The sequence below is a fragment of the Synechococcus sp. MIT2312 genome, from assembly GCF_059772315.1.
Genome location: NZ_CM186281.1, coordinates 1,873,072 through 1,927,579, shown reverse-complemented (window position 1 = coordinate 1,927,579; position 54,508 = coordinate 1,873,072). Strand labels below are relative to the sequence as shown.

General features: G+C 57.9%; 62 protein-coding genes and 1 tRNA gene (2 of these 63 running past the window's edge). 42 read left to right on the top strand and 21 right to left on the bottom strand.

The window, feature by feature from the left end:
* Positions 1-286, bottom strand: the 5' end (the start) of a protein-coding gene (locus tag AC6EI9_RS10780; RefSeq protein ID WP_498467764.1) for a TVP38/TMEM64 family protein. Its footprint begins 356 nt before the window's first position; 286 of the gene's 642 nt are visible here — the first part of the coding sequence; the start codon lies at positions 284-286; its stop codon lies off the left edge, out of view.
* Between the two features lie 223 nt (positions 287-509).
* Between AC6EI9_RS10780 and AC6EI9_RS10775 the strand changes: the two genes are divergently transcribed.
* Both AC6EI9_RS10775 and AC6EI9_RS10770 read left to right on the top strand, forming a co-directional pair.
* A complete protein-coding gene (locus tag AC6EI9_RS10775) occupies positions 510-1,778 on the top strand; it encodes an extracellular solute-binding protein (protein ID WP_498467763.1) in 1,269 nt (422 codons plus the stop codon).
* Positions 1,778-3,157, top strand: a complete 1,380-nt coding sequence (locus AC6EI9_RS10770) for a mechanosensitive ion channel family protein (RefSeq protein WP_498470034.1) — start codon at positions 1,778-1,780, stop codon at positions 3,155-3,157. Before AC6EI9_RS10775 ends, AC6EI9_RS10770 begins: the two co-directional genes overlap by 1 nt.
* 53 nt (positions 3,158-3,210) lie before the next feature.
* Here AC6EI9_RS10770 and AC6EI9_RS10765 read toward each other — a convergent pair whose 3' ends face one another.
* Positions 3,211-3,399, bottom strand: coding sequence for a hypothetical protein (locus tag AC6EI9_RS10765; RefSeq protein ID WP_498467762.1), 189 nt, complete (start codon positions 3,397-3,399; stop codon positions 3,211-3,213).
* A gap of 45 nt (positions 3,400-3,444) precedes the next feature.
* Here AC6EI9_RS10765 and AC6EI9_RS10760 point away from each other — a divergent pair, with 45 nt between their 5' ends.
* Positions 3,445-4,293, top strand: coding sequence for a mechanosensitive ion channel family protein (locus AC6EI9_RS10760; protein ID WP_498467761.1), 849 nt, complete (start codon positions 3,445-3,447; stop codon positions 4,291-4,293).
* 17 nt (positions 4,294-4,310) lie between these two features.
* Here AC6EI9_RS10760 and AC6EI9_RS10755 read toward each other — a convergent pair whose 3' ends face one another.
* From AC6EI9_RS10755 to AC6EI9_RS10740, 4 genes are all read right to left on the bottom strand, one after another.
* Complete coding sequence (locus AC6EI9_RS10755; protein ID WP_498467760.1) at positions 4,311-5,099, bottom strand: ABC transporter permease; 789 nt, start codon at positions 5,097-5,099, stop codon at positions 4,311-4,313.
* Between the two features lies 1 nt (position 5,100).
* A complete protein-coding gene (locus tag AC6EI9_RS10750; RefSeq protein WP_498467759.1) occupies positions 5,101-5,898 on the bottom strand; it encodes an ABC transporter permease in 798 nt (265 codons plus the stop codon).
* On the bottom strand, positions 5,898-6,872 hold the full coding sequence (locus tag AC6EI9_RS10745; RefSeq protein ID WP_498467758.1) for an ABC transporter ATP-binding protein: 975 nt from the start codon (positions 6,870-6,872) through the stop codon (positions 5,898-5,900). Before AC6EI9_RS10745 ends, AC6EI9_RS10750 begins: the two co-directional genes overlap by 1 nt.
* Positions 6,873-6,936: 64 nt before the next feature.
* The gene (locus AC6EI9_RS10740; protein WP_498467757.1) at positions 6,937-9,681 is read right to left on the bottom strand and encodes a valine--tRNA ligase; all 2,745 of its coding nucleotides are present in this window, start codon (positions 9,679-9,681) and stop codon (positions 6,937-6,939) included.
* A 25-nt stretch (positions 9,682-9,706) separates the two neighbouring features.
* On the opposite strand from AC6EI9_RS10740, the gene AC6EI9_RS10735 reads away from it, so the two are divergent.
* Complete coding sequence (locus AC6EI9_RS10735; RefSeq protein WP_498467756.1) at positions 9,707-11,089, top strand: extracellular solute-binding protein; 1,383 nt, start codon at positions 9,707-9,709, stop codon at positions 11,087-11,089.
* Positions 11,086-12,360 (top strand): mechanosensitive ion channel family protein, encoded by a 1,275-nt coding sequence (locus AC6EI9_RS10730; RefSeq protein WP_498467755.1) that lies wholly within the window; start codon positions 11,086-11,088, stop codon positions 12,358-12,360. The genes AC6EI9_RS10735 and AC6EI9_RS10730 overlap by 4 nt, the downstream gene beginning before the upstream one ends.
* Here AC6EI9_RS10730 and AC6EI9_RS10725 read toward each other — a convergent pair.
* Positions 12,311-12,955 (bottom strand): 2OG-Fe(II) oxygenase, encoded by a 645-nt coding sequence (locus tag AC6EI9_RS10725; RefSeq protein ID WP_498467754.1) that lies wholly within the window; start codon positions 12,953-12,955, stop codon positions 12,311-12,313. The genes AC6EI9_RS10730 and AC6EI9_RS10725 overlap by 50 nt on opposite strands.
* Positions 12,955-13,404, bottom strand: coding sequence for a protein phosphatase (locus AC6EI9_RS10720; protein WP_498467753.1), 450 nt, complete (start codon positions 13,402-13,404; stop codon positions 12,955-12,957). The genes AC6EI9_RS10725 and AC6EI9_RS10720 overlap by 1 nt, the downstream gene beginning before the upstream one ends.
* Before the next feature lie 68 nt (positions 13,405-13,472).
* Here AC6EI9_RS10720 and AC6EI9_RS10715 point away from each other — a divergent pair, with 68 nt between their 5' ends.
* From AC6EI9_RS10715 to AC6EI9_RS10700, 4 genes are all read left to right on the top strand, one after another.
* Complete coding sequence (locus AC6EI9_RS10715; protein WP_498467752.1) at positions 13,473-13,730, top strand: hypothetical protein; 258 nt, start codon at positions 13,473-13,475, stop codon at positions 13,728-13,730.
* A gap of 38 nt (positions 13,731-13,768) precedes the next feature.
* Positions 13,769-14,689: an oxidoreductase gene (locus tag AC6EI9_RS10710; protein ID WP_498467751.1), complete on the top strand. Its 921-nt coding sequence runs from the start codon at positions 13,769-13,771 to the stop codon at positions 14,687-14,689.
* Complete coding sequence (locus AC6EI9_RS10705; RefSeq protein ID WP_498467750.1) at positions 14,686-15,099, top strand: Fur family transcriptional regulator; 414 nt, start codon at positions 14,686-14,688, stop codon at positions 15,097-15,099. Before AC6EI9_RS10710 ends, AC6EI9_RS10705 begins: the two co-directional genes overlap by 4 nt.
* 75 nt (positions 15,100-15,174) lie before the next feature.
* The gene (locus tag AC6EI9_RS10700; protein ID WP_498467749.1) at positions 15,175-15,447 is read left to right on the top strand and encodes a DUF1651 domain-containing protein; all 273 of its coding nucleotides are present in this window, start codon (positions 15,175-15,177) and stop codon (positions 15,445-15,447) included.
* 72 nt (positions 15,448-15,519) lie between these two features.
* Here the strand turns inward: AC6EI9_RS10700 and AC6EI9_RS10695 are convergent, their stop codons facing one another.
* Entirely contained in the window at positions 15,520-15,726 is a 207-nt protein-coding gene (locus AC6EI9_RS10695; protein WP_498467748.1) for a hypothetical protein, read from the bottom strand.
* Between the two features lie 137 nt (positions 15,727-15,863).
* Here AC6EI9_RS10695 and AC6EI9_RS10690 point away from each other — a divergent pair, with 137 nt between their 5' ends.
* Entirely contained in the window at positions 15,864-16,028 is a 165-nt protein-coding gene (locus AC6EI9_RS10690) for a hypothetical protein (protein ID WP_498467747.1), read from the top strand.
* A gap of 8 nt (positions 16,029-16,036) precedes the next feature.
* On the opposite strand, the gene AC6EI9_RS10685 is transcribed toward AC6EI9_RS10690, so the two are convergent.
* Positions 16,037-16,192 (bottom strand): hypothetical protein, encoded by a 156-nt coding sequence (locus AC6EI9_RS10685; protein ID WP_498467746.1) that lies wholly within the window; start codon positions 16,190-16,192, stop codon positions 16,037-16,039.
* On the opposite strand from AC6EI9_RS10685, the gene AC6EI9_RS10680 reads away from it, so the two are divergent.
* The 4 genes from AC6EI9_RS10680 (at position 16,191) to AC6EI9_RS10665 (ending at position 18,863) form a co-directional block, all read left to right on the top strand.
* Positions 16,191-16,424 carry a CAB/ELIP/HLIP family chlorophyll-binding protein gene (locus tag AC6EI9_RS10680; protein ID WP_498467745.1) on the top strand — a complete coding sequence of 78 codons (234 nt, stop codon included), beginning with the start codon at positions 16,191-16,193 and terminating at the stop codon, positions 16,422-16,424. The two genes, AC6EI9_RS10685 and AC6EI9_RS10680, sit on opposite strands and share 2 nt — an antisense overlap.
* 831 nt (positions 16,425-17,255) lie before the next feature.
* Entirely contained in the window at positions 17,256-17,852 is a 597-nt protein-coding gene (locus tag AC6EI9_RS10675) for an AAA family ATPase (protein ID WP_498467744.1), read from the top strand.
* 60 nt (positions 17,853-17,912) lie between these two features.
* Positions 17,913-18,158 carry a hypothetical protein gene (locus AC6EI9_RS10670; RefSeq protein WP_498467743.1) on the top strand — a complete coding sequence of 82 codons (246 nt, stop codon included), beginning with the start codon at positions 17,913-17,915 and terminating at the stop codon, positions 18,156-18,158.
* Positions 18,159-18,608: 450 nt separating this feature from the next.
* Positions 18,609-18,863 carry a DUF8643 family protein gene (locus tag AC6EI9_RS10665; RefSeq protein WP_498470033.1) on the top strand — a complete coding sequence of 85 codons (255 nt, stop codon included), beginning with the start codon at positions 18,609-18,611 and terminating at the stop codon, positions 18,861-18,863.
* A 77-nt stretch (positions 18,864-18,940) separates the two neighbouring features.
* Here the strand turns inward: AC6EI9_RS10665 and AC6EI9_RS10660 are convergent.
* A tRNA-Val gene (locus tag AC6EI9_RS10660) sits at positions 18,941-19,012 on the bottom strand.
* Positions 19,013-19,067: 55 nt separating this feature from the next.
* On the opposite strand from AC6EI9_RS10660, the gene AC6EI9_RS10655 reads away from it, so the two are divergent.
* Both AC6EI9_RS10655 and mazG read left to right on the top strand, forming a co-directional pair.
* On the top strand, positions 19,068-19,580 hold the full coding sequence (locus tag AC6EI9_RS10655; RefSeq protein WP_498467742.1) for a metal-binding protein: 513 nt from the start codon (positions 19,068-19,070) through the stop codon (positions 19,578-19,580).
* Positions 19,581-19,609: 29 nt separating this feature from the next.
* Positions 19,610-20,458: a nucleoside triphosphate pyrophosphohydrolase gene (gene mazG / locus AC6EI9_RS10650; protein WP_498467741.1), complete on the top strand. Its 849-nt coding sequence runs from the start codon at positions 19,610-19,612 to the stop codon at positions 20,456-20,458.
* 14 nt (positions 20,459-20,472) lie between these two features.
* Here the strand turns inward: mazG and AC6EI9_RS10645 are convergent, their stop codons facing one another.
* Together AC6EI9_RS10645 and arfB are read right to left on the bottom strand one after the other, a co-directional pair.
* A complete protein-coding gene (locus AC6EI9_RS10645) occupies positions 20,473-20,649 on the bottom strand; it encodes a hypothetical protein (protein WP_498467740.1) in 177 nt (58 codons plus the stop codon).
* 64 nt (positions 20,650-20,713) lie between these two features.
* Entirely contained in the window at positions 20,714-21,148 is a 435-nt protein-coding gene (gene arfB, locus AC6EI9_RS10640; protein ID WP_498467739.1) for an alternative ribosome rescue aminoacyl-tRNA hydrolase ArfB, read from the bottom strand.
* Positions 21,149-21,258: 110 nt separating this feature from the next.
* On the opposite strand from arfB, the gene speE reads away from it, so the two are divergent.
* Entirely contained in the window at positions 21,259-22,122 is an 864-nt protein-coding gene (gene speE / locus AC6EI9_RS10635; protein ID WP_498467738.1) for a polyamine aminopropyltransferase, read from the top strand.
* A complete protein-coding gene (gene speB, locus AC6EI9_RS10630) occupies positions 22,119-22,985 on the top strand; it encodes an agmatinase (RefSeq protein ID WP_498467737.1) in 867 nt (288 codons plus the stop codon). The genes speE and speB overlap by 4 nt, the downstream gene beginning before the upstream one ends.
* Here speB and AC6EI9_RS10625 read toward each other — a convergent pair.
* The gene (locus AC6EI9_RS10625) at positions 22,979-23,359 is read right to left on the bottom strand and encodes a cyclic nucleotide-binding domain-containing protein (protein WP_498467736.1); all 381 of its coding nucleotides are present in this window, start codon (positions 23,357-23,359) and stop codon (positions 22,979-22,981) included. The genes speB and AC6EI9_RS10625 overlap by 7 nt on opposite strands.
* Positions 23,360-23,460: 101 nt before the next feature.
* The gene (locus AC6EI9_RS10620; RefSeq protein WP_498467735.1) at positions 23,461-23,649 is read right to left on the bottom strand and encodes a hypothetical protein; all 189 of its coding nucleotides are present in this window, start codon (positions 23,647-23,649) and stop codon (positions 23,461-23,463) included.
* 219 nt (positions 23,650-23,868) lie between these two features.
* On the opposite strand from AC6EI9_RS10620, the gene gcvT reads away from it, so the two are divergent.
* The 8 genes from gcvT (at position 23,869) to AC6EI9_RS10580 (ending at position 33,342) form a co-directional block, all read left to right on the top strand.
* Complete coding sequence (gcvT, locus tag AC6EI9_RS10615) at positions 23,869-24,972, top strand: glycine cleavage system aminomethyltransferase GcvT (protein WP_498467734.1); 1,104 nt, start codon at positions 23,869-23,871, stop codon at positions 24,970-24,972.
* 48 nt (positions 24,973-25,020) lie between these two features.
* Positions 25,021-26,856, top strand: a complete 1,836-nt coding sequence (gene aspS, locus AC6EI9_RS10610) for an aspartate--tRNA ligase (RefSeq protein ID WP_498467733.1) — start codon at positions 25,021-25,023, stop codon at positions 26,854-26,856.
* Between the two features lie 82 nt (positions 26,857-26,938).
* Complete coding sequence (locus AC6EI9_RS10605) at positions 26,939-28,069, top strand: RNA polymerase sigma factor, RpoD/SigA family (protein WP_498467732.1); 1,131 nt, start codon at positions 26,939-26,941, stop codon at positions 28,067-28,069.
* A 29-nt stretch (positions 28,070-28,098) separates the two neighbouring features.
* A complete protein-coding gene (locus AC6EI9_RS10600; RefSeq protein WP_498467731.1) occupies positions 28,099-28,581 on the top strand; it encodes a Dps family protein in 483 nt (160 codons plus the stop codon).
* 61 nt (positions 28,582-28,642) lie between these two features.
* Positions 28,643-30,322: a CTP synthase gene (gene pyrG, locus AC6EI9_RS10595; protein WP_498467730.1), complete on the top strand. Its 1,680-nt coding sequence runs from the start codon at positions 28,643-28,645 to the stop codon at positions 30,320-30,322.
* A 14-nt stretch (positions 30,323-30,336) separates the two neighbouring features.
* Positions 30,337-30,942 carry a 7-carboxy-7-deazaguanine synthase QueE gene (locus tag AC6EI9_RS10590; RefSeq protein ID WP_498467729.1) on the top strand — a complete coding sequence of 202 codons (606 nt, stop codon included), beginning with the start codon at positions 30,337-30,339 and terminating at the stop codon, positions 30,940-30,942.
* Between the two features lie 33 nt (positions 30,943-30,975).
* Positions 30,976-31,584, top strand: coding sequence for a M23 family metallopeptidase (locus AC6EI9_RS10585; protein WP_498467728.1), 609 nt, complete (start codon positions 30,976-30,978; stop codon positions 31,582-31,584).
* A gap of 306 nt (positions 31,585-31,890) precedes the next feature.
* Positions 31,891-33,342, top strand: coding sequence for a DUF4114 domain-containing protein (locus tag AC6EI9_RS10580; RefSeq protein ID WP_498467727.1), 1,452 nt, complete (start codon positions 31,891-31,893; stop codon positions 33,340-33,342).
* A 37-nt stretch (positions 33,343-33,379) separates the two neighbouring features.
* Here the strand turns inward: AC6EI9_RS10580 and AC6EI9_RS10575 are convergent, their stop codons facing one another.
* Complete coding sequence (locus AC6EI9_RS10575; protein WP_498467726.1) at positions 33,380-33,925, bottom strand: ecotin family protein; 546 nt, start codon at positions 33,923-33,925, stop codon at positions 33,380-33,382.
* 27 nt (positions 33,926-33,952) lie between these two features.
* Here AC6EI9_RS10575 and queC point away from each other — a divergent pair, with 27 nt between their 5' ends.
* The 4 genes from queC to AC6EI9_RS10555 all read left to right on the top strand — a co-directional run bounded on the left by queC (position 33,953) and on the right by AC6EI9_RS10555 (position 37,738).
* Entirely contained in the window at positions 33,953-34,633 is a 681-nt protein-coding gene (gene queC / locus AC6EI9_RS10570; protein WP_498467725.1) for a 7-cyano-7-deazaguanine synthase QueC, read from the top strand.
* A complete protein-coding gene (locus AC6EI9_RS10565) occupies positions 34,630-35,937 on the top strand; it encodes an anthranilate synthase component I family protein (protein ID WP_498467724.1) in 1,308 nt (435 codons plus the stop codon). Before queC ends, AC6EI9_RS10565 begins: the two co-directional genes overlap by 4 nt.
* Positions 35,934-36,770 carry an aminotransferase class IV gene (locus AC6EI9_RS10560; protein ID WP_498467723.1) on the top strand — a complete coding sequence of 279 codons (837 nt, stop codon included), beginning with the start codon at positions 35,934-35,936 and terminating at the stop codon, positions 36,768-36,770. The genes AC6EI9_RS10565 and AC6EI9_RS10560 overlap by 4 nt, the downstream gene beginning before the upstream one ends.
* Positions 36,771-37,060: 290 nt before the next feature.
* On the top strand, positions 37,061-37,738 hold the full coding sequence (locus AC6EI9_RS10555) for a type 1 glutamine amidotransferase (RefSeq protein ID WP_498467722.1): 678 nt from the start codon (positions 37,061-37,063) through the stop codon (positions 37,736-37,738).
* A 3-nt stretch (positions 37,739-37,741) separates the two neighbouring features.
* Here AC6EI9_RS10555 and cobA read toward each other — a convergent pair whose 3' ends face one another.
* A complete protein-coding gene (gene cobA / locus AC6EI9_RS10550) occupies positions 37,742-38,530 on the bottom strand; it encodes a uroporphyrinogen-III C-methyltransferase (RefSeq protein WP_498467721.1) in 789 nt (262 codons plus the stop codon).
* Positions 38,527-39,102 (bottom strand): DNA mismatch repair protein MutS, encoded by a 576-nt coding sequence (locus AC6EI9_RS10545; RefSeq protein ID WP_498467720.1) that lies wholly within the window; start codon positions 39,100-39,102, stop codon positions 38,527-38,529. Before AC6EI9_RS10545 ends, cobA begins: the two co-directional genes overlap by 4 nt.
* 111 nt (positions 39,103-39,213) lie before the next feature.
* On the opposite strand from AC6EI9_RS10545, the gene AC6EI9_RS10540 reads away from it, so the two are divergent.
* From AC6EI9_RS10540 to AC6EI9_RS10525, 4 genes are all read left to right on the top strand, one after another.
* The gene (locus tag AC6EI9_RS10540; RefSeq protein ID WP_498467719.1) at positions 39,214-39,462 is read left to right on the top strand and encodes a hypothetical protein; all 249 of its coding nucleotides are present in this window, start codon (positions 39,214-39,216) and stop codon (positions 39,460-39,462) included.
* A 250-nt stretch (positions 39,463-39,712) separates the two neighbouring features.
* Positions 39,713-41,269, top strand: coding sequence for a ferredoxin--nitrite reductase (locus AC6EI9_RS10535; RefSeq protein WP_498467718.1), 1,557 nt, complete (start codon positions 39,713-39,715; stop codon positions 41,267-41,269).
* Between the two features lie 300 nt (positions 41,270-41,569).
* On the top strand, positions 41,570-42,460 hold the full coding sequence (locus tag AC6EI9_RS10530) for a formate/nitrite transporter family protein (protein ID WP_498470031.1): 891 nt from the start codon (positions 41,570-41,572) through the stop codon (positions 42,458-42,460).
* Positions 42,461-42,482: 22 nt separating this feature from the next.
* Entirely contained in the window at positions 42,483-43,202 is a 720-nt protein-coding gene (locus AC6EI9_RS10525) for a HEAT repeat domain-containing protein (protein ID WP_498467717.1), read from the top strand.
* A gap of 73 nt (positions 43,203-43,275) precedes the next feature.
* Here AC6EI9_RS10525 and cynS read toward each other — a convergent pair whose 3' ends face one another.
* A complete protein-coding gene (cynS, locus tag AC6EI9_RS10520) occupies positions 43,276-43,743 on the bottom strand; it encodes a cyanase (protein ID WP_498467716.1) in 468 nt (155 codons plus the stop codon).
* On the opposite strand from cynS, the gene AC6EI9_RS10515 reads away from it, so the two are divergent.
* The 3 genes from AC6EI9_RS10515 (at position 43,679) to AC6EI9_RS10505 (ending at position 45,216) form a co-directional block, all read left to right on the top strand.
* On the top strand, positions 43,679-43,852 hold the full coding sequence (locus AC6EI9_RS10515; protein ID WP_498470155.1) for a hypothetical protein: 174 nt from the start codon (positions 43,679-43,681) through the stop codon (positions 43,850-43,852). The genes cynS and AC6EI9_RS10515 overlap by 65 nt on opposite strands.
* A gap of 54 nt (positions 43,853-43,906) precedes the next feature.
* The gene (locus AC6EI9_RS10510; RefSeq protein ID WP_498467715.1) at positions 43,907-44,071 is read left to right on the top strand and encodes a cyanate hydratase; all 165 of its coding nucleotides are present in this window, start codon (positions 43,907-43,909) and stop codon (positions 44,069-44,071) included.
* A 74-nt stretch (positions 44,072-44,145) separates the two neighbouring features.
* Positions 44,146-45,216, top strand: coding sequence for an anthranilate phosphoribosyltransferase family protein (locus AC6EI9_RS10505; RefSeq protein WP_498470030.1), 1,071 nt, complete (start codon positions 44,146-44,148; stop codon positions 45,214-45,216).
* On the opposite strand, the gene AC6EI9_RS10500 is transcribed toward AC6EI9_RS10505, so the two are convergent.
* Positions 45,177-45,644, bottom strand: a complete 468-nt coding sequence (locus AC6EI9_RS10500) for a GNAT family N-acetyltransferase (RefSeq protein ID WP_498467714.1) — start codon at positions 45,642-45,644, stop codon at positions 45,177-45,179. The genes AC6EI9_RS10505 and AC6EI9_RS10500 overlap by 40 nt on opposite strands.
* On the opposite strand from AC6EI9_RS10500, the gene AC6EI9_RS10495 reads away from it, so the two are divergent.
* The 4 genes from AC6EI9_RS10495 (at position 45,643) to AC6EI9_RS10480 (ending at position 51,005) form a co-directional block, all read left to right on the top strand.
* On the top strand, positions 45,643-46,941 hold the full coding sequence (locus AC6EI9_RS10495; RefSeq protein WP_498467713.1) for an MFS transporter: 1,299 nt from the start codon (positions 45,643-45,645) through the stop codon (positions 46,939-46,941). The genes AC6EI9_RS10500 and AC6EI9_RS10495 overlap by 2 nt on opposite strands.
* Before the next feature lie 81 nt (positions 46,942-47,022).
* Positions 47,023-49,158: a polyphosphate kinase 1 gene (gene ppk1 / locus AC6EI9_RS10490; protein WP_498467712.1), complete on the top strand. Its 2,136-nt coding sequence runs from the start codon at positions 47,023-47,025 to the stop codon at positions 49,156-49,158.
* A gap of 178 nt (positions 49,159-49,336) precedes the next feature.
* Positions 49,337-50,356, top strand: coding sequence for an RpoD/SigA family RNA polymerase sigma factor (locus tag AC6EI9_RS10485; RefSeq protein ID WP_498467711.1), 1,020 nt, complete (start codon positions 49,337-49,339; stop codon positions 50,354-50,356).
* Between the two features lie 4 nt (positions 50,357-50,360).
* Positions 50,361-51,005, top strand: coding sequence for a diacylglycerol/polyprenol kinase family protein (locus tag AC6EI9_RS10480; protein ID WP_498467710.1), 645 nt, complete (start codon positions 50,361-50,363; stop codon positions 51,003-51,005).
* A gap of 23 nt (positions 51,006-51,028) precedes the next feature.
* On the opposite strand, the gene AC6EI9_RS10475 is transcribed toward AC6EI9_RS10480, so the two are convergent.
* Positions 51,029-52,108, bottom strand: coding sequence for a 3-deoxy-7-phosphoheptulonate synthase (locus AC6EI9_RS10475; protein WP_498467709.1), 1,080 nt, complete (start codon positions 52,106-52,108; stop codon positions 51,029-51,031).
* 114 nt (positions 52,109-52,222) lie between these two features.
* Between AC6EI9_RS10475 and acnB the strand changes: the two genes are divergently transcribed.
* Positions 52,223-54,508 carry the 5' portion of a bifunctional aconitate hydratase 2/2-methylisocitrate dehydratase gene (acnB, locus tag AC6EI9_RS10470; protein ID WP_498467708.1) on the top strand. Its footprint extends 297 nt past the window's final position, so only the first 2,286 of its 2,583 coding nucleotides appear in the window; its start codon is at positions 52,223-52,225; its stop codon lies off the right edge, out of view.

Genomic DNA, 54,508 nt, shown 5'->3' with positions numbered 1-54,508 from the left:
TCGCCAGCAACTTCGGGAAACGACTCAAACGCTGCTGCGCCCAGCCCCTGAGCCAGTGCCGACCAAGCAGGAATGCAGCCTCGGCTCCAAGGGTCGCCCCAGCAAACACAATCAGGCTTCCCAACCAGGGGCCATACAACGCCCCGGCCAGCATCGATGCCCAGATCCCCGGCAGCAGCAGGGTCACCCAGATGGCATAAAGCGGAATGAACAGCAGGGCTCCTGCGGGCGACTCGAGCCATGCCAAAAGGGCGTCGGTATCGATCAGCTGAGCGATTAATTCCATCCTTCATCCATTGATGCCATCACCGCTTCATGAGCCACAGCCACAACACAACCGCACCACACAGGCTCAGACAACAGTGACATCAGAACACTGACCAAGGCCTTTTCAGGCTTTAGCGTCGTGCTGTTGAATCCGACACCTGTCAACGGATCGATGCGATTCTGGCCGGCTGAAGCAATGCCCCTCCACTTAATCGATAACCGACCGGTGAGATGAACAGCTGATGACGCGTCTCCTCTCAGGACAACCAGTCCATCGTCGCCTGCAGCTGATTGGGATTCTCTGCGCAGCCGGGCTGCTGAGCTCCTGCAGCAACAGCGGCCGAACCCCGATCAAATTGCTGCGGGTTGCCCGCATCCTGCCGACCAATGAAAAAGTCACCCCGGTTGACAGTTCCCGGGACCGGAAGCGTCTGAGCAGCTTTCAGAACAATCTTTGGGATGTGGTTCCAGGCCTGCGCATCCAACCTGCTCTTTATTCCGAGGCTGCCGTCGAAACGGAACTGGAACGCCAGACCTTCAGCGGACTGGGACCGGATCTGGTGATGGGCGATGCCCGGGTCATCCAGGAACTCTCCGAAGCGAAGCTGCTGGACACGGTGCCGATCACGCCAGAGCAACGCAACGCCATCGCACCAGGATTACTGGAACGCGTCACCAACTCCCGTGGCGAAGTGACCGGTCTTCCGGTCTCCCAGTACATCCAGCTCGCCTGTTTCGACAAACGCAAACTCAAGGAGCCGCCAGCAACGCTGGCACTCATGTCCAAGCAGAGCGGCGAGGGTCAGGTGTTTGGCATCACCCAGAATTTTGAAGACCTCTACTGGAGCATGAGCGGTTTCAAGGCCGGCAGCGCACTGGTGCGTTCGCTGCGTGGCCAGCAACCCACTGCACAACAAACCCAGAACTTGGTTCGCTGGCTGAGCTGGCTGCGGGATGCAAGCTATCAGCAGAACGTGATGTTCCTGAGGAATCAGGCGACGTTGCGCAAGCAGCTGATTGGAGGCCAACTCCACTGGATCAGCTGCTGGACCTCGCAGCTACCTCAACTGAGGGAAGCCATGAAAGACAATCTCGGCGTGACCTCCTTGCCCGCTGGACCTGCAGCTCCAGCCACGCCCATCAGCAAACTCCAGGTGTGGGGTCTGGGCCGCAACTCCAGTCCGCGACAGCGAAAGACCGCTGAAGAACTGATGCAATTCATCGTTCAACCCTGGGCCCAGAAGACCTGGTCACTGCGTTACCGCACCAATTACCCAGTGAATCCAGCAGCGGCCACAATCATCAACCGACAAATCCCTGGAATCGAGAACCTCTACATCTTCAAAGGCAAGCAAGAAATCAAAGTTGGCGACGAAATCATTGCTGCCATCGATGGAAATCCAAGAGTCGCAAAAACCATTCAAAACATCATCAATGATGTGATCTTTGGTGCGAAAACTCCCGCCAAGGCAGCTGAGCGACTGCAGACCGTTTTGAGCCCATCCTCATGATGTCGACCCTCTCCAATCTTCTGATCACGGTGGCGCCAGGAGAAATCCTGGTCGAAATGGTCAGCTGGCTGTCGTTTGTGCAGCGTTGGCCTGTTCTGATTCAGCTGTTCCTGGTGCTGTTCGTGCTTCTGATTGCGCGCACACGCAGCATTCTTCTCAGGCGCAACCAAAGCCTGCAGCGCCTGCTGAATCGAGCAGGGCTGCATCAACGTTTCCCAGATTCAATCCGCGTGTTGATGGGACCCTCACTGGTGCTGTTGATGGCAGGAGTCTTCGCGCTGATCCAGGTTCCCTTCGGACTGCTGCGTTACTTCGGACTGCTCTGGCTGGGCTGGAATCTTTTCACGCCCTTGAAAATGTTGGTGGAAAAAACCAATCCCCGCTTCCCGATTGCAGAGATAGAGACCACCCTGTTCAAACCGATTTATGTCTTCACAGCTACATTGTCGTTGCTGAGTCTGCTGGGTAGTCGCGAAAACCTTGCGAGGATCGGAGTCGCCAATCTCTTCGGTGTTGAGATCACTCTCGGCAAAATGTATACGGCCATTGTGGCGATCTATCTGATCGTGACCATTGCCTCCAGGCCAGCAGCACTGATGGCCTGGCTGAGCGGTGTGATCTTCGGAGTTCAGAAACGTAATCAGCGCGGCCTTGAGTTGTTATTCCGCTACAGCGTGATCGGCATCGGCATCATCGGGGTGGCCTATTACATCGGCATCAATGGCAACGCCTTTATTGCAATCGCCGGTGGATTGTCAGTGGGAATTGGATTCGGCACCAAGGAAATTATCTCCAACTTCATCAGCAGTATCTGGCTGCTGTTCGAAGGATCCGTTCGACCAGGGGAGATTCTGATGATCGACGGTGACCCCTGCACCGTGCGCAAACTGGGTCTACGCGCCACACAACTGAGGCGTGGTCGCGATGGCGCCGAACTGCTGATTCCCAATCAGAACTTTTTCACTCAGGAAGCCGCGTCTTACACAGCGACAGAAACCTCGAGGCGCGACAGCGTGGTGGTGGGTGCTGCCTATCGACATGACCCCGACAAGATCATCGACATGCTGCTGGAGATCGCGGCAGGCCATTCCAAGGTGAAAAAGTATCCGCCTGCAGCGGCTTTTGTGACTGAGTTTGCGGAATCCTCGATCAACTACAAGATGTTGTTCTGGGTCGCAGATCCGCTTGATGCCTTCAACGTGGGCAGTGATCTGCGTCGTGCGATCTGGAAACGCTTCGAGAAAGAGAAGATCACCATTCCCTTCCCTCAGCGCCAGATCTACCCGATGGAGTGGCCGCCCAAAACGCAACAAAGCCTCAGGCCCCAGCTGCAAGCTGAGCAGGTGATTGATCAGGAAGCTGCAGAAGACATGAGCTAGGTTCGCGAGTGCGACGCACGGGTCTCGTGACTGAGTCTCATTTGGCCGCGAAGTTACACCTCCAGTTCCTGCAAACCAACACCGGATTGCTGGCGGGAACCGTGGCTCTTCTCGGCGCCTGGCTCCTGCTGCAGGTCCTGAGCCGCCATGGACGCAACATGGGCAGCCATCTCGCCGCAGCGCTGAGGCGCCCTGTGCTGTTCGGGCTTGGCACCTCGCTCTACGCCAGCTGGATCATCCATCAGCTCAACGAGGGGCTTGAGCTGGGGCTGCTGGCACAAACTGAGGTGAACAGGATTTCCACAACCCTGGTGATCGCCAGCATCACCTGGGCCGTGATGAATGTCGGCCAGACCGTGCTGCAATCTGCCTCGATGAGGCGATGGATCCAGATCGAAGACCAGCAGGATGAATCCATGCTGATCAATGTGATGAGCAGGCTGTACACCATTGGTGTGCTGCTTGTTGTCATCGCGGCTCTGATGGTGAACTTCGGAGTTCCATCAGGAGCCATTGCCACCATGCTGGGCGGAGCCGGCATCGGCTTCTCCTTTGCGACCCAACAAATCAGTCAGAACTTTCTCTCTGGCTTCATGCTGTTTTTCAACCGCCCATTCCGCGAAGGCGACTGGATCAACGCCAACGACCTGGAAGGCACTGTCGAAAACATTGGCTGGTACTACACACGGATTCGCACCTTTGACCGCCGGCCTTTATATATCCCCAATTCAGTATTTGCAACAAACCCGATTCAAAATCCAGGTGAAATGTATAACCGCAGAATTCGAGCCAATATCAGCTTGCGCTATGAAGATTTAGGGAAAATTGACGGCATTACCAAGGAAGTTCGAAAGCTTCTTCAGCAGCATCCTGACATTGATCAAAGTCAAACCATTCTTGTGAATTTCAACGAATGGGATGCATCCTCCATCAATATGATGATTTACTGCTTCACCAAAACAACAGTATGGAAAGACTGGCTCGATATTCAACAATCCATTTTTCTTGATATTGCTGGAATTGTTCAACACAGCGGCGCTGATTTTGCCTTTGACTGCACCACGCTGTATCCACCACCAGGCTCCGATTCCAGCACCCTCATCAATTCACTGAATCGAAACAACCCAACATCATGAAAGCCAAATCAGCTCCATTAGCTGGATGCCGAGGTGTAGTGACGCAGGGCAAACAACCAAAAGCTCCGGGCAGCGGCAAAAAACACTGCTGACAAGACAAAACCCAAAGCCAGCACGGGGAGTGAAGCCCGACCCAGCATCACTTCAGCAGGAACTGTGGTGAGAAAGGCCACAGGAACCACCAGGGTGAACAGCAACCGCAAGGGGGCGGGATAGGCCTCAAGCGGGTAGCGCCCCGACGCCAACACTGCCCGCAGAACTTCCGTGGCATTCCAGGTCTTCACGAACCAGATGCTGGTGGCGGCGATCAAAAACCACAGCGAATAAAGGATGACTGCAGCCACCATCAGCATCAGCAACACGGTGACCAGCACCGCTGGAGTCAACACAACACCGGATTGGTGCGCACCCCAGGCGGCCAGGCCAAAGCCCAGAACAACCTCCGAGAGACCAGCTGGAGCGAAGGTGCGCAGCGACACCCAGAACTGACTGTCGATCGGTTTGAGCAACACGAAATCAAGGGTGCCCTCACGCACATAGGTGACGATCGCTCCCAGGTTGGGCCTCAGCCAGGCGGTCGTCATGCCGTCGAACACGGTGTAGAAGCCCTGCACGATCAAGGCCTGGTTCCAGTTCCATCCCCCAAGCTCCCGGCCGGGACCGAAAAAGAGAGACAACAACAGCAGGCTGCCGCCAAGGCTGAGGACCACGGCCAGCAGCTCCACCAGCACATTCAGCTGATATTCCAGCTGGGTGGCCAGAGCGGTGCCCCAGAAACGGCGCAAGGTTCGCCAGTAGCGCCCCATCTCAGGCCCCCATAGCGCTGTAGCGCCGAACACCGGCTCGCCAGAGCAACAACACCAGCGGCAGCAGCAGCAACACCCAGGACAGCTGTGCCCCAAAGCCTGCGGCCAGATTGACCGGATCACCCGACAAGACCCGAGCTGGAAAATCAATCAGGTAGGGGAATGGTGTCCAGCGCACCCAGTCCTGCACAGCGGGCGGGAAAGCTGTTAGGGGAGCCAGCAGTCCGGAGAAAAACAGAAAAGGCAGAAACAGCAACCGCTCCAGCGCCGTGGCCTTCTCACTCCAAAAACACAGCGATGCAATCAGGCTTTGGAGCAAAAAGGCAATGGCAAAGGCCATCCAGGTGGCGATCCAGGCCAACAGAAACCCACCCAGCGATGGAATCCAGAAGGCTTGCGGCTGAATCAGAAAAAACACACCGGCAATGCCGGCGGCGAAGGGGAGCCTGGTGAGCTGCTCACCCAGGTGCGAGGCCACGTAGCGCCAGAGGGGATGCAACGGTTGAAGCAGATAAGGCGACAGCCTGCCCAGCAGCGCATCCTCCTCGAAGGCGTAGACCATCCAGACCACCGAGAACTGACGCACCAGAAAAGCGCTGAGGAAATAACGGTCGAGAGCCACCCCGTCCAGACCCAGTTGAGAGCGTGCGTCACTGCCGCTCCAGAGGCTGAGCATGATGAACGGCAGCACTCCCGACAGGGCCCAGAGCGCGATCTCAGCGCGGTACTCGAGCATGTGGGCGTACTGACTGCCCAGCAGTGCACGCACAATGCGGCGGTTGAGCCCAAAGATGCGCATCAGAGACTTCCCTGGCGAAACAACTCGCCGATCAACTGATCAATCGGAGGGTCATTCACCTCAAGATCGCGTACCTCAAAACGTTCCAGGATCTGTGCCAGAACACTGGTGAGTGATTCCGGGTCCACCCGCAGGTTGACCTCGCAGTCCTCAAGGCTGTCGAGACGACCTAACCCAGAGAAGGCTTCGGCAGAAGCGGGCTCTTCCAGTTCAAGCCGCACATGGCGCTCCGGCGCCAGACGGCTGGCCAGGCGATCCAGGGGGCCGTCATGGAACAACTGCCCCTGATGAATCAGCAACACCCGGGGGCAAAGAGCCGTAATATCAGCCATGTAGTGACTGGTCAGCAAAACAGTGGCCCCGGTGCGGCGGTTGTACTCGGCCAGAAACTGGCGCACCCGCAACTGGGCGTTCACATCCAGCCCCAGGGTGGGCTCATCCAGAAACAACACCCCCGGTTCATGCAGCAAGGCAGCGAGCAGCTCAGCCTTCATGCGCTGACCCAACGACAACTTGCGCACCGGACGGGTGAGTTCTTCGCCCAGCTCCAGCAGGTCCGACAGCTCGGCAATCCGTCTGCTGGCAACACGATCCGGAATGCCGTAGACCGCTGCGTTGACGCGCAACGAATCCATCGGTGGCAAATCCCAGATGAGCTGTTGCTTCTGGCCCATCACCAACGTGATGCGCCGCAGAAAATCGGGGTGCCGTCGCTGGGGGTGATGACCAGCCACCATCACCTGACCGGAGCTGGGGTAGATCAGGCCGCACAGCATTTTGAGCGTGGTCGTCTTGCCCGCGCCGTTGGCTCCGAGAAAGCCCACCATCTCTCCGGGAGCGATCGCGAACGACACATCCCTTACCGCCGACACATCCCGCTGGCGCCGACGCAGAAAATGGCGCAGGGTGCCGGCCAGGCCAGGCTGTTTGTCAGCAACGCGGTACGTCTTGCTCAGCCTTTCGACCGTGATCAACGGAGAGTCCAGCGGTCAAAAGCAGAGCTGAATGAAGGCTAGGGATCTGAGCGGCCGAAGCGACTCAGCTGAGATCCTGCAGACGCCTGCGGGCCAGATCAGCCTGTGACTCAGCTTCAGCCAAGTTGGCCTTGCATTCCGCCACCACCGCTGCCGGTGCCTTGTCAGCGAAATTGGGATTGGCCAGTCGACCGGAGAGACCCTTGATCTCCTTTTCGGCCTTGGCGATGTCCCTCTCCAGACGTGCCTTCAAGGCATCGAGATCCACCAGGCCTTCAATCGGAAGCAGCACCTGAAGCTCACCGCTGACACCAGCCAAAGCCTTGGTCACCGGTGCTGCATCCGCCTCAGACGGCGTCATCACCTGAACTGTTTCAGCTCTGGTGAGCGCCGTGATGTCGGCCATTCCCCGCTGCAGCACCTCAACAAGATCGCCGCGGCCACTCACGAAACGCACCGGAACGGTCTGGGACGGCTTGAGGCCGGCAACCGCGCGCAGATTGCGCACCACGCGGATGGCGGCGATCAACTCAGTGAATGAGGCCTCGAGATCGTCATCAAGCGCTGCCTGATCGACGGCCGGCCAGGCCTGAAGTGCCAGAAACGTTGTTTCAGGCTCTGCGGTGATGCTGTGCCACAACTCCTCGGTGAGATGCGGCATCAGCGGATTCAGCATCAGGTGCATCTGACTGATCACCTTGGCCAGCACCTGCCGGGCAGTGCGCTGGTCAGCGAGTGCCTCAGAGCTAGCGCTTTCGCCTGGATTGAGCCTGCGCTTGCTCAGCTCCAGATACCAGTCGCAAACGTCGTTCCAAGCAAACTCATACAGACCCTTGGCCGCTTCCCCCAAGCCGTAACGGCTGTAGCGATCTGCTGTTTCGCGATTCACCCTGGCCAGGCGCGACAGGATCCAGCGATCCGCCAACTGCAGAGCAGCAGGATCGGCATCTCCCAGTTGGGCCGGAGTCGCGCCATCCAGATTCATCAACGCGAAACGGGTGGCGTTCCAAAGCTTGTTGGCGAAATTGCGTGAGGCTTCAACGGTGGCGGAGGTGTCTTTTTTGCGGTCGTAATCCAGCCGGATGTCCTGACCGGCGCCAGCCACTTCCCTCACCAACGCGAAACGCAGAGCATCGGTGCCGTAACGCTCGATCAACAGCAGCGGATCAATGCCGTTGCCGGCGCTCTTGCTCATCTTGCGGTTCTGTTCGTCCCTCACCAGACCGTGGATATAAACGTCCTTGAACGGCATCTCGCCGGTGAAAGCACCGGCCATCATCGTCATCCTGGCCACCCAGAAAAAGATGATGTCGAAGCCTGTCACCAGGGTGCTGGTGGGATACCAGCGCTGCAGATCGGCACTGTCAGCGTCAGGCCAGCCCAGAGTGGAGAACGGCCAGAGGCCGCTCGAGAACCAGGTGTCGAGCACATCCTCGTCCTGCTCAATCACGGCGGCTGAACCGAACGTTTCCCTGGCCTTCTCCAGAGCCTCCGCTTCGTTGCGTGCCACCACATAAGGGGTGGTGTCGGTGTACTTGCCACCGGTCTCGCTGATCACGAACCAGGCCGGAATGCGATGGCCCCACCACAACTGACGGCTGATGCACCAGTCACGAATATCCGTGAGCCAATCGCGATAAACCTTCTCCCAGCGCTCTGGGATGAAGCGTGGATCCTGCTGCTCCAGCGCTACACGACAACGGGCTGCCAACGGCTCGGTCTTCACGAACCACTGCGTGGACAGCAGGGGCTCCACAGGGACCTTGCCACGGTCGGAGTGAGGAACACTGTGGCGATAGTCCTCCACCTTCACCAGCAGACCAAGATCTTCAAGACCAGCCACCACCGCTTTGCGCGCCTCGAAGCGATCCAGCCCCTCGAACGCTCCTGCCTCCCTGTTCATCGTGCCGTTCTTGCGCATCACCGTGATCTGGGGCAGACCATGGCGCTGACCAATGGCGAAGTCATTGGGGTCATGGGCCGGTGTCACCTTGACGCAACCGGTGCCGAAGTCCTTCTCAACATGGTCGTCAGCCACGATCGGAATCTCCCGCCCCACAAAGGGGAGCGTGAGGGTCTGACCCACGAGATGGGCATAGCGGTCATCGCTGGGATTCACCGCGACCGCCGTATCACCAAGCATCGTCTCGGGCCGGGTGGTGGCCACCTCCAGATGACCATCACCGCTGCTGAGGGGATAGCGGAAATGCCAGAGATGACCATCCACCTCCCTCATTTCCACCTCCAGGTCACTCACCGCTGAACCGGAGGCAGGACACCAATTCACCAGATACTCGCCCCGATAAATCAGACCCTGCTCATGCAGACGGACAAAGGCTTCTCTGACGGCCTCGCTGAGGCCTTCATCCAGGGTGAAGCGCTGCCGACCCCAGTCCACCGAATAGCCGAGCCTGCGCAGCTGATCGACGATGCGGCCACCGCTTTCGGCCTTCCATTGCCAGGCCCGCTCCAGAAAAGACTCGCGGCCGAGATCGTGGCGGGTCTTGCCCTCCTGCTTGAGCTGCTTCTCCAGGATCGTCTGCACCGCGATCGAAGCATGGTCAGTGCCGGGGAGGCAAAGCACGTTTTTACCCGCCAGGCGCTGATAGCGGACGATCGTGTCGATCAAGGCCGTGTTGAAGGCGTGGCCCATGTGCAGGCTGCCGGTGACGTTCGGAGGGGGGATCACCACCGAAAACGGATCCCCAGGCGCCTTGGGGTCGGGATGAAACGCACCTTGGTCCTCCCAGGCCTGCTGCCAGCGGGCCTCAGTGCCCACCGGGTCATAGGTCTTGGCCAGCTCGGACACAGGACGCGCTCAACAACAGCGACCCATGCTCGCAAAACAGCTGTCCAAAAAAACCAAGGCCGCAATATCAACAAGCTGGGCCAGCGGGCAAGACGGATGGCCCTTGAGAGAGCAGTGGCGAGACAGCCACGAATGTGAAGATCAGAATGACTCGATCAATCACCTCTCCATCGTGCGTGCTCGGCTGGCAGCCAGCGTCTTGCTCTCCACCCTGCTGCTCAGCGTCAGCGGTTGCAGTCGTCTCGGAAATGAGCTGCCGGTGATGCTTTATCTGGCCATGGTGATCGACCAGGACAGCACGATCGACACCGCAACCCAGACCGACTTCCGCCAGAGAATTCAGCTGATCATCAGCGATTTCCGCAGGATCAAACCCAACGTGGAAGTGCAGGTCGCGCTTTACAAGCGCGCCAATCTCAACCAGGAACTCCAGCGCCGCAATGCCTCAGATCTAGGCCCTGATCTGGTGGTCACGGATGCCCTTCAGGCCAATCAATTGCTGAGTGACGGGCTGACGGACGAGCTTCCTTTGCAGGAATTCAAACGCCAGCAAACTGAGACAACCTTGTGGGAACGGGTGAAGCTCAACGACGGACGAATCACGGCCCAGCCGATCGTGATCTACCCGCAGATCGCCTGCTTCAACCGCGAGATCGTTCAGAGCCCTCCCACCACATTGCAGGAGCTTCTCCAACAGGGCGCATCCGGGACCCGCATCGGGCTGGCGGTGAGCTTCTCGGAAGTGCTGTGGACCGCTGGGAGTCTGGGAGCCATCCAAAGCCTGGCCCGCGCCAATGATGACCAGAACCTGAGTGCACAGGACAACGAGACGCTGGTGGCCTGGCTGACCTGGTTGCAACGGGCCAGTGCTCAGCAAAACATCTCCTTTTTCCAGGACCAGGGGCAACTTGAAAACCTGCTCAATGAGGGTGAGCTCGATTGGGTGAGCTGCAACTCCAACAGCCTGCTGCGACTCAGAAAGCTGATGGGCGACAACCTCGGGGTTTCGCCACTTCCCAGTGGCCCTGCCGGAACCGCAAGCCCCATGAATGCTGTGAGGGTGCTGGCACTCGGAGCGAACTCAAGTCCACGCCAACGTGAAGTGGCCGTGAGCCTGGCCCAGTTCATCACCAACCCGATGGTGCAGAGGAATCTGTCGCTGCGCTCCCTTGCTTTCCTGCCCGTGAACCCTGCCGTGGCTGTGCCGGTGCGGAGTTCCCAAACGCTGGCCACTTTGGTGCAGTCCCGAGACGATTCGATGCTGCATGAATCAGCCCTGGCAGGGCTGGCTCACCATCGCAACCTCGATCGCGATGGATCACAAGTGCTGGTTCCACTGGTGTTTGGAACCTCAAACCCGCGCTCCAGCCTGGATTCCCTGCTCAAAGCCCTTGGGAGTGGATCATGAACCAACTCTTGTGGGAAATCCTCGGCTGGCTGGGTTACCTGCAGCGAAGCGCCGTCGTCGCCCAAGTGCTGCTGATCCTTGGACTGAGTGTGGGATGGCACCTGATCAACCCGCAACGGCGGCTTAAGAACCTCCATCCGGCATTGCAATTGCTGGTGGCGCCCATCGCCATGGTGTTCATCGCCTGGCTGATCGAGCTTCCAGGCGGAAAAAGCGGACTGGTGAGCTATGCCGGCTTCTGCTGGCTGGGCTGGAATCTGCTCAACCTCTTGAACCAACTGCTGCAGCAGCTGCTGCCTGCCTCCAGCGTTCATCAACTCGAAAGTCGTCTGCTCAGACCACTGTTCCTGGTTCTGGTGGGCTTGAACCTGATCAGCAAGTTCGACAATCCCGCTGATCTGGGCGTGATCAAGCTGGGCAGCCTCTTCGGTGAGATCCTCACCGTGAACAACCTGGTCGTCGCTCTGCTGGTGACCTATCTGCTGCTGGTGGGCACCAAACTTCCAGCCGCCGGCCTGGCCTGGATGCTGCAGAAACTGCTCAGCTGCAGCGACAGCAGCCGCAAGGCTCTTGAACTGATCGTCCGCTATGTGGTCGTTGGCATTGGCATCACGGCTGTGGGGTTTCACATCGGGCTGAACTCCACGGCACTAGTCGCCATCGCCGGTGGACTGTCCGTTGGCCTTGGCTTCGGCATCAAGGAGGTGTTCTCCAACTTCATCAGCGGCATCTGGCTGCTGTTTGAAGGGTCAGTGCGTCCAGGAGAAATTTTGATGGTGGATGGAGATCCCTGCGAAGTGCGCAAGCTTGGCCTGCGCGCCACCCTGCTCTGGCGAGATCGAGACAACGCGGAACTGCTGATTCCCAACCAGATGTTTTTCACCGCGCAAGCCACCAGTTACACCGCCACCGACCGCATGCGGCGCAGTGAGATCCGTATTGGTGCCGCCTATCGCCATGACCCCCAGCTGGTGCTGAAGCTTCTGGAGCAAACCGCTCTGAGCGTGCCCAGAGTGCTGAATCATCCAGCGCCGAGGGCGCTGCAGGTGCACTACGGCGACTCCGCCATCGAATATTCACTGCGCTATTGGATCTCCGACCCCATGAACAACATCGGCATTGTGAGTGAGGTGAATCAGGCGATCTGGACAGCGTTCAAAAGGGAAGGGATTGAAATTCCTTTCCCACAGCAGGTCAACACCGTGCGTGAGATCCCACCGTTCAGGAACGAGCCAGGCGCCGGAGATAACCCTCCTGTGTCCCTGCGTTGATCCAGCCTGTGGCAATGGTTTTACTGTGCTTCTGTGTGACCCTGCCGCGGTGAATGTGACTGGGGCCAGCAGGAAAGATCACCAGCTTTCCCCGCACCGCCTCCTCGTGATGCTGCTGCCAGTGAAACTCCGTACCGGCCTCAGCCACGCTGTCGCAGTAGAGGATCCAAGCCAGAACGCGATGAACAGGTTCTGTGGCCTCATCGCTGATGGTCCAGTCGCAGTGCCACTGACGAAATCCCTCACCGGGCGCGTAGCGCTGCAGATTGAAGATCGGCAACACGAAGAGAGCCTGGTCAGGGCAGACCTCACGAAACAGGGGGCGTTCCTGCAGGTAGCGATCCAAACCCGCACGAACGCCCCGGACAATCACCTCTGAGAGGGCACAGGACTCCGGATCCTCGCGATCGATGGCCACCAGGCTGATATCGGTGCTCAGCTTCGAAGGCTGCTGATCTCCGGCAGGACCGAAGGCAACGCCAGGTCGGTGTAAGTCGGTGCGTCGATCGAAAAATGCCATCACCGCATCGGCGACGGCTTCATAACCGGCATTGCCGTAGCGACCGATCAGGCTGGTGCCGTTGGTCTCAGACATCAGGCCTTCCAGGGAATCGCCACCACGGCCTCCAGCTGTTGCCAGCGGCTGTGATCGGCAACAACCCGGTCAGTCAGTCCCGCCCTGTCCAGAGCTGCTGAGAGTCGATCAGGCTTGAGCACGGCGGAATCCTGGGGAGCCTGCGACAACAGCAAAACCTGCTGTTCAGCCGGATCGGCCATCACGAGGAGTTCCAGATCCGCCAGCTCTCGCTCAAAGAAGGTTCGACGCAGTCGCGAGGTGAGGCGTTCACCAAGGGCAGCGGCGAAATGCTCAAGGGCGTCGCGTTCTCCGGACAAACCGCAATTGAGCGAGAGCCAGATCATCAACTTGGCCCAGCTATCAACGGTCCAGAGCGGCTGAAAGCTCTCGCGGTGCTGTCGAATCAACTCCAGCAGGGCGAAGTCCACAAGCGTGCCCTGCAACTGTTCGGGATCCGGACGACTCATGCTGACCCTCACTTGAGGACATCCTCTCCCTCGGGGGTCAGACTGGTGTTGCGCGTCTACGCCTGACCATGACCCTGGATCTCAATGATCCCGAACTCGAGTTCTCGGATCTGGTTTATGCCTATCAGAGCTGGGTGATGGCCATCATCAACGACGAAAAACTGGATTCCGAGGACATCCTGCTCACCGACGAGATCGCTGAAGACGCTCTCAATGCCATGCGCTTCCTGCCTGGCGAGGTGACCAGCGCGATCGAAACTTCGCTGGCGCGCGTCTATGACGTGGATGCCGACGAACTCGCTGGCCTGCTCTTCCCCGAAGACTGAGCGAACCCGCGAGACTGATCGGGCGCTGATATCGCCGCATGGGCTGGACCATCGACGACATGCCTGACTTGCGAGGACGGATCGCCCTCGTCACAGGGGCCAACAGTGGCCTTGGCCTCGAAACCACTCGGGCCTTGCTCCGGGCAGGAGCGACTGTGCTGATGGCCTGTCGCAGCCGCCGCAAAGGAGAGGCGGCCCGCGCGGAATTGCTGGAGCTGGGGTCCTCTGGCGTGGACCTGCTCGACCTGGATCTCGCTGATCTCGACAGTGTCGATGTCTGCTGCCGAGAAGTTCAGTCGCGCTACGAGCGGTTGGATCTTTTGATCAACAACGCGGGAGTGATGGCGCCTCCACGGCTGCTGAGTCAACAGGGGCATGAAATGCAGTTCGCGGTGAATCACCTCGGCCACTTCGCTCTGACCCAGGCCCTGCTGCCTCTGATGGAAGGCCGCGAGCAAGCTCGAGTCGTCACCGTCACCTCGGGAGCGCAATATTTCGGAGCGATCGCTTGGGATGACCTGAGCGGTGAAAAGTGCTACGACCGCTGGAAGGCTTACAGCCAGAGCAAGTTGGCCAATGTGATGTTTGCACTGGAGTTAAACCAGCGTCTCGAGCAATCGGGAAGCAGCGTGAGATCTCTGGCGGCCCATCCAGGCCTGGCGCGGACGAATCTTCAACCGCTCTCGGTGGCATCGAGTGGTGCCTGGCAGGAAGCACTGGCTTACCGATTGATGGATCCCATGTTCCAGAGCGCAGCTCAGGGAGCGCTACCACAGCTTCTGGCGGCAACATCCCCATCTGCAAAAGGTGGAGAGCACTATGGCCCCAGTCAGTTTGGAGGAATGCGCGGTGCACCCAAACAACAGCCCGTGGCTCGTGCCGCTCGCAGCCAGGAACAGAGGTCCCGTCTTTGGACAATCAGTGACGAACTGATCCAAACCAGAAGCGCAGCGGCATGAGGTCAGATTTCAGCATGGAGCAGCAAGGATCCACAGGCACGCAACGGCAGCAATTGCTGCTGGAGGAACTGCAAAAGAGTCAGTCCGAAATGACCGGCCAGCAGCTGCATCGCTGCCTGGAGGGGCAACCGGGCGCCATGGGGCTTGCAACCGTATATCGCAATCTGCGCAAACTCCATCAACGGGGCAAGGTGCGTTGCCGGCATCTGCCGACAGGCGAAGCGCTCTACGCACCGGTCGATCGTGATCAGCACCATCTCACCTGTGTGAGCTGCGGCACAACGCAGACACTGGAGCAGTGCCCGATACATGAATTGAAAGTGCAGGCTCCGGAAACGGACGACTTCAAGCTGATCTTTCACACGCTGGAATTCTTCGGGCTCTGCAACAGATGCCTGACCAAGAGCTGAATCACACCAACACCCGATCAAACAACCATTGGGCCTGATGATCCTTTTGAGCAGGGTGTGATCAGACTGCTGAACATGCCAAACCGCAATGGGACCACCCAAGAAGCTCCAGTGAAGTCCGGAGGAGAGGGGTGGTTGGTGAACGGCGCACAAAAGCTGCTGGTGCAGTTCAAACCCGACACGCCATCGGCCCAGGAGCAATGGGTCTCCGTGAGAACTTATGAATGGGTGCCACCCCATCCCCCCGAGCCCCAGTCACGACGACGAATGCTCAGACACAACGCCATCGAAGCTTGGGAGACGATGTTGAGGACAGGCTGGCGACGCTGTTCACCGCCGGTGCACTAGAGATTCGCAGATGTGACTCTCCACAGAAACCATGACTCTCCAGTGACTCTCCACAGGTGTAAACCAGGGGATTTAGTGAGGTCTTCGAATCCGACCCTTTTCGGAGGACTCAACGCGATCCAGCGCAATGTCCATAGGCAGCCTGGAGCTGGTGGCTTGCGAAGCAGTGACAAGCCAGACCACCACTGCCATGACGCTGACCCCTACCAGAACCCCAAAAGCGCGAAGCAGATGGTGCGTGATGTCGTCGGGGTGCCGCTGGGGAGAGCTCGGTGCCATCAAGACTGCGCGGATGGTTCAGTTCTGGCCAACCGAAATCAGCTGGGCAAGCAAATGCGCAATTGTTTCCTGAATTGCTGAAGCATTTGCAGCCCTGTCTGAACCAGGGCTAAAGCGAATGAATGCCATCCATCCCCATGACAAGCAGCACTGACCATTCCGAATCCCTGCTGGAGGATGTCGTCGCAGAGGAAATTGCTCTCCAGGTTGATCACATTGCTGAGTCACTGCAGCGCGAGGGTTGGCCCATGCCGCTGGTGAAACGTTTCATGCACCGTGCGGTCGAAAACTTGCCTGAGTGAGAAGGGGGTCAGTGTCCCGCACTCGGGACAGCGAAGCGGTGAATGTGCTCCCGTGGAACCCGTCTGAAAAGGTCCTGAAACCGAACCTGCATGGGCGGCTGTCCTGCCTCCCAGGCAGACAACAGCAGGCGTAGACCGAACAGGTCCCACACGGAGACATCCATGACAGCAACCACACTTGAAGCACCCACAGGACTGGTGACTCACGATCTTGAGGGGCACGACAACGTCTACCCCAAGGAGCCACTGATGGAACTTGCTGGACCTGACGCCGGTTGGGGGTTCCACGCTCGGGCGGAGAAGTTAAACGGTCGTCTGGCCATGCTCGGATTCATTGCTGCGATCGCAACGGAATTGATCAGTGGCGAGGGCCTACTCCACACCATTGGCCTTTAAGCGGGATCCAAGCCAGACATCGGTGCAGCGTCGATGTCTGGCTGATCAATCACCAATGGTGCCGAACCTGCAGCATCCAGGCTGAAGGTGTGATCCGGAACTGAAACCTCCGCAGCGAATTGATCGGGATCGAAGAGGCAACACAGTTCACTTGTTTGGCCTCAACAAGTGCAGACAACATGATTGTCAAGATCAGTGATCAGTCGATCATCATTCTTGTGTGTCAGATCTGCAAACTCGTCATCCATGAGAGTGCTAGCGCATTATCCAAGAGCATCACAACGCTCGTGATAATCGAGATATTCCCTCACTTGTAGGTCTGGCATCTTCATGATATTTGTCATGAGATCCTGCCTGTAGTTGTAGAGACCTTTGCAGCCTTTCAGTGGCTCGAGCAGCAACTCAAGCAAATGGGCTTTGGCACTTGTTCCTGACATTGATTGTTTCATTCAAATCATTCTGTTGGTTAGAAGGGTGTTGTTGAAAGCCGAATCGGCAAAGGCTTTCGACCACCACGCCATAGTTCAGCTTTTCCAATCAGCGGCAATCGCTGCAATAACGGGTGAGTGAGCTGAAAAAAAAGGATTGCATCTGCAGGCAACGAGTCATGGAAGTCATCACTTCGATCACTCCACCATCGCCGAAACAGGCTGAACTCACATCACCCAAAGGTGTGATTGTTCAGGCCAATGAATCCCCCAACAGAGGTGCCAGGACGAACCAAAGTCGCATCCGCTCGGACATCTGGCTTTGCATTTGGCAATGAAGCCCTACCCCATTGCATTGAGGTCGAAACATAATGAATGATGGGTCTCGACCACCGATCTCAACATGCGCATCGCCATCAGCGGATCTCACTCTCTCGGCAAAAGCACCTTGGTCTGGGATTGGATCAAACGGCACCCCCAATACACACGTGAAGAGGAGCCGTTTCGTGCCCTCGATGGCGAAATGTATGACATCCGGTTCCGTCAGGAAAGCAACCGTCTTCACAACGGCATACAGATGTATTACAACGCCAGTCGCGTGAATCTTTATTCATCAATCAACGACTGTGTGATTTTCGATCGTGCTCCAGTGGATTACATCGCGTACTCGCAATACACAGCTGACAAGAAAACAACCGATATTGATGATGCATTCGTGGAGGCCATGGTGCCGAGAGTCAAAGAGACTCTTCAGAGGCTTGACTTGATTGTCTTTGTCCCCATGACCGATCTCTGGCCGGTGGACATGGAGGATGACGGCATCAGACCCGTCGATCTTCCTTACCGAGCAGAAGTCGATGCGATCTTTAAACAGATCTATCGGGATGAGCGCTTCTCAGTCATGCCAGACAAGAATCGGCCAAAGCTGATTGAACTCTGGGGCTCCCGTGAGCAAAGGCTCGATCGACTCCAGCAAGCAGCAGCATCATGCCTGCCCTGATTGCTTCGCCAAAAGCGATCGGGCCCTGCAGCTGAGCATTGCGAGACATGTGTCCACTGCTTGACAGACACAACGACAGATTTCCGGGAAGGTGTCTTTAACCGCGATGGATCCAATGTCCAGAAGCAGTTGGCTGAAGAGCCCAACACGATGCTCAGCCGCCTCCACTTGGCAGACATCTCCAGCGCAGTCGCAGGAGGAATCCAAACAACGGGTCGAAATGCTCTGGTCGATGCCTTCGTCAACCGCCGAGAAAGTGAAAGAATCTGCCTGATGAAGCAGATCACTGCTGGTGGGCAACGTTGACTAACCCGACGCTGCAATCCGCATTACGCCGCCGGGTTTGTCGAGACGCGCGTGGGCCTTTCATTTCCCCGCGGCGGAATCATGGCAATCGCATGGGTGCTTGCGTGGCTCCCGGTGACTGAACTGACCTCAGATGAATCCGGTCGGGAAAGGTGCTGAAACCCTTCCGGCTGAAAGCGCGACTGGCAGGGGCTCGCCGCTCGCAGATGCGCTGTCTTTCCTTTGCGCTTCAGACAAGACGGGCTGCCGTCGGACTTGAGTCATGGTTGGTCATCACTGGCCGGCTGGACAGCACGGAAATCTCAAGTTGAATACCTGGGACACGGACCCTCACTTCGCGCCCCCTTGAGAAAGGGGCGTTTTTTGTGGGGCTTGATCAGGCCATTCAAGATCTGAACATCGTTCTGAGTTCACTCACGAGTAGGGTCAGCCTCCTCAATTGAGATGGCAATGCTGCAAAGCCTGTTTTCAGTCGTCCTTGCAGCAGTCATGTGGGTGCAGGTTCCGCAATGGCAAGCCGATTGGTCGCAGTGCTCGGTGGACGTACCAGACGTTGACTGCCATTGGTACGTCGTCGCTCCAGACAACACCTTTGGCGAGGGCTTCAGCTGGGAAAACTCCCCATGGTTCAGCGCTGAAGGGCTACTTGATGTCGCCGAGCTGAACAACACCATGAACGCAATCCAGCAGTCCGAACTGGGATGAGCTTCTGTCTAGACCGATTCCCAGACGTGGGGGATTGTGACCACTTCAGAACTGCGTTTTTAAGTGGTGGTTCGGGATGGGCGATACGGGGATCGAACCTGTGACAATCTCCTTGTAAGGGAGGTGCTCTACCGCTGAGCTAATCGCCCGAGAAGCAGATTCTGCCTGATCGAGGCACGCTGGAACTGCTCAACACGAATTGCTGTGGCCTCAGGCCGAGACCATGACAGGGCCACCCTGGCCTGGTGCCTGCCCATGGGCCTGCTGACGGGATGGTGGCTGGGATGGATCAATGGTGCCCTGACGGCGCTGGCCTTCTTAGTGGGAGGCCTCTGGCTGTCACCGGACCTTGACGTGCGCTCGGCCGCACTCAGGCGCTGGGGGGTGCTGGGTGCGATCTGGTGGCCCTATCGACGCCTGCTTCCGCATCGATCTCTTTTATCCCACGGCCCCCTAATCGGCATGGCCCTGCGATTGGCATGGCTGTCAGCCCTGATGCTGCTGGTCTGGATCAGCGCTGCATCCCTGCTCGCACCTGCCATCCCAGCTCCGTCCGAGGCATTGCCAGATCTGGTGGCGGCATTCAGGCAACATCCCCGGACTTTGATCGGCGTCCTGCTGGGCCTGGAAAGCAGCGTATGGCTGCATCTGATTCTGGATGGGGATCCACTGCCTGCGGAGTTCACCAAACCCTGGCGGAGGCGTCGACGTCGGTGAGAGGGTGACCACAAACGTGTTCGGTTTCCATGGCCTCAGGCTCCGCAGTGTTCCAGCACCAGGATCCCCTGCGCCGGCTGGAGGACTTGGTGGCTCGGTTACGCGATCCCACAGACGGCTGCCCTTGGGACCTGGAACAGACCCACCAGTCACTCACCCCTTACGTGCTGGAGGAAGCCCATGAGGTAGCCGACGCAATCCGTCATGGCGATGACCAGCACTTGAAGGAGGAGCTCGGTGACCTGCTGCTGCAGGTGGTGCTGCATGCACGCATCGCCGAGGAAGACAAGCGATTCGATCTGAATGCTGTAGCAGCGGGCATCAGCGAAAAACTGATCCGTCGCCATCCCCATGTCTTTGCTGACGCCGAAGCCCGCGACAGCGCAGCTGTTCGCATCAGCTGGGAGGCCATCAAGGCGCAGGAACGAGCTGGGGCCAAAGCTGCCGCAGTCTCGGCATCTCCCCTCAGCGATCAGCTCGCCAGCAAGGTGCGTGGACAACCGGCCCTTTCTGGGGCGATGACCATCTCCAGAAAAGCCGCACAGGCTGGATTCGAATGGAAGGACATCGCCGGCGTCTGGAGCAAGGTGAATGAGGAACTCGAGGAGCTCAAGGACGCCATCTCCTCAGGCGACAAAGCTCATGCACAGGAGGAGCTTGGAGATGTGTTGTTCACCCTGGTGAATGTGGCCCGCTGGTGTGTCATCAGCCCGGAGGAAGGACTGGCAGGAACCAATCAACGCTTCCTGGATCGCTTCTCACGGGTGGAAGCAGCTCTGGACGGTGATCTGAACGGCCACAGCATCGAGAAACTGGAGGGGTTGTGGCAGCAGGCCAAGCAAGCGATCCGGAGCGAGTCGCAGGATCAGGGACGCTGATCAGCTGATCGGAATCAGTCGTGAGCGGCGATCGTGCCTTCCGTTGTGCCCCAGAGATGGCGCTTGACCTGGTCGGCTTCGCGGATGAACGCAAGGGCCTGTTCACGCGTCGTGCAGCTCCTTGCCCCTTCTTCCAGGCGCATCAGATTGACCAGATCAGCTGAGGGGTGGTGAGTATGCGATTGATTCATCAATCCACCTCCAAGACAGCTTGCTTAAACACACCTTAACCAAGCAATTCATCTGGACCAATGCTTAGTCATCCAGTGAGGGCCGGCCTTGCCGGCGACGTTTGAGTTCGCTGCGCCTGCCTTTGGCATCCAGCCTGCGTTGAACAGCAGAACGCCCCGGCCGTGTAGGCCTGCGCTTCGACGGCGGCGGCTTGAGTCCCTCTCTCAGCAAGTCCGCCAGTCGCGCCATGGCCTTCTGACGGTTCTGCCACTGGGAACGCTCCTCAGCAGAAACCACCCTCAGACAGTTCCCCTCCAATCGCGATGCCAATTGCTGCCGCAACCGGGCCTTGCGAAACGGACCCAGGGCCTTGGAACTCTCCAGGTCGAATCTCAGCTCCACTCTCGAATCGGTGGTGTTCACTCCCTGCCCGCCCGGACCCGAGGCTCTGGAGAATCGCCACTGCAACTCAGCGGCTGGGATCACCAAACGGTCATTGATCGGCAGATCCTGAATCACGCTCCGACTCCGACGAGCACTGACAGTGATATGGGCAGTCTGGGTCCGTTACCAGGCAACGATGAACCAACGCTGTTCTTAGCTGGTGAAAGGAATCCTCCTCAACCTTCATGACCAAGGCATCCGCGGCCACTGGCGGCTGGATCGATGAACACCATGAAGGGGTTCGTTATGGCCTCGCAGGACGGGTTCTGCTGGAGGAGCAAAGCGACTTTCAGCGCATCACCGTGATTGAGAGCGAGCGTTACGGCAAAGGGCTACTGCTGGACGGTTGCTGGATGACGGCGGAGCGCCAGGAACGGCATTACCACGAATCACTGGTGCATCCGGCTCTTTGCACTGCCGCGACCACTGAACGGATCCTGGTGATCGGCGGTGGCGACGGCGGTACCGCCCGCGAATGCCTCCGCCATCCCGGCGTCCAGCATCTCGACATGGTGGAAATCGATGGCCGGGTGGTGGAACTCAGTCAGAAGCATCTGGCTTCGGTGGGTGGAGGCTGCTGGCAGGACCCCCGCTTTCACCTCACCGTGGGTGATGGCATCGCCTGGGCCGCGAACAGCACCCACGCCAGCTACGACGTGGTGATCGTGGACGGTTCCGATCCTGCAGGTCCGGCCGAAGGTCTGTTCAACCGCAGCTTCTTCGAACACTGCCGGCGCATCCTCAGGCCGGGAGGCGTCTTCGCCACCCAGAGCGAATCACCGGAGGCCTTCCGGCAAGTTCACATCGAGACTGTTCGCCTGCTGAAGGATGTCTTCGGCCATGCCGACCCCCTTTACGGCTGGGTGCCGATGTACCCCAGCGGCTGGTGGAGCTGGACGTTCGCGGCGGCGGACGGCCCCCGCTATCGAAACCCCGTCCCGGAGCGGGCGGCCAGCATCGCCGCAGGCTGCGAGATCTGGAGCCCACGCTGGCAATCCGGAGCCTTTGACGCGATGCCAGCCTTCATTGAACGGGAGCTCTTGGCATGAGCATCCCGGGCCACTCACTGTTTGATCCAGAGGGGGCGATCTACATGGGCGCCAGCCGGGATCCAGATGGCTGCAAGGTGGGCCTGTATGGCGTGCCTTATGACGGCACAACATCCTTCAGGCCTGGCACCCGTTTCGGGCCTGCAGCCGTGCGGGAGGTGAGTACAGGCCTTGAGACCTACTGCCCCCAGCTCGACCTTGACCTCGAAACCATGGCCTACGTCGACCTCGGAGCGGTCGAGATCCCTTTCGGCGCCCCCGAGCCAGTGCTGGAGGCCGTCCACAACGCCACGATCCATGTCCAAGACCTACAGCTCAAGCCGTTGATGCTGGGCGGAGAACACTCCATCAGCTCCGGAGCTGTCGCTGCGGTGGCCGAGCGGCATCCTGATCTGGCGCTCGTGCAGCTGGATGCCCACGCGGATCTGCGTGATGAATGGCTGGGATCTCGCCACAGCCACGCGTGTGCCATGCGGCGCTGCCTGGATGTGCTTCCCAGTCGGGAGCTGCTGCAGATCGCGATTCGCAGCGGCACCAGGGAAGAGTTCTCCGAACTGCGCAGCAGCAATCGCCTGGTCCCCATCGATCAGATGGTCTGCCGGCTGCAGAATTTGCGGGGACAACCTCTGTATCTGACTGTTGACCTGGACTGGTTTGACCCGGCCGTGATGCCGGGGACAGGGACGCCCGAACCAGGAGGCTTCCTCTGGCAACACTTCGCTGAACTGGTAAGCGAATTACGCCACCACAACCTTGTCGGAGCCGATGTTGTTGAACTGGCTCCTCAACTGGACCGAAGTGGCATCAGCAGCGTTCTGGCAGCCAAGGTGACCCGCAGCCTGCTGCTGCTGATGGCTCAGTAAAAGTGAGCAGCGCCTAAACGTTGCTCCCGCAATCGTCGGTGCTGGCCACTGAGCAGGCTGAGCACGAGTGTGGGATGGCTGTGAATCAGCTCCAAAAAGCTGTTGCGATCCAGCCGAAGAACCTGAACCGGCGTGATCGCACGCGCTGTTCGGCTGTGATGTGCGTCATCAACCACCAGGTCCTCATAGAAGAAGACCTCTCCATCGCCATAGCGGAGGCGGTCACGACCACCGGTCGTGAGCTCCACCAGTCCACGCTCAATCGCGTAAAGAGCACTCACCGACTCACCCCGCTCAAACAGGATGCTCCCTGTCGGCAACAGCAACAGATCAACATTGCGATGCTCAGCAATCAGCTGAACAGCGGTCGGCATGGGGGTGGGGACCGACAAAAGAAACGCGAATCAGCATCAGTCTCGTCATTGTCGCGGTCGATTCAGGGGTTGTCGTAATTGAAACGACACACCCTGATGGTTCACAACACCCGGGCTGGCTCTCCGGACTGACCAAGCCCATCCACGGAAGATCCAAGATCCAACTGCCGGTCGCCTCCAACAAGAGGCTGGTCGGGAGCCACAAGGCCAGGAAGCACCGGAGCACGAGCCGTCCAGTGATGGCACCAAATCACCCGCGCGAGCTCAACGTGAACCGTCAGATTGCGCAACCTGCACCATCCACCACCCCCACCGCCCTGTGCAGGGATGCAGTGCTGACAGGACTGGCACGAAGACTTGGACAGAAGGCTGTCTCAAAGAAGTAATTCAAGCTAAGGACGCTTTGCTTAGCGGTCGACGCTGGAGGCGCAATCTGCGGCTTTGCTTCCACTTCCAACGCAAACCGGAACGACATCCATAGGATCCGCTGTGAACGCCTGATCTCCGTCATGGATCTGCAACGGACGCCACTCCATGACCTCTGCCGTGAGGCCAAAGGCCGCATGGTTCCTTTCGCCGGCTGGGAAATGCCAGTGCAGTTCTCAGGGCTGATCGCCGAACACAAAGCCGTGCGTGAAGGCGTGGGGATGTTCGACATCTCCCACATGGGCGTGCTTCGAATCGAAGGCAGCAACCCCAAGGACGCGCTCCAGGCTCTGGTGCCAACGGACCTGCACCGGATCGGAGTGGGGCAGGCCTGCTACACCGTGCTGCTGAACGACAAAGGCGGCATCCGTGATGACCTGATCGTCTACGACCAGGGGGACACTGCATCCGGCGACGGCACCGTGCTGGTGGTGATCAATGCCGCCTGTGCAGACAGCGACACGGCCTGGCTGAAACAGCAGCTGGAACCGCGAGGTCTCAGTGTTCAAGATGAAAAGCGGGATGGCGTGCTGCTCGCCCTGCAGGGTCCGAAGGCCATTGGGATTCTTGAAAAACTGAGCGGAGAGTCACTGCACGAGTTACCCCGCTTTGGCCATCGCCTGTTGCACTTGCAAGGGCTGAGTGACCAGGTGTTCTGCGCCAGAACCGGCTACACAGGAGAAGACGGTGCTGAGCTGCTGCTGAGCCGGACAGACGGTCGCAGACTCTGGGCGCAACTGCTGGAACTGGATGTCGCGCCCTGCGGCCTTGGAGCAAGAGACACCCTGCGTTTGGAGGCCGCCATGCACCTGTATGGCCAGGACATGACCGCCAGCACCAACCCGTTCGAGACAGGCCTCGGTTGGCTGGTGCACCTTGAAATGCCGCAAGACTTCATTGGACGTCAGGCCCTGGAGCAAGTCGCCGCCGAGGGAGCCTGCCAGCGGCTGGTGGGACTGAAGCTGCAAGGACGCGCCATTGCCCGGCACGACTACCCAGTGATGCACAACGGAGACAAGGTGGGGGTGGTCACCAGCGGCAGCTGGTCACCCACGCTGGGGGAAGCCATCGCGCTTGCCCTCGTGCCCAAGGAACTTGCCAGAGTCGGAAGCGAACTGGGCGTGGAGATCCGAGGGCAGGTGCAACCGGCAACAGTGGTGAAGCGGCCCTTCTACCGACGTGGATAAAGGGTCCCGGGCTATGGGAAACTCGCCTGTCACCAGCTGATAGTTCCCATGCGCAGCAACGGTTGCGGCGACCTGCGCAAGCAGCACATTGATAAGCAGGTGCAGCTCTGCGGCTGGGTGGATCGACGCCGCGACCACGGCGGCGTGATTTTCATTGACCTGCGCGACCGCAGCGGCACCGTGCAAATCACCGTGGACCCCGACCTGGGCGCTGAAGCTTTTGCTGTGGCCGAACATCTGCGCAGCGAAACCGTGCTGCAGGTGAATGGCAAGGTGCGAGCCCGCCCTGCCGAATCTCTCAACGACAAGCTGGCGACCGGTGCTGTGGAGGTGCTGGCCAGCGGAATCAAGGTTTTGAACAGCGTGAAAGGAAACCTTCCTTTCCCCGTTTCGGTGCACGACGAGGAGAACACACGCGAGGAGCTGCGCCTGCGCCACCGCTATCTGGATCTGCGCCGCAAGCGCATGAACGACAACCTTCGCCTGCGCGCCCAGACCATCCAGGCCGCTCGCCGCTTTCTGGAGGAGCAGAGCTTCATCGAGGTGGAGACTCCCGTGCTGACACGCTCCACACCGGAAGGAGCTCGTGATTACGTTCTGCCCAGTCGCGTGTGTGGCGGCGAATGGTTCGCTCTGCCCCAGTCACCCCAGCTGTTCAAACAGCTGCTGATGGTGGGGGGCATCGAGCGCTACTACCAGGTGGCCCGCTGCTTCCGCGACGAAGACCTGCGCGCCGATCGACAGCCGGAATTCACCCAGCTGGACATCGAGATGAGCTTCATGGATCAGGAAGAGATCCTGGAACTCAATGAATCGCTGATCTGCGCCATCTGGCAGTCGGTGAAAGGAATCGAGCTGCCGAGACCCTTCCCGCGCATGACCTGGCAGGACGCCATGGAACGCTATGGCACCGACAGGCCCGACACCCGTTACGGCATGGAGTTGGTGACCGTTTCGGACATCGTCAAGGACATGGGGTTCAAGGTGTTCAGCGGTGCGGTGAAGTCAGGCGGCGCGGTGAAGGTGATTGCGGTGCCAGGCGGCAACGACGCCCTCTCCAATGTGCGCATCAAGCCCGGTGGAGATGTGTTCAGTGAGGCCCAGGCCGCTGGAGCCGGTGGCCTGGCCTTCATCCGCGTCCGCGAAGCAGGCGAGATCGACACCATCGGCGCGATCAAAGACAACCTCAGCGAGGAACAGAAGCAGGAGCTGCTCAGTCGCACCGGAGCCCAGCCGGGCACGCTGCTGCTGTTCGGTGCCGGTGACACCGCCACGGTGAACAAAGCCCTCGACAGGGTGCGTCAGTATCTGGCCAAAGAGCTGAACATGGTCCAAGCCGACCGGGACAACGACCAATGGAACTTCCTCTGGGTCGTGGATTTCCCGATGTTCGAGTTCAACAGCGATGAGAATCGTTTTGAGGCTCTGCATCACCCCTTCTGCGCTCCCAACGCCGAGGATCTTGGCAACGATCCATCGGAGTGGGCCAAGACCCTGCCGCAAGCCCGTGCTCAGGCCTACGACCTCGTGCTCAATGGACTCGAACTCGGTGGTGGCTCGCTGCGCATCCATGACTCGGCTCTGCAGCGACAGGTGCTGCAGACCGTGGGTCTGCCTCTGGAGGAAGCCCAGGAGCAGTTCGGCTTCCTGATGGACGCTCTTGATGTGGGGGCTCCTCCCCATGGAGGCCTGGCCTTCGGCGTCGACAGGATGGTGATGTTGCTGGCCGGCGAGGAATCAATCCGTGACACGATCGCCTTCCCCAAGACCCAGCAAGCGCGTTGTCTGATGACGAACGCTCCCGGCGGTGTTGCCGACAAACAGCTTGAGGAGCTGCATGTGGCCAGCACCTGGGTGGACGAGAACGACGAGTCCGCGAACTAGAACCCGAACAGAAACCAGCGGTTCGGAGCACTGGACCCTCAGAGCATCAACCCTGGAAGGACAGTGAGCCATCCAGGGTTTCTTGGCCAAACACGCGCGATCGACGGGGCATGCCCCGATCCGCTGGAGCGGTGGAAACGACCTGCTGCGCCTGTACCTGCAGGACATCGGTCGAGTCGACCTGCTCACGAGCGAGGAAGAAGTCACTCTCTCGCGTCTGGTCCAGGCACGAGAGAAACTGCTGGTGCAGGAGCGGGACCTCAGCAATCGCCATGCCGCAATTCGGATCCTGCTGGATCTGGAGGAACTGCAGCTGCGCGAAGCCAATCAGGTGAGCCATTGGCCCACACGTCAGGAATGGGCGCGGGCGGCTGAATTGCCCCTCGAGGAACTTAATCGTCAGCTGAATGAGGGATACAACCTCTGGGCAGACGAGGTGGGCCTTGAGGCCAAGGAACTTCAGCGAAGACTTCGTGAAGGCCGCAGAGCCCGCGACCGCATGATCCAGGCCAACCTGCGCCTTGTCGTGGCGGTGGCCAAGAAGTATCAGCAACGCGGCATGGAGCTGCTGGATCTGGTTCAGGAAGGCACGCTGGGCCTTGAGCGGGCGGTTGAGAAGTTTGACCCCACCCGCGGCTTCCGCTTCAGCACCTATGCCTACTGGTGGATCCGACAGGGAATCACCCGGGCCATCGCCACCCAGAGCCGAACCATCCGGCTACCGGTGCACGTCACGGAAAAACTGAACCGCATCAAACGCGTCCAGCAGGAGATCGCCACCGAGAAGGGACGGCTGGCATCGGTGAGTGATCTGGCCAGGGAACTGGGGCTGAGCGAAGAAACCGTGCGCATGACGCTGATGCGGGTTCCTCGTTCCGTCTCCCTGGAGACCCGGGTGGGCAAGGACCAGGACACCCAGCTGGGAGACCTGCTGGAAGACGGCAGTGCCACGCCTGAGCAGACCCTCACCCGCGACTCCCTGCATGACGACCTGGAGCACTTGCTGGATGAGCTCACACCAAGGGAAGCGGAAGTGATCCGCAGCCGTTTCGGACTTGAGGATGATCACCCGCGCACCCTGGCGGAAATCGGTGAAGCGATGGCGCTGTCGCGGGAAAGGGTTCGCCAGATCGAGACGAGAGCCCTCCTCAAGCTGCGCCAACCGCAGCGGCGATCCAAGGTGAAGGACTACATCCTGGGCCTGGACTCCTGACTCCAAAAACTGTTATCCCATCCACCTCCATGGCCAGTGCGCCCCAGATCAACATCGGTATCCCTCAGGAACAGCGTGAGGAAATCGCTGCTGGCCTGAGTCGCTTGCTGGCTGATACCTACGTGCTGTACGGAAAAACGCATGGTTTCCACTGGAATGTGACCGGTCCGATGTTCAACGCCCTGCATCTGATGTTCATGGACCAGTACACCGAGCTGTGGAACTCCCTGGACGAGATCGCCGAACGAATCAGGGCTCTCGGCGTGGTGGCGCCCTATGGCGGCGCGACCCTTGCAGGACTGGCCTCCATCAAGGAAGTCACCGAGCAGCCTGCTGCCCTCGACATGGTGCGGGAACTGGTGACTGGCCATGAAGCCGTGGCCAGAACCGCTCGCAGCATTTTTCCTCTGGCGGAGGCCGCGAGCGATGAACCCACCGCTGACCTGCTGACCCAACGCCTGCAGATTCATGAAAAAACAGCCTGGATGCTCAGGAGCCTGCTGGAGGGCTGACCATCAGCGAAACCTCGACCCCTTGGTGCAATCGGTACATTGAAGAATCGACCAGGGGTTCATGGCCAAGTTCGTCTTCGTCACCGGTGGTGTCGTCTCCAGCATCGGCAAGGGAATCGTGGCCGCCAGCCTGGGGCGCCTGCTGAAATCACGTGGCTACAGCGTTTCGATCCTGAAACTGGATCCATACCTGAATGTGGACCCAGGCACGATGAGTCCGTTTCAGCATGGTGAAGTCTTCGTCACTGAAGACGGGGCTGAGACCGACCTCGACCTGGGTCACTACGAACGCTTCACGGATACGGCGATGTCTCGCCTCAACAGCGTGACCACCGGTTCGATCTACCAGTCGGTGATCAATAAGGAGCGCCGCGGTGATTACAACGGCGGCACGGTGCAGGTGATTCCCCACATCACCGGTGAGATCCGCGAACGGATCCATCGCGTGGCAGCCAACAGTGGCGCCGATGTGGTGATCACAGAAATCGGCGGCACGGTCGGTGACATCGAGTCGCTGCCCTTTCTGGAAGCCATCCGTGAATTCCGCGGCGATGTAGGTCGCCATGACCTGGCCTACATCCACGTAACCCTGCTGCCCTTCATCGGCACCTCCGGAGAGCTGAAAACCAAACCCACCCAGCATTCAGTGAAGGAGCTGCGATCCATCGGCATCCAACCCGATGTGCTGGTCTGCCGAAGCGACCGAGACATCAATCCCGAACTCAAACGCAAGATCGGCGGCTTCTGCGGGGTGCCTGAACGAGCTGTCATACCTTCTCTCGATGCGGACAGCATCTATGCCGTGCCGTTGACCCTTGAGGAGGAAGGCCTCTGCCGCGAAGTCCTCGATGTTCTGCAACTGGAGGACCATGACAGCGACATGGCGGGCTGGGCTCAACTCGTGCATCAAATGCGCAACCCAGGACCGACCGTCAAGGTGGCGCTCGTGGGCAAGTACGTGCAACTCAACGACGCCTACCTCTCGGTTGTCGAAGCCCTTCGCCACGCCTGTCTGGCGCAGAATGCCTCACTGGATTTGCACTGGGTCTGCGCTGAGCAAATCGAGAACGAAGGGGCCGAAAGCCTTCTGAAAGGAATGGACGCCGTCGTGGTGCCAGGTGGCTTCGGCAACCGGGGTGTTGACGGCAAGGTGGCCGCCATTCGCTGGGCAAGGGAACAGCGGGTGCCCTTCCTGGGTCTTTGCCTCGGCATGCAAACAGCAGTGATCGAATGGGCTCGCAATCAGGCCGGTCTCGCCGATGCATCCAGTGCTGAGCTCGATCCAGAAACTCAGCATGCAGTGATTCATCTTCTTCCAGAGCAGCAGGACGTCGTCGATCTGGGAGGCACCATGCGCCTTGGCGTTTACCCCTGCAGAATCGCCGAGGGCTCGATGGCTGCACGCCTCTACGGCGATCAGGTGGTCTACGAACGCCACCGGCACCGGTATGAGTTCAACAACGCCTACCGCAGCCTCTTTCTCGAGTCGGGTTATCGCATCAGTGGCAGCTCACCGGATGGCCGCCTGGTGGAGCTGATCGAGCTGCCGGGTCACCCCTTCTTCACGGCCTGCCAGTACCACCCGGAATTCCTGTCACGCCCCGGCAGGCCACACCCCCTGTTCCGCGGTTTGATCGAGGCAGCACAGCTGCGCCTGCCCTCGAGTCCAAGTGAAGCTCTGCGTCAACAGGGTTCTGCCATCGGCGGCCGCGACTTCCCTGAAGCCAGCCTCAACCCTTGAGGATTGCCGAGACCATGAACAGCCTGCCGTTGGTGGAAACCTTCCACTCCCTGCAGGGGGAAGGTCTACACGCAGGTCGCAGCGCTTTTTTCATCCGCCTCGGTGGCTGCAAGGTGGGCTGCAGCTGGTGTGACACCAAGCATTCCTGGTCTGCGCACGTGCACCCGCAACGAAGCGTCGCCGACCTGGCGCAGGATGCCTTGCAGGCCGCCGAGGCGGGAGCAGCGTTCGTGGTCGTCACAGGCGGGGAACCGTTGCATCATCCGCTCGAACCACTCACAAGCGCCATCCGCAGCAGTTGTTCACTGCCCATTCACCTCGAAACCAGCGGCGTGGATCCTCTCAGCGGCAGCCCCGACTGGATCACGCTCTCGCCAAAACGGCACAAACCACCAAGGCAGGATTTGCTCAGCTGCTGCCATGAACTGAAGGTGGTGGTTCATGAAGCTGAAGATCTGCTGTTCGCCGATGTGGTGGCCGCTCAAGCTCCTCAGGCTCACTGGCTCGTGCAACCGGGTTGGGAAAGTCAGGAAGGCCAGAAGCTGGCGGTGAACAAAGCACAGCGGGACGGACGCTGGCGGCTGAGCCTGCAGAACCACAAGTGGCTCGGCGTGCGCTGAATCGATACAACAGCGGAATCAGATCCGTTTGCCATGCGGCGCAACAATCTGCTGATCGCGCCCACGGCGACTGGGATCGCATGGGCCTTCATCGGTCTGACACAGAGCATCTGTGCACGACCTCTCCCTCCCGACAAGGTCCCTGAACGCACCGGTGTTGCCAATCTGGCCTTGCTGAGTCAATCCCGCCCACGACGGCTACCCGATTCGCACCGCCCGTTCCGAAAAGGCGAAACTCTGCGTCTGGTGTATCCGTTGCCTCAACCTGCCCAGGAGGTTCAGCCCTATGGCTGGCGCTACTCAGAGCATCGCCAACGCTGGCGCATGCATGTGGGCCATGACCTGATCGCACCTGCCACAACACCCGTGCTGGCCATGCTTTCAGGAAGGGTGCAGCTGGTGCAAGCGATCAACGGCTATGGACTCACGGTGCTGCTCGACCATGGCCGCGGCTGGCAAACCGTTTATGCACACCTGGAGAGCACTGACGTTGAAGCCGGTCACTTGGTGCGCGCCGGTGAACCCATCGGTCGGGTGGGCCGGAGCGGCTCCGCCAGCACCGACCATCTGCACGTGGAGCTCAGACGACTGGAAGGACGCCAGGCCTTTGCCCTGGACCTTGGCCCGCTGCTTGAACATTGAGGCCGACCTGCAAAAGGAAAATTCTCAGAAAATTTTGGGTGACCAACAAGCAGGCAGTGACTTGAATCAGTCTTGCCGCCAGCGATCTGCATCAGCACAAATTCGCACCAAACCTGATCTGATGTTCAGTGGCCAGAATGACAACAGCTAGCGATAGACTTCCAAGTTCGCCGAATTCACTACAACTGCGCACTTAAAGCAGTCCAAACCATTATTAATTCATCGACAACTGTTAACAATAATTAATTACAGCAACGATTGGTCGCCAGGAAATCTTGATAGTTTGTGAAAAGACTCTTCAAAAGTATGGGCCTGGGAGGCATCACACTCCAAGAGAGTGCGCATACAAATCAAACGTTCAGTAGGCACAACACTAAACCCCTGATTGAACTTGATCTGTATGGTCTACAGCCACAGCTGAACTGGTACAACGCTGCAGCATGTGTTCCGGTATCGATCACCAACGGGATAAAAGCTTTAGCTGGCTACTACAATAATCCTGACTTAATCGCATCTGGAGAACTCTACAATACGATACTGGAACTAGGGAAATTAGTGAGCTGGGTCAAAGGCGGCTCGAATCATAGGGATTACAAAAATACGTTCCCCAATTACTTAAGCAATCGAGGACTTGGCAATTCTGACTATCAATTCGAAATCGATGACTATTCAACCGAAAAACAATTTTCCTTAATCGATAGTTTGCTGAAATATTTCTCGAAAGGTATCGTGCTTATCGGTGGAGACTACATCGACGAGAACGGAGAAGCAGCAGGCGGCGGGCATCAGATGACAGCCACTGGCATAGAAATCAATGATGCCAATGGCAATGCAAGATTGGATCGTGGGGAAGCGTTTCTTCTGATGATTGACCCCTTAGACCCTGCCAGTGCTTATGACCCTCAAGAAATCGAATATCAACCAAACCAGAAGCAAGAAGCCAAATTCGACCAATGGAACAAAACAATCCAGGCCGCAGATGATTCAGAAGCTAATCTCAAAAAAGTTGAGATCTTTCAACCTGAGGACAAAGATTACTTCACGATCATCTATGAGCAATCCGTGATCTTGCCAAAAGAGAAAAGCAGCGATTCATGGCAGGTTTCACAACAGATCAATTCAACACCAGTAGAAATGCGCTGCGGCGACATACAAAGCATCTTTCGGAGCACGCTCGCCGGCAACATTGATGAACGAATTGACATCAGCGATGAAACCAGAGCTGGCTCAGGTTCGATCATTTTTGAATTTGACGATCATTTGAAAGAGAACCAAGTAAGTGCTGAATTCTTTTGTTACTACGATGAAACATCGTCTTACAAGAACGATCTAGGCTTCTATCAGATCCTCGATGAACAGGGCACCATTCAGGATCCGATCAGTGGCGTATACCTGAAGCCTGGAGATGCACAGTATCTTCAGGTCGCAACCAAACTTTCTGATCGTTTTGAAGCCTCAGACGGCGATCCATCCAATGGTGATCTTGGCGATCGTGTCTCAGATGATGTGGCACGCCTGGCAAATTTCAGCTTCAACCTGACAGCCATCGATCAAAGGGCATTGCTCACCCCAATCATCAAAACATCGATGGGTGAGATTTTCACCAGCTTCTCCGCTGCCAATCCTGACGGACTCAATCACTTCCGGAGTCAGGGAGATCTGGACTTCGGATTTGAAGATCAACTCCATCTTGGCGATCGCGACTTCAACGATCTCCATGTATTTCTGTCTCTGATGGAGATCAATGGACTGAGCTGAGCGATCAGCTCTCCAAATGCTGAAACGTCAAAACCAATCAGAGCTTTATGCCGTTCTGCTGACGAGTCTCAGCTTTCCAGACCCGCCAACGCAGTTGAACGTTCTCCGGCAGGTCCACAACGATCGGCCAGGAGGCGTTGTACGGAACCAGGTAGGGCTGCTTGCCCAGCGAGAGGAAAGACGTTCGGGTGGGCTGATCATCGGAGCAGGCCATCTTGGTGCTGATCACAGCAACAGGTTCCTTCACTTCGAACAGGGCCTTACCGGATGCCTTGGGCAGCATGCGCATGGTCATCCCAGAGCCTGAAAGGCGCTTGGTGTTGCAATCGAGGGTGACCACCTGACCCACGATCAACTGAATCCGCCAGTCGAGTGGATGTGCAGAGATGAGTGGATCTGCGCTCTTGGGAAGCAGCCCCGAGGCCTGAATCACCCAACGCTGGAGGCCAGGGGCAGGCTCTGGATAACCGGTCAGATTCAGGCGAGGAATCGCCAGACCTCTCTGCGCAGCCAAAGCGGCAAGCGACAGAGCAGCTCCGAAGCAGGCGATCGGCTTCAACAACTGATGCGGAGGCATCGTCATCACCCCAAGGGCAACAGAATGCTCAGCATGACCGATTTCACCGCGATTGCCCTTTTGTCAGGCGGACTCGATTCCGCCACAGCGGCAGCTCTGGCGATGGAAGCGGGCGGGCGAGTGATCGGGCTCTCATTCGATTACGGCCAGCGCCATCGACGTGAACTGCAGGCGGCCGATGCCATCGCCAAAACTCTGAACCTGGCCGAGCACCACACCATCAGCGTGAACCTGGCCAGCTGGGGGGGATCGTCGCTGACGGATCAGCAGCAGGCATTACCGACCCAAGGAGTGCAGGAAGGAGTCATCCCCAACACCTATGTGCCTGGAAGGAACACGGTGTTTATCAGCATCGGCCTCAGCCTGGCTGAGGCTCGCAACGCAGACCGCGTCGTTCTTGGAGTCAATGCCGTGGACTACTCGGGGTATCCCGATTGCCGGCCCGACTATCTGGAGGCTTTCCAGACCCTTGCAAATCTCAGCAGCAAAGTGGGCCGGGAAGGACATGGCCCCCGGCTCTGGGCACCACTGGTGAAATGGAGCAAGCAACGAATCGTGGAGGAAGCCCTTCGCCTGGGGGTGCCGATTGAGTCCACCTGGAGCTGCTACAGCGGAGGTCGCAGACCCTGCAGCGTCTGCGACAGCTGTCGCATTCGTGATGCAGCTCTGCGCGATGCCGGTCGCCCCGATCTGTGCAGCAGCGACGGCCGATGACTCTGCTGCGCAGGCGTCTGCCCTGGCTCGAGCCGGCATTGGTCGCTGACAACCTGGCTCAGCTTCATGGTGAGAACGGCCTGATCTGGCTTGATGGAGATGGCAGCGAACTTGGACGGCACATCACCCTGGCGGTTGATCCTCTGGAGCAGTACTGCTGCAGAGGACTGCCGGGTGACCCAGGAGCGTCCAATCCCTTTGCAACACTGCGGCAACTCAAGAGCGGCCACTGGACTGGCTGGCTCAGCTATGACGCAGCCGCCTGGACGGAGCCCGGCAACCCCTGGCGTCGCGATGTGATGGCAACCCTCTGGATCGCACGCCACGATCCTGTGCTGCGATTTGATCTCAAAGCCAGAGAGATCCATCTGGAAGGCGTCGACCCCGTGCGCCACGCGGCCATGGCCAGGACCCTGGAACGCCTCACACCAACCCAGACCACTTCAATGCGCGAGAAGACGCTGGGATGCAAGTGGCATCGGCACAGTGACCGCTCCACCTACAAAGCCGGTGTGAGCAAAATCCGTGAGCTGATTGCCAGCGGCGATCTGTTCCAGGCCAACCTCACCAGCTGCGCAAGCAGCACGCTCAGAGACAACGTCACCAATCTGGAGTTATACGGACGGTTGCGCGATCAATGCCCGGCTCCCTTCAGCGGTCTGCTGGTTGGCAGCGGGGCTGCAACAGGTGAAGCGGTTCTCTCCACCTCCCCCGAACGCTTTCTGCAGGTGGAGGCCAGCGGAGCAGTCCAGACAAGGCCGATCAAAGGAACCAGACCACGCCATGCCGATCCATGCATCGACGACGACCTGGCAGCGGACCTGGTGTGCAGCGCCAAAGATCGCGCCGAAAACGTGATGATTGTGGACCTGCTGCGCAACGACCTCGGTCGTGTCTGCCGTCCTGGATCGGTACAAGTCCCTGACCTGGTGCGGCTCGAGAGCTACGCCCGCGTGCACCATCTCACCTCCGTTGTCACAGGCCAGCTGCGTTCGAACGCCACCTGGGTGGATCTGCTGGAAGCCAGCTGGCCAGGAGGTTCAATCACAGGGGCACCCAAACTGAGAGCCTGTCAACGTCTGCACGAACTGGAAGCTCAAGGTCGCGGTCCCTATTGCGGCTCGCTGCTGCACCTTGACTGGAACGGCCACTTCGACAGCAACATCCTGATCCGTACCCTGCTGCGTAAAGACGCACAACTACGGCTCCATGCAGGTTGCGGAATTGTTGCTGATTCCGATCCAGAAAGGGAAGCAGATGAACTCGACTGGAAGCTGCTGCCCTTGCTGGAGGCACTGACATGACTGCAACAGTCCTCGGCTGGCATAACGGCGAGTGGGGCAATGCCGATGCACTGGGCATACCGCTATCGGATCGAGGTCTGCAGCTTGCGGATGGAGTATTCGAGACGATGCTGATCCAGAACGGATGTGCCCAGCTGCTGACTGAACATCTCGAGCGGTGGCAGCGCGGAGCAGCACTGCTCGGGATGGCAGCGCCTCCCGCTCGCTCCTGGCTTGAGCAACTGATTGGTGAAGCCATCAGCCGCGCAGGCCTAAACACAACAGACACAGCAGGGGCGATGCGTCTCAACTGGAGCCGGGGCAGCAATGCCGGCCGTGGAATCGGCATACCAACAGCTGATCCGGATCCAACTCAACACCGCTTCTGGCTCACCCTTCAATCCCATCAGCCCGATTTTCAACCCGCGCAGGCCTGGATCAGTGTTCAGGAACAACGCAACGCCAACAGTGTGCTCAGCCAATGCAAGACCCTCGCCTACGGCCAGGCGATTCAGGCCAGGCGAGAAGCGCAAGCACAGGGGTCGGAACTGGCTCTGCTGCGCAACACAAGCGGTGATCTCTGCTGCGGCGACAGCGCCAACCTGCTGGTGAAACGACAAGGCGCCTGGATCACCCCACCGCTGAGCAGCGGTTGCCTGCCAGGTGTGATGCGAGCCAAAGCACTACAACAAGGTCTCATCACAGAAACGTGCATTGGTCCGGCACTGGAAGCCGGCGACCAGGCACTGCTGATCAACAGCCTGGGCTGCCGATCCCTGAATGCGGTCAACGGAATCGAGCTGCATGCCTCTGCAGAAGCACAGCAGCTGTGGCAGCTGCTGCTGCTTGGCTGAGACAGAACAGGCTTTCAGGCAAGGAGCGTGTTGTTGTCTTGCAACCCTCACCACGGGGCGCTGGCGCCAATTGACTGACCCTCGTCCACGCCGCCCTACAGCTCGAGAACCGGCTGGATCTCAGGCAGAGCTCACACAATCGTCAGAGGTTCTGTGCAGGCAGATTCCACTGAATATGTTGATGTCGATGCACCGATAGTCAAAAGCTCATGAACGTCACCTTACTGGTGATTCAACACATCAATCATGAAAAGCCAGACCTAATTCGAAGACTCGCTATCGAACGCGGGATGCAAGTCCAAACCATCCGCACGGATCAGGGAGAACAACTTCCAGATCCCCACATATGTCCTGACACGATTGCTCTGGTGATGGGGGGACCGATGGGGGTAAACGAACGCCACGTGAAACAACTGGCCTGGCTTGAGAAAGAACTGGAATGGCTATCGACATGGCATGAACTCCGAAAGCCGATCCTGGGCATCTGCCTGGGTGCTCAGCTGCTGGCTCAAGCAGCCGGAGGTTCCGTTGTAAAGCTTCGGGTGGGGGAACCACCTCAACCTCTCAAGGAGGTAGGCATCGGTGCCATTCACTGGTTGAAGAATTCCAGCGAAGAAACCCTGCTTCAAGGACTTGGAACCAGTTCACTGGTGTTGCATTGGCATGGTGATCGAATACGACTACCAAAAGACGCCACATTACTTGGATCATCTCTGCACTGCCCCGAGCAAGTCTTCAGGATCGGCCAACATGCCATTGGCCTTCAGTGTCACCTTGAGGTCTCCAGGCCAAACCTGGAGAGCTGGATTGAAGCCGACCTCAACTTCATTGTGAGTGCCCTTGGTCCAGATGGACCCAGTCAGATTCGCAACAACTGGGGCCAATTCGAGCAGCAAATACAGAACAATGGAAGACTGCTGTTTACCAATGCACTGACGCAGTTGCAGGCCAGCAACACATCAACCTGAAGATCAGAACGGGATCGGCATGGTGACATCGGCCGGCCGTGGCGCACAGGATTCCACCTGCTCATTCACCACATCTCCAACCACAATCACGGAGGGCGATGCAAAGCCTTCACTGCGGGTGAGAGCGGCCACATCTGAGAGCGTCGCCTTGAGACAACGCTGCCCGGCCACAGTCCCCTGCTGAATCACAGCCACTGGGGTCTCGGCACTGAGACCACCTGCCTCCAGCTCAGAAGCGATCGTCGGCAGGTTGTGCAAACCCATGTAGATCACCAGACCATCACTGGCTGTTGCCAGTGAGCGCCAATTCACACTGGGGCGGCGCTTGTCGATCTCCTCATGACCGGTCACAAAGGTGACGGAAGAACCGGCGCGACGATGGGTCACAGGAATCCCTGCATAGGCAGGCGCGGCGATTCCAGCGGTCACCCCAGGCACCACCTCGACCGAAACGCCGTGTTTCACCAAATGCGCAGCTTCCTCGCCACCGCGTCCGAACAGAAAGGGATCCCCTCCCTTGAGACGCACAATGCAGCGATGGCGAGCTGCCAACTTCACCAGCACCGCATTCGTACTCGGCTGAGGAACGGAGTGATGCCCGCGCCGCTTGCCCACGAAATGGCGCTCACAGTGCTTGGGCACCAGATCAAGAACCTCGCGAGGAACAAGGGAGTCGTAAACCAATGCGTCACAGCGACCCAACAGGCGATGGGCCCTCACAGTGAGTAAGTCCGGGTCTCCAGGGCCTGCACCGACGAGATAGACGGTTCCGGTGAGTTCAGCAGTCGTCACGGCAGAGCGGCAAGCAAGTCGATCAGGCCCTGACGAATCAGAGCTAGGTCAAGAAGCGGTGGAAGACCTCCAGCCTCGCTCAGTGCCTCCGTCATGCGATTGGGGGCCAGCGCAAGCATCAACGGGTGAGCCTCGGGGTTGCTCTTCTGATAGTCAGACCAATCATCGAAGGACAGCAGCGGCAGCCCCATTCGCTCGGACAACTCCAGGAGAAAACGATCGGCCTCCTCGGAACTCAATGGGTGATGAACCAGAACCGAGCCCTGAACAGCAAATGGCTGAAGCGCCTCAGCCACGAGAGCCCACCAACATTGCCAAGACCCAAGGAAAGGAAGCAACTCGACGTCCGCACCTTCACGCTGCATGCGATGTCGGATCTCTGGCACATCCGCACGCGCATGCGATCCCGGCCACAACAACAAAGGGACCAACCAACTGGCCTGTTCCGGACACGCCGGAGGTGTATCAGCAGTCAGCACTTCCAGCTGCACAGGAGCCTGACGGCGCTGCTGGAGCGCCTGCTGAAGCTCGATCAAGGGTTCAGGAACGACGCCGCCTGAGCGTCCATGCACAACCAACCTGATCGCTCGCTGACAACGAAGATCGCTTTTCCGTAGCAATGGCCACGGATCAAAGGTCGAACTGACTGTTGTCATCGATGGGTTGTCATTCCTCCTGCCGCAATGTCGCGCCGACGATCCATCGATCGCACCGTCTCTGAAGGTCGGGTCCGGCATAATTCCACCCCTCAAAGCTATCGCTCGGAAAGGGGTCTCCGTCATCGGCATACCGATAACGGGCGCAGCGGCAGCCGCGGTGATGAGCGGTTCAAAAGCGAGCTCGACCGGGATTTCGCGGCCATGAAACGCGTCTGGCGGATGCTTTGCTACGGGGCGATCCGAATGATTGGCGAAGTTGGACGTCAATACTGAGTCCGCGGAAGGCAGCCTTCTAGGGCTGCAACGGGCGGATGAGATGTAGCCACAGTCACCAATCCATCCATCCCATTTGAATGAAACAGTCAGCTGGGAAAACTGTTCAATCCACTACCGACAGCCCCCTGATAAGCCTCTTAACTAACGCGAAAGCGCTCCCTTTCATTTTAAAGCGCAGGTCACCTGGACCCTTTGATTGATCAGCAACATTTCATGACCAATCATTCGCCCCTCGCCGAACAAGATCATGACGATTAGCTCACCTTCGAGGCCTTATCTGGATGGCAAAAAGCTGAATAAGATCGAACAGAACAAGTCGGCCAAAGATGGCCTTTTGGTCGGCAACGAAATTGAGAAATTTGCCGAAATGGGGTGGGAAGAGGTTGATCAAACCGACCTTCAAATGCGACTGAAATGGTATGGAATGTTTTGGAGACCTAAATCACCCGGTAAATTCATGCTGCGCCTAAGGGTTCCTAACGGTGTGCTCTCCGCCCAACAGTTGCGCGTTGTCGGCTCCATTGTTGAGCGCTACGGCGAGAACGGCAGTTGTGACATCACCACCAGACAGAATCTGCAACTGAGAGGAGTGCTTCTTAACGACCTTCCGGAAATCCTGAGGCGCCTTGAAGAAGCTGAGCTGAGTACGATCCAATCAGGCTTTGATAATCCTCGCAATGTGACAGGAAACCCAATCGCAGGAATTGATCCAAAGGAAATCCTCGATACAAGGCCTTACACAGATGAACTTGAGAACTTTTTAACAAATCATCGCAAGGGCAATCCTGAGTACTCCAATCTTCCCAGAAAATGGAATACGGCAGTTGCCGGAGCAAAAGACAATTTCCTTCTTCACAACGACATTGCCTTTCACCCGGTTGAAAACAATGGTGTGATGGGTTTCGGTGTGTGGATTGGGGGCATTCTTTCATCACAGATGAATGCCTATGCCATCCCGCTGAATGCCTGGGTCAAGCCAGATGAAATTTGTCGGATGACCGATACGGTGATTTGTCTCTGGAGGGATAACGGAGAGCGCAACAAGCGGCCGAAAGGTCGATTCAGAATGTATCTCGATGAAGTCGGCCATGACAACTTCCGAAAGCAGGTTGAAGAACAGTTCGGTCCGCTAACACCCGACCCCGGATCTGTCTTTGACACCACTCCCCGATCGCACTACGGGATTCACCCGCAGAAACAGGAGGGCCTGGTCTTTGCTGGTCTCCACGTTCCGGTTGGTCGTCTGACAGCGCAGGATCTTCATGATCTGGCCACAGCGAGCATCAGCTACGGAAGTGGAGAAGTGCGGCTAACCGAAGATCAGAACGTGATCATTGTTGGACTGCCCCAGGCACAGGTCGAAGCTTTTGAAAACGATCGCCTGCTTGAACGATTTCCGCTCAAACCTGGTGCGATTTCGGCAGGCACCGTGTCATGCACAGGAAGCACCTATTGCGGATTTGCACTCACCAACACCAAGGATCAAGCCTTGGCCGCTGCCAAAGAGCTCGATCAGGAGCTTGATCTGCCAGAAGAACTGAAAATTCACTGGACAGGCTGCCCCAACAGCTGCGGGCAGGCCTACATGGGTGCAATCGGCTTAACAGGGGCCAAAGCCAAAAACAGTGAGGGCAAAACAGATGATGGCTACACGATGACTCTTGGAGGGTCCCAGGGACCCAATCCAACAGTGGGTGAATTGCATCAGAAAGCGATTCCTGCGGAAAACATCAAAGAGGTTCTGAAGCAAGTTCTGATCGAACGCTTCGGCGCAAAGCCAAAGGGTGAACGATCAAAAATCTGACCTCATCAATGACTGCGCAGTGTTGGTGCTGACTTTTTGAGACCATCACAGCCATTTCAGCCAAAACAAATCATTCCATTTTCCTTATGTCGGGCAACAGTGATTTTCTCTCAAAACTGGTCAACTGGTTTTCAAAAACTGGCCAAGACAAACCACCGATTTCACGGGCTGCACATCAGCAAGATGCATTCTCAAGACTGATGAACAAAATCAGCGGCTAAGGATTGCATCCTTCACAACATTTACATCAGTTCATTCCCTATCAACAACATTGAAATCATGAGTGTCACTGCTTCGCAGATGGACTACGTCCTACCCAACGAACTTGTCGACGGCATGATCGGTGCCGGGGGCAAAAAATCCACCGTCAGCATCAAAAACCTGTTGGTAAGGGGATTTTATTCCGGTGCAATTCTCGGTCTGGCCGTGATCCTTGCGCTTACCGTTGGCCTCAAAAGTGGCCAACCCTGGCTGGGTTCTCTGCTTTTCCCGTTCGGTTTCGCCAGCATTGTGCTGTTCGGCATGGAGTTGGTCACAGGTAACTTTGCCCTTCTGCCGATGGCCACCTGGGCGGGGAAAAGCACCTGGGGAGCAACGTTCCGAAACTGGGCATGGGTATGGCTCGGCAACTGGATCGGAACTGCCGTTGTTGCAGTTCTGATGGCGATCAGCCTGACCAGTGGAGGCACAATTGAACCTGCATCGGCTGCTGATGGTGGCGGGATGTGGCAGCAGGTGGCAGCAAAAATCATCGCGTTGAACAAAACCAACGTTGTTGTCAAATATGAGAATCTTCAGTCGATGGGATTCTTTCTGGCCGTTATTCGAGGTTTGATCGCCAACTGGCTGGTTTGCCTGGGTGTGACCATGGCCCTGGTCAGTAAAAGTGTGCCTGGAAAGATTCTGGCTTGCTGGCTACCCATCACAGCGTTCCAATCAATGGGGATGGAGCACATTGTGGTGAATCAGTTTCTACACACTGCCGGACCGATTCTTGGATCTGGAGTTCCCTTCTGGAAATGCATTTTCTGGAATTTCCTGCCCGTCACCATCGGCAACATCATCGGCGGCATGGTCTTCATCGGCATGCTCTTCTACAGCACCCACCGCACCAACATTGAAAACGTGCTGCCCAGGGAGCACGATGACAAACTGGAACGTGAACTTGCCGCTGAGCTTGGCGCCCGCTGACTGACATTCTGTGTCTCTACCAGTGAATGAAGCTGTTCTGTGGGAACGGCTTTCCAAATCACGACGAGCTCCATTGGAGCCCGAATGGCTGGGGGAGGTTTACTCTCCCAGCTTTTCAGTTGAGCTACGCCGTGCGCTCTGCGAAAAACTGGGAATGCTCGCTGGACAAGGATGGCTAATCATTGAACGATTGATTCAAGAGCATGGAGCACTTCCCGAGCTTGTAATGGCAACCGGGCTGTGTCACCAGCCGGAAGCGAGGGATTGGCTACTGGATCAACTGAAGAACACCGCCGAATCAACCGAGATCAACCTCTCCATCCTTGAGGCTTTGTCTTGCTGGGGTGCTGATGTTCCAGATCATGTGGTGAAGGAGTGTTTGCATCACCCCGGTCAACATCATCGCTTGGCGGGATTGCAGTTAGTGGGTTTCCGGTCTCACACCCTGAGCGACAACGAATTGCTCACATTGTGCACTGAACCGCTGAATGATTTTCGTGATCCTGTTGTGATTGCCGCAGTTCGGGTGTTGCAACGTCGCGATGGCGCAACCATCAGCGAACGCCTATCAGATCTCTGCAAAACCGGATCGGATAATGTCGCTGCCGCGGCGCTCAGAGCTCTCGGCTGCATCGCAACACCAATCAGTCAAGGTTGCCTGAAAGAGCTCAGTCAAACGCTCAGTAGTGAATCGCGCAAACAATTGGCATTCCAACAGTTGCAACAGCAATTCAGAACCTGAACAAACAAAAGCCCGACTGATGTCGGGCCTGAAATCTTTAGTGCATGACTTCAGTGAAAATATAACTCTGGGGTCACCACTTTTTGTATGGGAGGAACTTTCCACACATCGTAATCTGAACACGTTCACCCTTGGGATCTTCAATTTTATCCACATCCAGGGTGAAATCAATCGCACTCATGATTCCATCTCCAAACTTTTCCTGAATCACATCCTTCAGCGGCATGCCATACACCTGCATAATCTCGTAAAAGCGATAAATCAGGGGATCGGTTGGAATCACGGGCTCAAGGCTGCCTTTGGTCGGAAACTCCTGAATCGCAGCTGTGATTGCAGGGTCCAAAGACAGTAAGGACGCCAGCTTCTCCGCCTCATCGGCAGAGGCTGTGGCCTGTCCGTAAAACAGAGAAGCAATCCAAACCTCATCAAGCCCAAGCGCTACCTCAAGATCCGCGAAACTCATTCCTTTCGCTTTTTTGGCAGCCATCAACGAAGCGGTCAATATGGTCGGCGATGGGGCCGCCAGTGATGATGTGGACATGGACGAAACAGTCATAAAAAATACTGAAATCCAGAAGAGACTGTCGCGCCTTGCACCAAAAAACAGCTACAAAGACAACCAAAACAAAAACCTAATTTGGATGCATTGACTACATCTCGATAAATTCAGAACTGCTTGATTGATTTCACCGAACGTGTGGTCGATGAACACTCTTTTTTGCACACTCACAACACTGCTGAGCCGCCAGAATCACAACTCAAGCATCACCACAAGTTTGGTGCTTGAGCGGCTCTATTACGCCGATGGCCGCCATAATCCCAGCCACCCTCAACATGGACATTTCGAAGGGCTCTCGATGCTTGCGTGAATCGATCGGTAGCAATCGCTACCCCTGAAAGTGCCCTCTCTACAGAACACTGCATGAAACGTTGGTGTCGGCCTTTGACAAGCACTGTCTGCAGCGGCCGCGAACGCTTCAAACAGCACCTACGCAAAGTCGGAAGCGGTGAACACACCAGCAAAGGCCTTAGTCGAGAGGAAGCTGCCGATGCTTTGGCACTCATGCTCAGGGAGGAGGCCACGCCGGCACAGATTGGCGCTTTCCTGATTGCTCACCGCATTCGCCGGCCGGAGCCACAGGAACTCACCGGAATGCTCGACACCTATCGATCGTTGGGGCCCGTTATTCACAGCCCTGCGGATCAGAGAAGACCGCTCTGCTTCGGCATGCCGTTTGACGGTCGGACCAGAACTGCGCCCATCTACCCACTCACCAGCCTGGTACTGGTGGCATGCGGTCAACCGGTCGTGCTTCAGGGAGGTGACCGCATGCCGATCAAATACGGCATCACTGCCCTCGATCTGTTCCGCCTTCTGGACCTCAATCTGAGTGGACTACCCCTGAGCACTGTTCAGGAAGGGTTCAACAATCACGGCTTCGCTCTGATTCACCAGCCTGATCACTTCCGTATCGCGGAAACACTGATTGATTACCGCGAGCAGCTGGGGAAGCGGCCTCCCGTGGCCAGCCTTGAGCTTCTGTGGACGGCCCACCAGGGAGACCACCTCCTGGTGAGTGGGTTTGTGCACCCTCCAACGGAAAGCCGGGCCTGGGAAGCGCTCAGGATTGCAGGCGAAACCGACCTGCTCACGGTGAAAGGGCTGGAAGGAGGAACAGACCTTCCCATCGGTCGGGCCTGCATCACTGCCCGTGTCCGCAATGGTCAGTCTGAACGACTGATCCTTCATCCCCGCGATCACGGATGCCATAACGCAGACGTGGTGTGGTCGTCGGAAAGCACCTGGAGGAGCCAGGCCCTCGAAGCGCTCAGCAACCGTGGTCCGCTCAGCGAAGCTCTGCGCTGGAATGCAGGTGCCTATCTCTGGAACGCAGGGTTGAGCGACAATCTCGACTCGGGCATTGCGATGGCCACCACAGCCCTCGAGCAGGGTCGCGCATTGGATCAGCTTGATCAGCTGCGCAGCTTGCCCAGTGCTTTGTGCATCCGATAGCGCTCGAAGGGCACTCCAGCGATCGTGATCGTTTCCGGAGCAACGAGGCTCCAGCCATAGCGCTCGAACAACGGACGACTGAACTGACTGGCTTCGGTGCGCAGAGATCTGACACCATCCGCGCTCGCATCGGCTTCGATTCTGTCCAGGAGGGCTTTGCCATGGCCCTGACGTGCCGCACGGCCCCGGCAATACAGAAGAGCAAGACGGTCCAGCGGATAACGCAACGCAAAAGCGGCATCCTCGCCACTGATCCAGCCGGAACCCTCCTTCAGGGTTTGATCCAGCACACCCGGCAACCAGGCGAGTGCTGCCCACGACTGCACCTGCTGATCCGAATACATCTGTGGAGCCTGACTCTCGATGGCATCGGCATAGATCTCCCGGAGAAGAATCTCGTCAGCTGGAACGATCAAACGCAAGGCCATGGCCGATGCCTATGGGAATGTGAGTCTCACCTGCCCAGCGGCTGCCTTGCAGCGACCACGCATTCCCACCCTGCTCAGCGCCTTTCTGACGCTGCTCAATGACCGACTCAGCGAAAGCATTTTTTTGCCACTGCTGCCCTTCCTGCTGGAAGACTTCAGCAGCGATGGGAGCACCGTAGGACTTCTCTCAGGCACCTACGCCCTCTCTCAATTCACCGTTGCACCTTTAATTGGCGCGCTGAGCGACCGGTTCGGACGTAAACCCGTCATCAGCCTTTGCGTGTTTGGTTCGGTCATCGGCATGGGCCTGTTCGCCACCACCCTGACCCTGCCATGGCAACAGATATGGCCAGGGGCCGCAGCAGCGGGCTTACCACTCGCCATGTTGTTTCTGGCGCGAATCATCGATGGGGCAAGCGGGGGCACTGCCGCCACTGCCACAGCTGTACTAGCCGACATCACGACACCCGAAAATCGGGCCAAAGCCTTTGGCCTCATTGGCGTGGCCTTCGGCCTCGGGTTTGTCCTGGGACCTGGTCTTGGTGGAGTCCTTGGCGATGTGAACCGCATCCTTCCGGCCTGGGCTGCAACGGCCTTTGCCGTCATGAACCTGATCGTGGTGCTGGGACTCCTCACGGAGACTCATCCGATGGAAGCTCGAAAGCCACTGCCCCGCAGACGCGAGCTCAATCCGATCACACTTTTGGCGCGTGTGTTTGCCAAGCCAGACGTGCGACGCCTCTCGATCGCTTTCTTTGGCTTTTTTATGGCCTTCAACGGTTTCACGACCGTTTTAGTGCTGTATCTGCGCAACAGTTTCAATTGGACCGAAGGCATGGCCGGAGCCGCCTTTGCCCTGGTTGGGGTCATCGCCATGGTGGTGCAGGGAGGTTTGATCGGCCCGCTGGTGAAACGTTTCGGTGAACTCCGCTTAACGCTCACCGGCCTAGGACTTCTGACGTCCGGATGCCTGATGGTGCCATTGGCAACTCCCACCAACTCAGTTCCCGTGGTGTACTCCGCCGTATCTCTGCTGGCACTGGGCACTGGCCTGGTGACGCCCTGCTTGCGTGCCCTGGTCTCTCGTCGTCTTGGCAGCGATGGCCAAGGATCAGCCCTGGGAGGTCTGCAGGGTTTACAAAGCCTTGGCACGTTTCTAGGTGCCTCCGCCGCTGGCTTCAGCTATGACCGAATCGGAGTGACCAGTCCCTTCTGGTTCGGCAGCATGATGTTGATCGGAGTTGCCTTGCTGGTGGCTGGCAGCATCCGGAATCGGCCTCAGGTGAAACAGGTCTGAAGGGACATCCAGAGGCCATTGCAGACGCAACATGATTGCTACTTTGCGAGAAACAGCCTCCGCAACCACTTTTCTTCTGTGATGGCAGAGCGTTCCTTGGATCCTGATCTCTACATCAACCGGGAACTCAGTTGGATCAGCTTCAACGAGCGCGTGCTGATTCAGGCCCTAGATCAACGAACCCCTTTGCTGGAGCAGGCCAAATTCAGCGCCATCTTCAGCAACAACCTCGACGAATTTTTCATGGTGAGGGTGGCCTCCCTCAAGGCCCAGCTGGAAGCGGGGATTGATAAGCGCAGTGAAGACGGCCGCACGCCTCTGGAACAACTTCAGGAGATACGAAACCATCTCACACCTCTACTGAAACGGCAGCAAGAGCATTACCGCAGTCAACTCAGGTGTGAACTGCTCAACCATGGCGCCCATCTTCTCGATTACGAACAGCTCAACGAACGTCAGCGACTCTGGGTCGACAACTACTTCCAGACAGCGATTTTTCCAGTGCTGACCCCGCTGGCAGTGGATCCGGCTCATCCTTTTCCATTCGTGAGCAACCTCAGCCTGAACGTGGCGGCTCTCATCGATGACCCGGAAACCGGTCAACGTCTGCTCGCCCGCGTGAAGGTGCCTCAGACCATCCTGCCCCGATTCGTCGCCATCCCAACCGACCTCGCAAGTGAACAATCAGAGCCTGTTCATACGGCTGTTCCGCTCGAGCAGGTGGTGGCCTTCAACCTCGGCCTTCTCTTCCCAGGCATGAGCATCGAAGGGCACTACTTCTTCCGCGTCACCAGGGATGCGGATCTGGAACTGCGCGACCTGGAAGCTGATGATCTGATGATCGCGATTGAGCAGGGCCTGCGCAAGCGACGCATGGGTGGCGAAGTGGTGCGGCTCGAGGTCGCCGAGGGGATGCCACAGGACGTTGTCGAGATGCTGATGAATGGCATGTCCGTTGAGGAAGCCGATCTCTACAGAGTTGACGGTCCTCTGGGCCTCGACGATCTGTTCGGTCTGATGGGAATCCCATTGCCGAATCTCAAGAACGAGTCCCACTCGGGCCAGACACCCTCAGTACTGCGTCGCGCCCAGCGCAACATGCTCGAAGACGGCTCAATCAAAGAAGAGGAATTTGAGAGCATTTTTTCGGTGGTCCGCCGCCGCGATGTGCTTCTGCACCACCCTTATGACCTTTTCTCCACATCAGTGGAAGAATTCATCAACCAGGCTGCCGACGATCCTCTGGTGATGGGGATCAAGATGACCCTCTATCGCACCTCAAAGGATTCACCGATCATCGCCGCATTGATTCGCGCTGCGGAAAACGGCAAGCAGGTGATGGCACTGGTGGAACTCAAAGCCCGCTTCGATGAAGACAACAACATCCAGTGGGCCAAACATCTGGAGAGCTCAGGGGTGCATGTTGTCTATGGAGTTCTGGGCCTCAAAACCCACACCAAGATCGTGCTGGTTGTGCGCAAGGAAAAGGAACGTCTCCGCAGTTATGTCCACATCGGCACCGGTAACTACAACTCGAAGACATCACGCCTTTACACCGATCTTGGCCTGCTTTCGGCACGACCCGAACTCGGCCAGGATCTGGTCGAGCTGTTCAATTACCTCACCGGATTCTCTAAACAGCAGGAGTTCCGCAAGTTGCTGGTGGCACCGGTATCACTGCGTAAAGGCATGGAACATCTGATTCGCCGTGAGATCGAACATGCTCAGAACAACCGTGGCGGCCATATCCGAGCCAAGATGAATTCACTGGTGGATCCAGGCATCATCGCCCTGCTGTACGAAGCCTCCCAAGCAGGCGTGAAGATCGAACTGATTGTCCGCGGCATGTGCTGCCTCTACCCAGGTCGCGAGGGCGTCAGCGACAACATCAGCGTGGTGAGCATCATCGGTCGCTTTCTTGAACACTCACGACTGTTCTGGTTCGCCAATCACCACGAACCGGAGGTTTACATCGGCAGCGCTGATTGGATGCCCAGAAATCTGGACAGACGCGTTGAAGCCGTGACACCCGTTGAAGAACCAGCGCTTCGGGAGCAACTGGAACGGTTGATGCAGATCTATCTCGATGACAACCGTGGATCGTTCGATATGCAGACCGATGGTTCCTTCAGTCAGCGCCATCCACAGGGCGAAGAGCGTAATTCGCAGTTGGGCCTGATTGAAACCTGGAGAACAGGACTGGTCGCTAAAAACTGATCAAGCAAGACCCGTGTTCATCGATACAGCGAAATTGTGCTTTTTGTCTTTATTTCATATTCGATCCACGAGACTTAACACTGCATCATTGATTCGTAAAAACTTTCGATTTAATCAGCTCACTTTTTGCTCTGGGTGCTAAATTTTTCGCAAATCTAATTTTCAGGAGGCCAGGGTGATGGGGATCCCTCTGGAATCTGAAGGAGTAACTCAAAAAGTTGCTTCATCAGAGCCTGTGTTGCCGACCACTGGTCGTCGTGACAGCAGTGCACGTTCACGTTCAACTTCCGGCCGCTCGTCACGTCAAAGCGGGCGCTTGGCCACTGATTCAATTGGGTATTACCTGAGCAGCATTGGACGAGTTCCACTGCTCACTGCAGCCGAAGAAATCGAGCTTGCTCATCATGTGCAAGCCATGAAGGAGCTGCTCGACATTGCTGAGGAGGATCGCACTCCCAGACAACGTCACCGCATCCGCATGGGCAAGCGTGCCCGCGATCGCATGATGGCCGCCAACCTCCGCCTCGTCGTCAGCGTTGCCAAGAAATATCAGAACCAGGGCCTGGAGCTGCTCGATCTCGTGCAGGAAGGAGCGATCGGCCTGGAGCGAGCCGTTGACAAGTTCGACCCGGCCATGGGCTACAAGTTTTCAACCTATGCCTACTGGTGGATTCGTCAGGGGATGACTCGCGCGATTGACAACAGCGCACGCACCATTCGTCTGCCGATTCACATCAGCGAAAAGCTCTCCAAGATGCGCCGCATCACGCGTGAGCTCTCTCACCGCTTCGGTCGGCAGCCGAATCGACTGGAACTGGCGAGCGCGATGGGCATCGAACCACGCGATCTCGAAGACCTCATTGCCCAGAGCGCACCCTGCGCATCTCTGGATGCCCATGCCCGTGGCGAAGAAGATCGCAGCACGCTCGGTGAACTGATTCCAGACCCCAATGGTGCCGAGCCAATGGAGGGCATGGATCGCAGCATTCAGAAGGAACACCTGGGCGGATGGCTCTCTCAATTGAATGAGCGTGAGCAAAAAATCCTCAAATTGCGCTTCGGACTGGATGGAGCCGAACCACTGACACTGGCCGAAATCGGCCGTCAGATCAATGTGTCGCGGGAACGGGTGCGACAGCTGGAGGCCAAGGCCATCCTGAAGTTGCGTGTGATGACCAACCATCAGCAGGCGGCCTGAGTTTTTGCTCTCGTCCCTGCTGATCATCGGCATCTGGATGCTGCTGGTGCTCTCAGCAGCTCTGGCCTGTCGGAAGCGATGGCCCGAACGAAGAGAGCTCAGTCGCAAGATCGTGCACATCGGCACCGGCCCTGTCGTTGTTCTGGCCTGGTGGCTCTCAGTTCCAGCAGTGATTGCAGTGCCAGTGGCCTTCGCCGTTACCGTGATCACCGCGATCAATCACCGCATTCAACTTCTGCCTGCTGTTGAGGATGTCGACCGCAACAGCTACGGAACAGTGGCGTATGGATTAGCCATCAGTCTGCTGCTGCTCCTGTTCTGGCCCGAACAAGCGGTTGCGGTCTGCGCCGGAGTGCTGGTGATGGCCTTTGCCGATGGACTGGCAGGGCTTGTGGGCCGTGGCGTGTCATCTCCCAGCTGGACCGTGTGGCAACAGCGAAAATCCGTTGCTGGCACAGTCACAATGGGATTGGTCACTGCATTGGTGTTGATTCTGCTGGTGCTGATCAGCCAGAGTCCTCTGTATCCCCTGCGTCTGATCGCAGTCTGTGCACTGGCCGTTGGCCTGGAGCAATGGGGGCGCTGGGGAATCGACAACCTCACTGTGCCGATGGCGGTGGGCCTGAGCTGGATGTGGATGACCGTTTGAACGGCCGCCACCTTGATCAATGTTCAAGACGCAGGAATCCCTGAGGCAGGGGTGCCAGCCTTCTTGACGGATTCAGCCAGCTCAGCGAGCAACTCGGCCGTTGCTTCAATGCTGATGCAGGCATCGGTGACACTCTGTCCGTAGGTGAGTGAGGAGCGATCAGCGCTGATTTTCTGATTGCCTTCAACCAGGTGGCTTTCCAGCATCACACCCATCACATGGGTTGATCCCTTCTGAACCTGAGCAGCCACAGCCCTGAGCACCTCGCCCTGGCGGCGATAGTCCTTGTTGGAATTGGCATGACTGCAGTCGACCATCAAACGATCCGGAAGGCCAGCTCCAGCCAATTCCGAGCATGCCTCCTGAACCGCCTCCAGGTGGTAGTTACTGCCGCTGTTGCCCCCCCTCAACACCAGATGGCCATAGGGATTACCGGTGGTGCTCACGATGGACGCATTTCCCTCGCAGTTGATCCCGAGAAAATGATGGGGACTGGAGGCTGACTGCATCGCATTGATGGCGATGGTGGCACTGCCGTCGGTGCCGTTCTTGTAGCCCACGGGCATCGAAAGACCAGAGGCCATCTCTCTGTGGGTCTGACTTTCTGTGGTGCGGGCACCGATCGCAGTCCAGCTGATCAGGTCAGCGATGTACTGCGGCACCACTGGATCCAGCAATTCCGTGGCAGTGGGCATGCCGTCCCTGGCGAGATCCAGAAGCAGAGAACGCGCCATCCGCAGACCGGTATTGATGTCGTAAGAACCATCGAGGTGGGGATCATTGATCAATCCTTTCCAGCCCACGGTTGTTCGAGGCTTCTCGAAATAAACCCGCATCACCACCTCAAGTTCCCCCCCGTAACGGGCCCTCAAGGGAGCGAGACGGCGGGCGTAGTCAAGGGCCGCATCCACGTCGTGCACGGAACAGGGGCCAACGATCACCAGCAAGCGGTGGTCCTCCCCCCGGAGAATGGCCTGGATGCGCTGTCTGGCGGTTGCGACGGTTTCAGTGGCCCTGGCGTCGGCTGGGAAATCCCCGTGCAGCAAAGCCGGTGAAACCAGTGGCAGGGTATCCACCACATGCAGATCGTGAGTGGTGGTCATGCCCTGAGCAAACAATGAGGTCACGTTACGCAAGCTGCTTCAGAGCGCATGGGGTGAGCATGGAACGGTGACGCAGGAGAATGAAGTGCCTTTGCCGTTCCTGCGCCGATTCAGATGCTGAGCACCTACCGCGAGAACGCTGCAGAACGCCTGGCCCAGGGGATCCCAGCGCTGCCACTCGATGCCAGCCAGGCCAAAGCGCTCACAGAGCTGCTGCAGGACCCGCCTGCTGGAGAAGAGCAGGAACTGCTGCATCTGCTGAGTGAACGCATTCCACCGGGGGTGGATGAAGCCGCCTATGTAAAGGCAACCTGGCTTTGTGCTGTGGCGCAGGGCGAAGCGACCAGCCCGCTGGTGTCTCCGCTGGAAGCGATCCGTCTGCTTGGAACGATGGTGGGGGGCTACAACGTGGCCGCACTGATTGAGCTGCTCAAACACAGCAATGAAGAGCTGGCTGGATGTGCCGCTGAGGGGCTGAGCCGCACGCTGCTGGTGTACGACGCCTTCAACGAACTGATGGAGCTGGCGGCAGACAACCGTTTCGCCAAAAAGGTGGTGGACAGCTGGGCAGCAGCGGAGTGGTTCACCTCCAAACCGGAGCTGGCTGAGTCCATCACCGTGACCGTCTTCAAGATCGAAGGTGAAACCAACACCGATGATCTGTCCCCAGCAACCCATGCCACGACCCGCCCGGACATTCCCATGCATGCCCTGGCGATGCTGGAGACCCGAGACCCTGAAGGCCTTCAGACGATCACCAGGCTGAAGCAAGGTGAGCATCCCGTTGTTTACGTGGGCGATGTTGTCGGCACAGGAAGCTCACGCAAGAGCGCCATCAACTCGGTGCTCTGGCACACGGGCGATGACATTCCACACGTCCCGAACAAGCGAGCCGGCGGAGTGATTCTGGGCGGAAAAATCGCCCCCATCTTTTTCAACACCGCGGAAGACTCGGGCGCGCTGCCGATCGAATGTGATGTCACCGGTCTGAACACCGGAGATGTGATCACCATTCGCCCGTATGAAGGCACGATCGAACGGGATGGTGAGGTGGTGAGCCGATTCGAGCTGAAGCCAGCCACGATCAGTGATGAGGTGCGCGCCGGTGGCCGCATCCCGCTGATGATCGGTCGAGCCCTCACCGACAAGGTGCGCGCAAAACTTGGTTTGCCGCCTTCCGAGCTGTTCATCCGCCCCAGCGCTCCGCAAGACACCGGCAAGGGCTTCACCCTGGCTCAGAAAATGGTGGGCAAGGCCTGCGGCCTTACAGGTGTGCGCCCCGGCACCAGTTGCGAGCCGCTGATGACCACGGTCGGATCACAGGACACGACCGGGCCGATGACCCGCGATGAAATGAAGGAGCTGGCCTGTCTGGGCTTCTCCTCCGACCTGGTGATGCAGAGCTTTTGCCACACCGCGGCCTATCCCAAGCCTGTGGATCTTCAGACCCAGAAGGACCTGCCCGATTTCTTCGCTCAGCGCGGCGGCGTTGCACTGCGGCCCGGCGATGGAATCATTCACAGCTGGCTGAACCGCATGCTGCTGCCCGACACGGTGGGCACCGGCGGTGACAGCCACACCCGCTTTCCACTTGGCATCTCCTTCCCAGCCGGCTCTGGCCTCGTGGCCTTCGCTGCGGCCATTGGCGCCATGCCCCTCGACATGCCTGAGTCGGTGCTGGTTCGATTCAGCGGCGCTCTGCAGCCCGGCGTCACCCTGCGTGATGTGGTGAACGCCATCCCCTGGGTCGCCATTCAACGCGGTCTGCTGACGGTGGAGAAAGCCAACAAAAAGAATCTGTTCAATGGCCGGATCATGGAGATCGAGGGCCTCCCTGATCTGAAGCTCGAGCAGGCCTTTGAGCTCACCGACGCCAGCGCCGAGCGTTCCTGTGCAGGCTGCACCATCAAGCTCTCCGAAGCAACGGTGGGCGAATATCTGCGCAGCAACGTGGCTCTGCTCAAGAACATGATTGCGCGTGGGTACAGCGATGCGCGCACCCTGGCCCGCCGCATCAAGGAGATGGAGGTTTGGCTGTCCAATCCCCAGCTGCTCAGCGCTGATGCCGATGCCGAGTACGCCGAGGTGCTGGAGATCAACCTCGATGAACTCACCGAGCCCGTTTTGGCCTGCCCGAACGATCCCGACAACGTGAAGCTGCTCAGCGAGGTGGCTGGAGCTCCGGTGCAGGAGGTGTTCATCGGTTCCTGCATGACCAACATCGGCCATTACCGAGCCGCGGCCAAGGTGCTCGAGGGAGCCGGTGAAAACAAGGCCCGCCTCTGGGTCTGCCCTCCCACCCGCATGGATGAAGAGACCCTCAAGGCCGAGGGGTATTACGCCACCTTCGAAGCGGCCGGCTCACGCATGGAGATGCCGGGATGCTCTCTGTGCATGGGC

Coding starts and splice junctions, on each gene's coding strand:
- AC6EI9_RS10625 (WP_498467736.1), bottom strand. CDS start 23,359: ATGCCGACCGCTGTTCAGCTGATTGCTGAGCATCGCAATGTTGATCTG.
- AC6EI9_RS10585 (WP_498467728.1), top strand. CDS start 30,976: ATGCGGCGCAACAATCTGCTGATCGCGCCCACGGCGACTGGGATCGCA.
- AC6EI9_RS10695 (WP_498467748.1), bottom strand. CDS start 15,726: ATGGCACCGAGCTCTCCCCAGCGGCACCCCGACGACATCACGCACCAT.
- AC6EI9_RS10495 (WP_498467713.1), top strand. CDS start 45,643: ATGGCCGATGCCTATGGGAATGTGAGTCTCACCTGCCCAGCGGCTGCC.
- AC6EI9_RS10775 (WP_498467763.1), top strand. CDS start 510: ATGACGCGTCTCCTCTCAGGACAACCAGTCCATCGTCGCCTGCAGCTG.
- pyrG (WP_498467730.1), top strand. CDS start 28,643: ATGGCCAAGTTCGTCTTCGTCACCGGTGGTGTCGTCTCCAGCATCGGC.
- cynS (WP_498467716.1), bottom strand. CDS start 43,743: ATGTCCACATCATCACTGGCGGCCCCATCGCCGACCATATTGACCGCT.
- AC6EI9_RS10770 (WP_498470034.1), top strand. CDS start 1,778: ATGTCGACCCTCTCCAATCTTCTGATCACGGTGGCGCCAGGAGAAATC.
- speB (WP_498467737.1), top strand. CDS start 22,119: ATGAGCATCCCGGGCCACTCACTGTTTGATCCAGAGGGGGCGATCTAC.
- ppk1 (WP_498467712.1), top strand. CDS start 47,023: ATGGCAGAGCGTTCCTTGGATCCTGATCTCTACATCAACCGGGAACTC.
- AC6EI9_RS10730 (WP_498467755.1), top strand. CDS start 11,086: ATGAACCAACTCTTGTGGGAAATCCTCGGCTGGCTGGGTTACCTGCAG.
- AC6EI9_RS10535 (WP_498467718.1), top strand. CDS start 39,713: ATGACGATTAGCTCACCTTCGAGGCCTTATCTGGATGGCAAAAAGCTG.
- aspS (WP_498467733.1), top strand. CDS start 25,021: ATGCGCAGCAACGGTTGCGGCGACCTGCGCAAGCAGCACATTGATAAG.
- gcvT (WP_498467734.1), top strand. CDS start 23,869: ATGGATCTGCAACGGACGCCACTCCATGACCTCTGCCGTGAGGCCAAA.
- AC6EI9_RS10705 (WP_498467750.1), top strand. CDS start 14,686: ATGAGGTCAGATTTCAGCATGGAGCAGCAAGGATCCACAGGCACGCAA.
- AC6EI9_RS10540 (WP_498467719.1), top strand. CDS start 39,214: ATGTCGCGCCGACGATCCATCGATCGCACCGTCTCTGAAGGTCGGGTC.
- AC6EI9_RS10485 (WP_498467711.1), top strand. CDS start 49,337: ATGGGGATCCCTCTGGAATCTGAAGGAGTAACTCAAAAAGTTGCTTCA.
- speE (WP_498467738.1), top strand. CDS start 21,259: ATGACCAAGGCATCCGCGGCCACTGGCGGCTGGATCGATGAACACCAT.
- AC6EI9_RS10580 (WP_498467727.1), top strand. CDS start 31,891: ATGGGCCTGGGAGGCATCACACTCCAAGAGAGTGCGCATACAAATCAA.
- AC6EI9_RS10750 (WP_498467759.1), bottom strand. CDS start 5,898: ATGCGCATCTTTGGGCTCAACCGCCGCATTGTGCGTGCACTGCTGGGC.
- AC6EI9_RS10680 (WP_498467745.1), top strand. CDS start 16,191: ATGACAGCAACCACACTTGAAGCACCCACAGGACTGGTGACTCACGAT.
- AC6EI9_RS10510 (WP_498467715.1), top strand. CDS start 43,907: ATGAACACTCTTTTTTGCACACTCACAACACTGCTGAGCCGCCAGAAT.
- AC6EI9_RS10710 (WP_498467751.1), top strand. CDS start 13,769: ATGGGCTGGACCATCGACGACATGCCTGACTTGCGAGGACGGATCGCC.
- AC6EI9_RS10565 (WP_498467724.1), top strand. CDS start 34,630: ATGACTCTGCTGCGCAGGCGTCTGCCCTGGCTCGAGCCGGCATTGGTC.
- AC6EI9_RS10725 (WP_498467754.1), bottom strand. CDS start 12,955: ATGTCTGAGACCAACGGCACCAGCCTGATCGGTCGCTACGGCAATGCC.
- AC6EI9_RS10560 (WP_498467723.1), top strand. CDS start 35,934: ATGACTGCAACAGTCCTCGGCTGGCATAACGGCGAGTGGGGCAATGCC.
- mazG (WP_498467741.1), top strand. CDS start 19,610: ATGGCCTCAGGCTCCGCAGTGTTCCAGCACCAGGATCCCCTGCGCCGG.
- AC6EI9_RS10765 (WP_498467762.1), bottom strand. CDS start 3,399: ATGGATGATCCAGCTGGCGTAGAGCGAGGTGCCAAGCCCGAACAGCAC.
- queC (WP_498467725.1), top strand. CDS start 33,953: ATGACCGATTTCACCGCGATTGCCCTTTTGTCAGGCGGACTCGATTCC.
- AC6EI9_RS10735 (WP_498467756.1), top strand. CDS start 9,707: ATGCTCGCAAAACAGCTGTCCAAAAAAACCAAGGCCGCAATATCAACA.
- AC6EI9_RS10500 (WP_498467714.1), bottom strand. CDS start 45,644: ATGGCCTTGCGTTTGATCGTTCCAGCTGACGAGATTCTTCTCCGGGAG.
- AC6EI9_RS10575 (WP_498467726.1), bottom strand. CDS start 33,925: ATGACGATGCCTCCGCATCAGTTGTTGAAGCCGATCGCCTGCTTCGGA.
- AC6EI9_RS10665 (WP_498470033.1), top strand. CDS start 18,609: ATGCTGCAAAGCCTGTTTTCAGTCGTCCTTGCAGCAGTCATGTGGGTG.
- AC6EI9_RS10645 (WP_498467740.1), bottom strand. CDS start 20,649: ATGAATCAATCGCATACTCACCACCCCTCAGCTGATCTGGTCAATCTG.
- AC6EI9_RS10720 (WP_498467753.1), bottom strand. CDS start 13,404: ATGAGTCGTCCGGATCCCGAACAGTTGCAGGGCACGCTTGTGGACTTC.
- AC6EI9_RS10675 (WP_498467744.1), top strand. CDS start 17,256: ATGCGCATCGCCATCAGCGGATCTCACTCTCTCGGCAAAAGCACCTTG.
- AC6EI9_RS10715 (WP_498467752.1), top strand. CDS start 13,473: ATGACCCTGGATCTCAATGATCCCGAACTCGAGTTCTCGGATCTGGTT.
- AC6EI9_RS10685 (WP_498467746.1), bottom strand. CDS start 16,192: ATGGATGTCTCCGTGTGGGACCTGTTCGGTCTACGCCTGCTGTTGTCT.
- AC6EI9_RS10555 (WP_498467722.1), top strand. CDS start 37,061: ATGCAAGTCCAAACCATCCGCACGGATCAGGGAGAACAACTTCCAGAT.
- AC6EI9_RS10530 (WP_498470031.1), top strand. CDS start 41,570: ATGGACTACGTCCTACCCAACGAACTTGTCGACGGCATGATCGGTGCC.
- AC6EI9_RS10755 (WP_498467760.1), bottom strand. CDS start 5,099: ATGGGGCGCTACTGGCGAACCTTGCGCCGTTTCTGGGGCACCGCTCTG.
- AC6EI9_RS10590 (WP_498467729.1), top strand. CDS start 30,337: ATGAACAGCCTGCCGTTGGTGGAAACCTTCCACTCCCTGCAGGGGGAA.
- AC6EI9_RS10475 (WP_498467709.1), bottom strand. CDS start 52,108: ATGACCACCACTCACGATCTGCATGTGGTGGATACCCTGCCACTGGTT.
- AC6EI9_RS10600 (WP_498467731.1), top strand. CDS start 28,099: ATGGCCAGTGCGCCCCAGATCAACATCGGTATCCCTCAGGAACAGCGT.
- AC6EI9_RS10690 (WP_498467747.1), top strand. CDS start 15,864: ATGACAAGCAGCACTGACCATTCCGAATCCCTGCTGGAGGATGTCGTC.
- AC6EI9_RS10700 (WP_498467749.1), top strand. CDS start 15,175: ATGCCAAACCGCAATGGGACCACCCAAGAAGCTCCAGTGAAGTCCGGA.